Source organism: Nonomuraea sp. NPDC003707 (assembly GCF_053587055.1).
The window spans coordinates 1-40985 of record NZ_JBSFNK010000061.1; the positions used below are offsets into that span (position 1 = coordinate 1).

The window sequence follows — 40985 nt, forward strand, 5'->3', positions numbered from 1 at the left end:
AAAACCCACACCACCTACAACCAAGCAACCGCATGGTCACACCGGCGACACGACCTCGCCGCTTGACATTCCGGATCCAGGGATGTCTGACCCACGGCAGCGCCGCCGAGCCTGACGGAGACGTTCCCCAGGAGCCGCGTGAGACAGCTATTGCATAGGAAGCTTTCCTATTTAATACTGCGATCAACGCAGCGTATCGCGGCGCGCGATGCTCCATCGCGCTCCTGCTGCACGTGACGCCCTGTCCCACCGGCTCGGCGACTTACTGCCCGGAGGTCCTCGTGGTTCGTCGTGTCCCTGCCCTCCTCACCGTCATGCTCGCCGCGCTCGGCGCGCTGTCCATCTCCGCCGCGCCGGCGCAGGCGGCAGACGTGGAGGTGACCTACAGCCCGATCTCGCTCGGCGACTACTGCTCCGCCAGGGTCAATTCCTCCTCCACCATCGGCTTCTACAACGGCGGCCTGAGCTGCTACCGCTGGAGCAGCGGCGGCTCCGGCATGACCTACACCGGCAGCGGAAGCGCCTCCGCCGCGTGCGCGTACTTCAACCCCACCTACACCTACCTCGGCTCTGCCCAGGGCGCCAGCCAGGCGCTGATCTGCAGGTACTCGGTCTGACCCACGCCGATGCCGCCGCGCGGGCGAGGTCCGTCCGCGCGGTCGTCGCCGCAGCGAGGGCTTTCGTCGTGCGCGGCCAGGAAGTCCATCGTCGTCCCCGTCGCCGCTAAAGGTCGCGCCGCTGAAAGGTGCTGCTGGAGACTGATGGATTGCATGGCTTTAGGGCTGTATCTGGGGGTCGTCAGGAGGTGCGAGCGTCGTAGTTCTCGCGGTTTGCGAGGACCTCGGCCATGTGCGTCTGCGCCCAGTTTCTGAGCCCGCGCGTCATGTGGTGGAGCGAGAGACCGAGGTCGGTCAGCTCGTAGGAGACGGTGACAGGGACGGTTGGCGTCACGGTACGGGTGAGCAGACCATCGTGTTCCAGCGACCGTAGCGTCTGGGTCAGCATCTTCTGGCTGACCCCCGCCAGAAGCCGAGAGATCTCGGAGTAACGCATCTCCTTCGGAGCGTCTGCGTGTGCCGCACCGGGTCGGCGAGGGCTGTTGTCGCCGCCCAGCGCGCACAGGATCAGGACGACCCACTTGTCCGAGATTCGGTCGAGCAGCTGCCGGCTGGGGCACTCTGCCAGGAACGCGTTGTACTCCACCTTGGCCTGAGCCCGCTTCTGGGCCGCCTTCATCGTCGCCACTGATCGCACCTCTCACCGATAGGTGGGTTACGCACTCCCAAGTGCCTACTTCCTGACAGGAAGTTTCTCTCCAATGCTGATGCAGGGAGGCAGAAGGCGCCACCCCCAAGTGCACGACGAAAGGCAACAAGATGAGCACACCCTCCCTCTCTCTTCCCGGCGGCGCTTGGACTCTGAGCGACCTGACCGTCACCCGGTTCGGCTACGGCGCCATGCAACTGGCCGGCCCGTGGGTCATGGGGCCGCCCGCCGATCGCGACGGTGCCCTGGCTCTTCTGCGCGAAGCGGTCGACCTCGGTATCACTCACATCGACACCAGCGACGCCTACGGGCCGCGCGTCACCAACGAGTTGATCCGCGAGGCACTGCACCCCTATCCCGAGTCGCTGCACATCGTGACCAAGGTGGGCGCGACCCGCGACGAACAGGGTGGCTGGCCTCTGGCCCGGCGACCCGAAGATCTGCGCCGCCAGGTCCACGACAACCTCAAGTCCCTCCGGCTCGACGTACTCGACCTGGTCAACCTCCGGCTCGGCAACGCCGAAGGTCCCCAGCCCGGCTCGCTCGCCGAGGCGTTCGAGACGCTCGTCGAACTCCGGCAGCAGGGCCTGATCCGCCACCTCGGGGTCAGCAACGCCACCGCGGAGCAGGTCACCGAGGCACAGAGCATCGCGCCGATCGTGTGCGTGCAGAACATGTACAACCTCGCCCACCGCCACGACGACAAGCTCATCGACCAGCTCGCCACCGACGGCGTCGCGTACGTGCCCTTCTTCCCCCTCGGGGGCTTTACCCCGCTTCAGTCCTCGGCGCTCTCGGCGGTCGCCGCTCGATTGGAGGCGACACCGATGTCCGTCGCACTGGCCTGGCTGCTGCAGCGATCACCGAACATCCTGCTCATCCCCGGCACGTCATCCACGGCACACCTGCGCGAGAACATCGCCGGCGCGGGACTCTCCCTCTCTCATGAGGACTTGACCGAGTTGGACGACATCAGCCGCTGAATGCCCCAGAGCTGAACGGCCCACAAGCCACGACCGAAGCCACGATTCAAGTCCCGGCCCCGGTCACCTTCGCGCGACCGGGGCCGAAGCAGGACGATTCGCCCTCACCTGGATGACTTCAGATCATCAACCGTCAGGGAGCGGCGGTGGCAGCTCACTCCGCGTCGGTGGCCGGGGTCAGGCCACGACTACACCCTGGATTATGAAGAGCCGTTTTGCCCTAACCGCCACTGCGCGATATGTGATCAAGCCAGAAGCGCGCATTTCAGTAATGCACACCTGTCTTGTCTGCCACATTTGGGCGGGGGGACGGCGCGCCCTTCTGGTCCTCTAGGGACGTATTCCGGCTGCTCATCACCTCAGCGCGAAGCGTTACGGGATAACACGACTTTAGTTGGGTTACATTATGCATCCTTGACAGCACTCAATGTCAAAGATCATGGTGGAGGCATTCGCCCGGCGGCCTTCAAGTCGTGATTGAGGTCTGGGCACGGTCTGTTTTCGTCGGATACGACAGGGGGAATTTCTGCATGTCAGAATTCATCAACGTCCTCATCGCCATCGACGCGGAAACCATTCTCGGAAGGTTCGGCAAGAACACCGATCCGAACGGGCCGACATCGATCCCCGACAGCAGCAACCTGATCTACATGACCACCCGGCAGAACCAACTCGGCGGCGCTCCGGGCAGCGAGTTGACAATCAACGCCTCCCCAATGGACATCATCAGGTGGCGCGAGACGACACTATCCCTGAACTCCGAGTACACCGGCATCCTCTACAGGTTCAACACCCTGGCCGGACAGGACCTGATCAGCACCCCCGTACCAAGGTCGGTGATGCTCAGCGAGCCACAGCCGAACAGCCAGGACCCGCTGAATCCCACCACCCAGAAAATCAACAGCTATTACTGGGAGTGCGAGATCCTGGACACGGGGACGGTCACCTACAACTTCAGCTTCATGATCCTCAACCACAAGGGTGAGAGGCAGGGTTACTACTGCTGGGACCCCTTCATCAATATTCAGCCCTAGGGGCCGGCGCACACCGGCTCGTACGCTCTGCCCGGCACGTACAGGCCCCATTCCTGCCGGGCGAGCGCCCGCTGGGCCGAGGCGCAGACGTTCTCCACGCTCACGGCGGGCAAAGCCACGTTCCAGAGCCGGATCGTCTTGTCGTAGCCGGTGCTCACCAGCGTGCGACCGTCGGGGGTGCAGGCCACTGCGGAGACGTCCTCGCGATGGCCGGTCAGCGGGCGGCCGAGCTGCCGCCCGGTGGCGACGTCCCACAGCCGGACGGTGCCGTCGCGCCCGGCCACGCCAGGAGTCTGCCGCCGGGCGCGAACGCCACCTCGTCCACCATCCCCGTGTGGCCGGTGAACACGGAGCGGGCCGGGTTGAGCAGGCCCCCGCCCATGCGCCGCACCACGTCGGCGATCCGTTCCCGGGCCGCGCGTGCCTGCTGGGCTCCGGGCTCCTCCCCGGTCGGCTCCATGCGCGCTCCGGTCCGTCCGCGAAGGCACCCTGCCGTACCGGTTCATCACCGACGGCGGGCTCGCCGCCACGTCCGGTACGGACGAGTTGCAGGCGGATCCTGATCAGCCGCGTCGGCGCGCTCAGCGAGGGATGAAGCCGCGGTAGACGATGCGCCGACGCCGGAGCACCGGCCACTGCCGGTCCTTGATGCCGCTCAGCGCGAGGGCGGTCATCGCACCGGCGAGGAAGGTGCCCACGATGACGCTCATGACCAACATGAAGGCGATCTCCACAATAATCCCCTCGTCAACAGTTGAAATCTGAACTTGATGGCGTGAACAGCGCCCTTCCCCGCTCTATTCCGCGAGGTTTCCCAAGGGGTTGGTCAGCTGCGACGGTGAACCTCGAGCTTGCGACGTCGAAGCTTCAGCGGCTCAAGGTGCGCTCTGATCGTGGGTCTCGCCATGATCGATGTCCGGCGCCATGGTCTGGATACGCGCCTCCGCGACCTGCCGCATGATGCGGTGGGCCCCGCACGCCTCGGCGGTGGCGTACGCCTCTGCGGCCAGCGCCACCGCGTCGTCCCGTCGCCCTTGTGCGGCGGCGATGTAGATCAGCCCTACCTGGTTGGCGGCGACGGCGGCCGGCAGCCCGAGCTCCCGGCACAGCCGTACCGATGCCTCCAGATGCTTCCGGGCGGCGTCCAGCCGGCCCGCGGCATGGTCCGCGATCCCCAGGTGCCGGAGCGCTTCCCACTGGGTGTATCGGTCGCCTGCCGCAGTGGCCAGGTCGTACGACTGCTCAAGGAGGGGAATGGCGCGGTCGGGGTCGCTCCGTACGACCTGGTGGCAACAGCCCTCCCAGAACACCGAACCCGCCTCGCCCGCCGCATCACCCAGCGTCCGGTACAGGTGTGTCGCACGCTCGAACAGCGCCAGCTCACGTGGGTCCTCGCGCCGGTCATCGAGGAACCGCGCGTGCAAGATCCGTCCCCGGGCCAAAGCGAGATCGGCTTCGACCTTGTCCAGCTCCCGCTCCGCCGCTGCCGGCTCACCGACATCGCCGACGAAGACAGGGTGCTCATAGGACAGCCTGGCCTTCTCGATGCGTCCCTCCATGCCTGCCCCACTCATCTCGGTGACGCCCCTCGCTGCGGTCCATGAGACCGTACGCCGGCGATCTCAACAAGCTCTCAGACCCATCCAACCTGCGATGGCATGAACTCAGCATCCTGCTCATGGCCATGTGTGCGGGGTCATTCGTCGTCTGGATCTGCCGGCGCCGCGGTCGGTGCGATCTGCAAGGGTGCAGCAGCCCCGCCGGCGATCTCGCGCCCCTGATTCAGTGTGTAGTCAAGCTGCCTGGCCAGGAGCGGGAGGGTCGCCGGAGGCAGATACGCATCGGCGCCGGCGTCGAGCAGGCGTCGGACCGGGCCGTGGTACTGAACTCCGAGTTCGTGGTCCTCGATTTCGGTGACGATGACGCGAGCTTTCGGGAACATCGATCGGAGCGCCGCGATCAGCTGCGGGCTGCCTGGAGGTACCAGCAGCACATCGGTTGTCGCGGGAGCCGCATGCATGTCGAGCACTACGTAGTCCGCCCCGAGCTGTGTCGACAGCGCAACCCGGGCCGCGGTCGACAGCTCCATCGCGGTGGCCACGACCGTCACGCTCTCGTAGTCGATCGGTGCTTGATCGTTGGCCTCGTCCGGCGCGTCGCGATCGACAATGGCGCCTTGGACCACGTCGATGGTGCTGGAGATTGTCGCTATCGACGCGCCGTCACGCGTGACAACCAAGTTCTCGCCAGGCTCGAGGGCGTCGATGAGCGCCACGACATCTTCGGGAAGGCGGGCCACGTCGATTCGCTGCACCGCGCGTGGGGTGCGTTTGCGGATCACCATGCCTGGGACACGCTCACGGCTGCGTAGGCACCCTGCGTCATGAGCAGCCCCGGTCGCCTATCGACATGGTCGCTGCCCCGGAGGCGCCGTTCAACCCGATGATCACATGAATCCCTTCAGATACCGTGACCTTGTTGGATGCCACTGAACGCTCATTGGTTCGAGCCGCGCGGAGATTCCTTCATCGACCCGCCGGTACTCCGCACGGACAAAGATCGCGAGGTAAGGCGAACTGTCCCGTGCCACCGAAGCCGGACCGGTGTCACCGATGTCCGATGGAATCGAGCCAGGTCGCAGACGAGGACGCCGTGGTGAAGCGGATCACCTGCAAGGGAGCAAAGCGTGGGTCATGGATGCGCTGCTGTATGTCCGCTCGTCGCGCCGCGTGCTGGGACCATGCCCACCATGCGGGGTGATCGCGCCGGAACCATTCCGCCACGGTCTCGCGGTTCCCGTTGAAGATTGATTCGCGGAGAAGTGTCCTGCGCAGTGACCGCCGCAGGATCCGAGGCATGATGACCCGCCGTGGGTAGTCCAGCCATACGACGGTGTCGGCGCGTTCCCATAGCAGGTCACGGACCTCTGGGTAGCCGAACGAGTCGAAGACCCAGGCCGGTGAGTTGGCGATCTCTGCGACCTGAGCGGGAAACCGCTCGTTCACGGCCCAACCGGGACCGGCGAAGTACAGGGCGTCCATCTCGTGATAGGACACGGCGAGTTGGCTGCTCAGGGCCCGTGCCATGGTGGATTTACCCGCCCCGCTGATGCCAACTACGAGGATGCGCTGCATCCATGCAGGCTAAGCCCTGGGGACAGCGGCGGAACGCGAGCGGACATCCGTACGATCGCGATGACGAGACTCCGATGGCACACGCTCGACGTCGGGTCGCCGGCCGTGCACGCCGAGGAGTTCCGGCCTGCCGGCGAGGTGTTGCGCGCGGAGGTGTTCGCCCGGCTGATGGCCGGACTGTCGAGGTGACCGTCGCGCCGCCACTGCCGAGTCCGCGCTGGGAGCATCCGGATTCCGGCGGAAGGTGTGGGCGGTGCGCGAGGCGAGATGATCAGTTGTCGTAAACGTGCACCAGCTCGGCGTCCGGGGCGTGCATGAGGGGTTGGGCGTGCTCGCCGAACAGCCTGGCCACCAACTCCCCGCGGCTGCTGACGTCCACCTTGGCGAAGATGGCCTTGAGGTGGTCGCGTACGGTGTGGAGTGACAGGTGCAGCCGACCCGCGATCTCCGAGGTGCTGTGCCCGCGGGCCACGCACTCGGTGACCTCTCGCTCGCGTGGTGTCAGCGAGTACGCCTCCACGATGAGGGGGTCGCGGCCAGGAAGCGGTTGGGGATGTTCTGAGCCTGGCGAGCTCACATGCCGTCGGGGTCGTACCAGCGGATGGAGTCTGCGGAGGGCGCCCCGCGGGACGCCCGCCGGGGCTCACACGCTCCTGGCGCCGATGCGCCTGATCCAGTGCTGGCAGTCGTCGTCGGCTCGTGCTGCTCGTCCATGAGCCGAGCCCTGCAGTCTTGCGGGCCATCCGTGGGGTGATCGAGCGGCAGGGCGAGGTGTCGTACCCGGCTGAGGCCCTGGCGGTCACGGTCGGCGTGACCTGAGACGTCGGAGCGCCCGGCGGGCCTCTGCGAGCGCGCCGGGCGCTCACGGCGTCGGCGATATCACCTGTAGGTGAAGGTGACCGGGTTGCGCTGGGGGAGGGTGACGGTCAGGGTGCGGGTGGCGCTGTCGTAGTGGTACGCGTTCGCGGGCAGGTCGGTGGGCGGCGCCGCGTTGCGCAGGGAGAGGGTCCACTGGCGGCCGGTCGTCCTCCCGCTGATCCTCACGGTGTGCCGCCCGCCCGACTCCGAGTACTGGATCCTGGTCTTGTCGTGCAGCGTGACCGAGCCTGAGGCCCCCGCCGCGATGCTGACGGTCATCCTGTCCTTGGCGGTACGGGTCGGCACGATGCCCCCGGCCCTGACGAACACGGGCATCGTGTCGAGGCCGGTGGTGATGCTCCGGGTCGTTCCGCCGCTGTAGGTCTGGCCGGTGAAGTAGTCGGTCCACTGCCCCGGCGGGAACCACACCGAGGTCGTGGCCGTGGCGCCGGGCGTGGTCACGGGGGCGACCAGGAGGTCGGGGCCGTAGAAGTACTGGGTGGCGGCCGTGGCGTAGGCGGCCTCCTCTTCGGGATATTCCAGGTATGTCGGGCGGACGATCGGGACGCCGGTGGCGTTGGCCTCCTTGGCCAGCGTGTACGTGTACGGCACCAGGCTTTCCCGCAGGTTGAGGAACTTCTTGGCCGAGTCCTTCGCCGCGGCCCCGTACTGCCAGGGCAGCCGGTCGCCATGGTTGCTGTGCAGGCGGTCGATCGGCTGGAAGGTGCCGAACTGGACCCACCGGGCGTACAGGTCGTCGGGCAGCTTGGTGGTCCGCCTGGTCTGCCCGTTCACGATGTAGGTCTCCGAGCCCTGCAGGCCGGTGGTGTCGTTGTGGCCGCCGATGTCGTGGCTGATGGCCGCCATGCCGGTGGCCGCTGACTCGGCCGGCGTGGAGCCGACCTCGACCCGCAGGGTGCCCCACGTGGAGGACGTGTCGCCGGTGAAGTGGAGCGTGGTGCGCTTGTCCGCCCACGGGCCGGTCGGCAGGCCGGAGCGCCCGGCGTACGAGCCGGTCTGCAGGGAACCGTACGCGCGGGACATCACGAACCCGCCGTTGGCCGCCGCGTACTGCTGGTTGATCCAGGCGTCAGGGGTCACGCCGGGCAGCGAGGACTGCGAGGCGTCGCAGCACCAGTCGAGCCACCAGAAGTCGTTGCCCTGCTGGTCCATCGTCTTGTGCAGGTCCATGTACGCCTTGAGCTGGTCGGGGTCGCCCCAGTCGAAGGTGTGGCAGTTCGGCCCCGCCGCCCCCGCGCAGCCGCCCTTGCGGAGCTTGCCCTTGGCCGTGGCCTGCGCCTGGGCGAACTGGGGGTCGTCGCCGACGATGCTGGGGTGGGTGTTGAGCGTGTTGTGCAGGCCCTGGGAGGCGGACCAGTCGAAGAAGGACTTCGGGTCGGGGAACTTCGCGCGGTCGATCTGCCAGCCGCTCCACGTGTTCGGCGACTTGAAGTCCGTGTCGGTGACCAGGACGTCCAGCGGGACGCCCTCGGAGCGGAACCTGGGCAGGATCGTGTTCTGGTAGTCGGCCGCGGTGCGGTCGATGTACTCGGAGTACCACACGCCGTACGCCCACTGGGGCAGCAGCGCGGGCGGGCCGGTCAGGGTGGCCAGGTCCGACAGGGCCCGCTTGTAGTCGCGGCCGAAGCCGAAGATGTAGCCGTCCTGGTAGGGCCGCTGCGCGGGGCGCTGGGTGACCTTCTTCGTGGCGAGGTCGTATAGGGCCGAGGGTGTGTCGTCGAGCAGGTACCAGCCGTCCTTGTGCAGGAGGCCAGGCGTGGTCGGCGGGGGGCCGTTGTCGCCGTTCACGTTGTCGAGGCTGCGTCGGTACCCGCCGAGAGGAAGGTGCGGCGGGGGCGCGGACGTGCCGGTGGCGGTCACGGCGAGCGTGTCAGGGTTGACGCGGCAGGCGGTCGGGCAGCTCAGGGTGATGTCGTTCGCGCCCGCCTTGAGGGTGACCGGGAGGGAGGCCGTCGCCCAGGTGTCCCAGTCGGCCGTCGTGGGGAAGGTCAGTTGCCGCGTGGCGGAGCCCGCGGTGACGGTGGCGGTGCGGGTCTGGTGCAGGCCGTCGCCGCCGACGCCGTTGGCGTACCGGACGTGCAGCGTGTACGGGCCGTCGGCGGGGACGTTCACCAGCCGGGCGGCCACGCCGGCGCCCTGGTTCAGCTCGGCCACGAACCCCCTGCCGGAGTAGTCCGCGTGGTCCGCGGCCACCTTCGCCGTGCCGGCCAGCCTGCCCGCCTCGGCCTCGCAGTTCACCCCGTACGCGCAGTCGATGGTCGCCCTGGCCGACGTCGGCGGGTACGCGGCGCCGGGCTGCAGGAGGGCGACGCTGTCGATGTTGACGTTGCCGGAGTCCGTCGCCGTACGGGCCAGCGTGATCGTGTGGCGGCCCGCGGCGAGCTGGAGCGCGGGGGTGGTGACGGCCCAGGTGTCCCAGTTCGCGGTCGTCGGCAGGGTCACGGTCTGGGCCGCGCCGCCGTCCACCGACAGGCTCAGGCTGCGGGTGGTGTGCTGGCCGTCGCCGCCCACCGCGTTGGCGTAACGCGTGGCGAACTGGTACGCGCCCGCGGCCGTGACCTCGACGTCGGCGGACAGGGAGTTCCCCGCCCCCTCGAACCCGGCCAGGAACCCCGCGCCGGTGAACCCCGCGTGGTCGGTGGCGACGGCCAGGCCGCTGTACGACAGGTCCTCGGCCTCGCACAGGGCTCCGGCGGAGCAGGTCAGCTGCTGCCACGGCGCGGCGGTGGCGGTCCTGAGACCGACCGACAGATTGCGGGTGGTGAACGGGCCGGAGCCGACCTGGTAGCGCAGGGTGAGCGCGCTCGTCCTGATGGTGAGCCAGCCGTCCGACGTGCTGGAGGTGAAGGAGGTGGGCGCGAACGCGTCGCGGCCGACCGCGTTGAACGTCGGCGCGTCGACGAACTTGGCGTCGCCCGCGTACTCGGTCCGGATCAGGGTGGGGGAGAGCACTTGGAAGCGGGCGTTTCCCGAGGTCACCGCCTTGATCCGGGTGTCGTGGGTCGCCCCCGCCGGAGCGGGGGCGACGGTTGACATCGCCGCCGCGATGATCGCGGCGGCGGCGATGCGCTGGAAGGGGCCTGATCTCATGACGACTCCCGACCGAATCTGATCGCTTTGCCGCCACTATCGACCAATGCTGAGGTCCTGACAAGATCGAGTGGAGCCTGATCGGTCAGGAACGGGCGCGTCTCGATCGGGGAGGGAGATGGCTCGGTCAGAGCTGGTCGTGGGCGGTTCAGGACGAGAAGTGGGACGCGGTCGGCGGAGAGCGGGCGGATGCAGATGGCACCCTTCCAGCGACTGTCTAGTTGCCGCCGCGGTTCAGCCAGGCGCGGACCGCGCCGCCGTCGTAGACGACCAGATAGTCGGCTTTGCCGTCACCGCTGATGTCGGCGAACTGGATGTACTTGCGGGGGTAGTCGGACGCGTGGGCCCAGTCGTAGCGGGCCTCGAAGCTTCCGTTGCCCCCGCCACCGCGGTTGAGGAAGGCGTGCACCGCGCCCTCTACGCTGACCTGAAGGTAATCGGCCCGGCCGTCACCGTCGCCGTCGGCGAACCGGACGGCTTCCAGCGATGAGCCCCGGGTGCCGCCGGCCCAGTTGAGCCACAGTCGCCAGTCCGGGGGCTGTGTCTCACTACTGATCGGCGGGCTGTTGGGGTCCCACATGTTCTGGTAGACGTGGACCGCGCCCTCCGCGCCGACCCGCAGGATGTCGTCGCGCCCGTCCCCGGTGACGTCCGCGAATCGGAGGTTGTTCCGGCTGAACGACTCCTCGCCGAAGACGATCCCCCAGTGGACGAATTCAAGCCGGTTGCCCGACCTGGGGAAGTTGATGTAGGCCCGTACCTTGCTGTCGGAACTGACCACGAGGTAGTCGTCGCGTCCGTCCCCGTTGAGGTCGGCGAAGCGCACCTCATCCCCATGGACATCGTCGTCCGGGCGGTACACGCCTACGTCCACCCAGTCAGGTTGCCCAGGTGTGCCGACGGTGTTCACCGACGCGCGGAAGCTGCCGTCCTGACCGACCTGAAGGTAATCGGCCCGCTGGTCGCCATTGAGCTCGGTGATGATCGTACGGCCTATGTTGGTGCCGTATCCGGGGGCGATCACGCCCAGCTTGCGCCATCCCGCGCCGAGAGCCGTCTCGCCGGACCCGATGGGCGAGTCCCCCGGGTCGTCGTCGACGGGGGAGTCAGCCGGGTTGCAGCCGTTGGCTTCGTTCTCGGGCAGCGGGGTCTGAATCCAGCCCTTGTCGTCCGCCGCTGATATGGCGCCGTACCAGGCGTCGGCCATCTTGGCGTAGCCCGCGTCCGTCGGGTGCGCGTCGTCCTGCAGTCCGTCGCTGACCGGCACCCGCTTCATGTCCACCAGAAGTACGTGCTTGCCCTCGCTCTGCAGGTCCCGCACCATGCCGGGCAGCGCCGCGTTGTACGCGTCGATGCGCGGCTGCAGCCCGGCCTTGCCGGTCGGGATGAGCTTGGCGACCAGCACTGTGGCACGTGGTGAGTGCGCCAGCGCCTGGTTGATCAGCTTCCTGAGCCGGGTGGGCGCGGCCGGCAGGTTGTAGTTCTGGTTCATGTCATTGGTGCCGGCATGCAGGGTGATCACGTTCGGCTGATACCGCGGCACGGTGCAATAGGCGAAGGCCGCGATCTCGCCGATCCGCTTGCCCGGGTGCCCCTGGTTGTCCTTGTCACTCATCTCGCCGGCCTTCACCGACCCGACGAAGTCGACGCTGCTCCAGCTGTCCTTCAGATAGGCGTACAACTCGTCGCGGTAGCCGTTCCCGTCGGAACTCTCCACGCCGTAGGTGATCGAGTCTCCGAGCGGCATCACCCTCAGCGCGGAGGGACGCGAGGGCCGCAGCCCGCCCCAGTCCCTCATCGCCTCGTTGAGCAGGTCCTCCAGTTCCTCGAGCTGGTGGCCGAGCTCATCCGCCCCGTTGGCGACCCCGCTGCCGAACCAGGAGCTGAGCCAGGGCACCCTGGACCTGACCCAGGTACCGACGTTCTGTACGGCGCGGGCGAAATTCTCCTTCGCCCACGGGGCGAGGTACTTCTCCCACAGGAAGCCGCCGGCCAGTCCGATCAGCCCACCGATGATGATCTCGCTGGTCGCCTTGGGGGTGCCCAGGGTTCCGTTGAAGGCGTTCATCATGAGCGGTCCCATGATGCCGGTGACGACGCCTTGGAGGGGGGTGCAGATCAGCGGATAGGTCGCGGCGCCCACCCCGCTGGCCACCATGGCCGAGATGCACAGCGACCTGATCCCGTACCCCGTGGTCCAGGCGATCACCCCGGCGGCAATCGTCTTCCAGGACCAGGAGGTGGTGACCTCCCCGGCCGGGATGGTGACAGCCACGCCGGCGTTGTCGGAGGTCACGTTCACCGTGCCGTCGACATTCGGCCACTCCGAGGTATCGATGGTGGCGCCGTCTTGGTTGTCGGCGAGCGTCTGCTTGATCGCGGGGCCCAGTCCGCCGTGCTCCGTGATGTCTGCCTGCATCTCCGGCACGATGTCCCGCAGGTCAGCGGGATCCATGCCGAGGTCAGAGGCGTTGAGGGTAAGGATGAAGTCCCGGTCGGCCGCTGTCGCCGGGGGTGTCAGGCCCAGTAACAAGGTCGCCACGATGGACATGATCAAGGCCACTCGGCCAGTCGTTCTTCGCGTCTTCACGCACACCTCCGCATTCGCGGGGTGATCATTTCCAGCCAACGCGAGAACGCGGTGAATCCCTCATTAACACTCGCGGGTGGTTATGAGGGTTCACGCGAGCGGCTCGGGTTCTGAGGGTGGTCCCAGGTGGATGGTGGTGCCGCAGGCCCCAAGGGCCGACTACTTGAAGGCGCGGTGGAGCTGGGTCATGGTCTGCTCGACGCGGCTCTTGTCGCCGACGACCACGTAGGTCTCGTAGTTGACCTTGTCGCCCTTGTCCATGGCTCCACTGGGGCTGGTGACCTGGATGGTGTTCTCGCCGAAGTGGCCGTTGTAGTCCATGGGCGGGCGGGTCATCGTGTAGTAGTAGGCCTTGCCGCTGAGAACTTCGGGCTTGATGTACATGCCGAGGCAGTAGCGGTCGTCGTCCGTGCAACGGACCATGGGATCCTTGCTCGTGTGGGACTCCACGGGCTTGGGCGACAGGCGACCGGTGGCGGGGCTGTAGGCGAAGACCTTCGTGAAATCCGGCTGCAGGTAGGCGACGAAGACGCCACTGAAGTGGTCATACGGTTCGTCGTCCGAGGTGATCGTGGCGGTGGCGCGAAAGACGTTCTCCAGCGCGGGCACGTCGTGATCGGGGGCGAGCTCGATCTCGGTCTGCAGCCAGTACGGCGACAGTCCCATGGTGAACGGGGAGCGCTTGTCCTGGTGGTCGGCGCTGCGGCAGTTGCCCCAGCCCGGTTTCGTGTCCGCGAGGGTCACGAACATCGCGGGCCTCCCCGCCGTGCGGATGGAGCTGCCGGACCGGGCCATGGTGTAGAGCGCGCTCGTGCTGGGCCCGTGGTAGGGAGGCGGCTGGCCCACGTCGTCCATGCGCGTGCCGGCCTGCGTGGGGTTGTAGCACTCGGTCGCCGCCTTGCCCTCCTGCCAGGCGTGGAAGGCGTACTGGAAAGCGGCGCCGTGGCCGCCGCTGGAGATGAACTCCTTGTTGTTCACCTTGACCGACGCGATCGCGCCGGCCAGCGCCGTCGACGTCGTGACCGACAGCTTGTTGCGCTTGTCGACCAGGACGGACGCCGTGACGTCCTGGAACGTCCGGTCGTAGTTCTTCTTCGTGGCGCATTCGGACTTGTACGTGAGCACGAAGTCGTCGTAGGTGGGGCTGCTCCGTGGCGGCGCCTCGCACGAGCTCTGCGCGGCTGTCGCGGCCACTGGGGTGACCACGGCCGTCATGACCGTGACCGCGGCCAGTACGGCCCCCTGTCGGATGGATCTCATGATCGGGATTAAACCGACACCCGGCGATGAGATGAGATCTGTTCGAGAAAAGGGTAAGTGTTTGGGTTCGCCGGTTCGAAGAGCCTATGGTTTCGTAGCGAACGTTTTCTATGAAGGGAACTGCGTGCCGGCCAGCCGTTCGTATTCGCTGACGAGCAGCGGCAGGACCGCGCCGTGCTTGGTATTGGGGTCTCCGCGGCCGGTACCCACCGCCAGGCGTCCGTGGCGGTGACGATCGACGTGACGTCACTGGGGCTCACGGCCGTCGCGCAGGCGCTGACGCTGCACGACGACGACGTGTACGCCAAGAACACCCTCGCCGGCCAGACCTGAGTCGGCCTGACGAAGAACGACTTCGCCGCGTTCACCGACGGTGTCGTGACGGTGGAGCTGCCTCCGGTCTCCTGGACGGCTCACACGCTTTCCTGAGACGTCCCTATGCGAGTTGTATCGATACAAGCAGAGTCTCATGACGTCCGGGTCGGCCGGTCGGCGGCTGAACCGCCCTCGGCGCTGGGGCGCCGATCCCTCCCGGTGGCGCAGGACCGCTACCGGCTCCACCCGACCACCGACGGCAGTGTCAAGGGTCGAGGCCGTGAAAGGATGTCGAGGTGGTGACGATACAGGACGTGGCGAAGGCCGCCGGGGTCTCGCCGATGACCGTTTCCCACGTCATCAACCACCACCCGCACGTCAAGACCGAGACGCGCGAGCGCGTGCTGCGGGCCATCAACGAGCTCGACTACCGGGTCAACGTGGCGGCGCGTAACTTGCGCACCGGGCGAACGGGGACCATCGGGCTCGCCGTCCCGGAGATCGACCGCCCGTACTACGGCCAGCTCGTTGCGAAGATCATCGCGGCGGCGGCGAAGCGGGATCTCAAGGTGGCCATCGAGCAGACCGGCGCCTCGCGCGAGGGGGAGCTCGCCGCGCTGGCCCTGTCGCGCAACCGCCTCTACGACGGGCTCATCCTCAGCACCGTCGGGCTCGGCCCGGCCGACACCGACCTGCTCAAGGTCGACTTCCCGGTGGTGATCCTGGGGGAGCGGATCTTCGACGGCCCTGTGGACCACGTCGCCATGCCCAATGTCGAGGGTGCGCGGGCTGCCACGGCGCACCTCATCGAGCGGGGCTGCCGCCGCATCGCGGTCGTCGACGGCCCGCAGCGGGGCGAAGTCGACGTCTCCAGCCTGCGCCACGACGGCTACCGCGAGGCGTTGGAAGAGGCGGGGCTACCCTTCGATCCCGAGCTGGTGGTCCCCATCGACGCGCTCACGATGGAGACGGGAGCGGCCGCCGCGCGCCGGTTGGCCGGCTCCGGGGTCGCGTTCGACGGCGTGTTCTGCGTCACCGACACGGTCGCGATGGGGACGCTGCGCGGCCTGGCCGACTGCGGAATCCGCGTCCCGCAGGACGTCAAGGTGATCGGCTTCGACAACATCGCCGAGGGCGCCTACCTCGTGCCGTCGCTGTCGTCCGTCGATCCCGACCATGCGCTCATGGCCGGCACGGCCGTCGGGTTCCTGGCCAAGCGGATCGCGGAGAACGTGAAGAACAAGCAGGTCGCGCGCGAGTTCATCAGCCGCTTCTCCGTCGTCGCCCGCGAGTCGACCGGAGGGTAGACGCGTGCGGCGTCATCGTGGTGACCACGTACGGACAACGTTCTCTACACTGGTGAGGTGGCCAGACGAAGGAACGACGCGCTCGACGACCCCGAGCACCGCCAGAGCACGATCAAGGATGTGGCCGAGCTCGCCGGCGTCTCGCTGTCCACGGTCTCGCGCGTGGTGGCCGGCAACTATCCGGTGGCCCAGGCCACCCGGTCGCGGGTGGAACGGGCGATCGAGGAGCTGAACTACGTCGCCAACACCCACGCCCGCGTGCTGGGCGGCGGATCGGCCCGCACGGTCGGCTTCATCGTCAACGACGTGCGCGGTGCGGCCTTCGCCGAGGCTGTGCACGGCGTCGAGCAGGAGGCCGCGCGCCGTGGGCACATCTGCCTGGTGGCCACCACCGACGGAGATCCCGTCCGCGAGCTGGCCGCGATCCAGCTCATGCGCGAGCAGCGGGCCGCCGCGGTGTTCCTGATCGGCGGCGCCACTGACAACGCCGCCTACCGGGCCCGGATGGCCGACATCGCCCGCTCGCTCGACGCCTCCGGTTCGCGGCTGGTCCTGTGCGGCCGCCCGCCTCTGGGGGACGGGACCCCGGTAACCGTCGTCGAGTACGACAACGAGGGCGGCGCCTACGCGCTGACCAGCTTCCTCGTCGGCCGTGGCCACCGCAGGATCCTTTACGTGGGCGGGGATTCCACGTTCACTACCACGGCGGGACGGCTGTCCGGTTTCCGCCGGGCGATGGGCGATCTCGGCTGCCCCGTGGACGAGAGCCTGTTGGAGCTCGGCACGGATTTCACCCGCGCGTCGGGCTACGAGCGTGTCAGCGCCCGGTTGCGGGGGGAACGCGACTTCACCGCGATCTTCGCCGAGACCGACGTGATCGCCGGCGGCGCGATGGCCGCCGTCTTCGACGCGGGTCTCAGCGTCCCCGAAGACGTCTCCATCGTCGGCTACGACGACATCCCCCTGGCCGCCGATCTGCGTCCCGGCCTGACCACCGTCCACGTGCCGTACGAAGAGCTGGGCCGCGCGGCCGTGCGCAGCGCCCTGGACCGGCCCGCGGGCAGGGCGGAGCAGCATCAGATGCTGGGCGCCCACGTCGTCATCCGCCGGTCCGCCGACCGGCCGTCCCCGGCGTAGACAGCGTTCTCGGCGCGAGACGCCGCCGCGCGACAGCGCTGCACCGTGCCTTCACCAGGGACATCTGGCGTAATGGGAAATTTATCCGCCTGAAATCTTGCCCTCACGGTAAGGGGGTTCTACGGTCTCCGTAGACAACGCTTTCTATAGCCGCCCCCTATTCTGCGAAGGAGCGGTGCCGTGAACCGCATCCCAACGAGCGCCCTCGCCGCCGGCCTGACGATGGCCGTCGTGCTGACCGGCTGCGGCTCCCCGGAGCCCACCGCCCAGGAGCCCGCCGCCACGGCGGGCGCGGGCACCGGGCCGGTCACCCTCACCTGGTGGTCGTGGGACGAGAGCAAGTTCCTCGACCCGGTCGTGGCCAAGTTCAACGCCGCCCACGACCACATCAAGCTCAAGGTGGTCAAGCAGGCCGACAATCCCGGCACCGCGGCCAACCTGCGCAACGTCGTCGCCGCAGGACAGGATGTGCCCTGCCTGGTGAAGGCCTTCGGCGAGGTGCCCGGTCTGGTCGGTGAGGGACTGCTGGCCGACATCACCGAGGTCTTCCAGCCGTACACCACGAAGGGCCTGTTCAACGAGGCATCCTTCCCGGGCGCCAAGGCGGGCGACCGCTTCTACGGCATCCCGACCGGCTTCGCGCCGTCGTTCATGATGATCAACCGGGCCGTGTACGACAAGCACGGCGTCGCGGTGCCCAAGACGTGGGACGACGTGATCGCCGCGGGCAAGGAGTTCAAGAAGCACGGCGTCTACGTGATGAACCTCGCCGGCGAGGACCCCTCCACCCTGATCAACCTGGTTCAGCAGGCCGGCGGGTCGTGGTACGCGATCGAGGGCGACAGCTGGAAGGTGGACTTCCTGTCGCCGCAGTCGCTCAAGGCCGCCGACGTCGTACAGCGGCTGGTCGACGACGGCCTGGTGGCCAACCAGACCTACCAGGACCGGCCCGCGCTGATCAGCTATTTCGACTCGGGCAAGATGGTCTCCCTGCCGACCTCGACGTGGCAGCTCGGCAACTACGAGCTCAACTACAAGAAGTCGCTGGGCGACTGGCAGCCCATCGACCTGCCCCAGTTCGCCGACGCCCCCGCGTTCGTGACCCCGGCCCACGGCGGCGCACTGCTGGTGCCCAAGGGCTGCCCGAACATCAAGGAGGCCGTCGAGGCCGGCGTGTGGATGACGACCGGCAAGGACGCCATCGACGCCTCCTACCAGCAGGACACCAGGCAGTACGCCTGGCCCGGCGCCGTTCCCGACCCGTCTCCCTGGATCGACTCGGTGGTGCCGGAGAAGCTGTTCGGCGAGCGCAAGGGCGAAGCCAGGGGCGTGATTCTCAAGGCGACGCAGTCCGGCCGGGACCCCTGGGTGGTCGGCCCGAACTTCACGGGCGTCTTCTCCGAGCTCCAGGATCAGTGGGCCAAGATCGTCACCAAGGAGATCACCGTCCGCCAGGCCCTCGAGCACATGCAGAAGTTCACCGTCGACGACCTGAGGTCGAAGAACATCAACGTGCGGGGCTGAACGTCATGGCCATCACCGCGAGCCCCAAAGCGTGGCGGCGCACCGCCGCGCTGCAGGGCGCCTCGTTCACCATCCCGTTCTTCCTCGGGTTCGTGCTGTTCAGCGTGGTGCCGATCGTGCTGGCGCTGCGGGAGAGCGTGTTCACCGAGAAGAGCTCGGGCCTCGGCTTCGGCCCGAAGACGGTCGAGTTCGCCGGGCTGGACAACTTCCTGCGCGGCATCGCCGACGCCAAGTTCTGGGCGGGCATGGGCCGCGTGGGTCTCTTCGCGGCCATCGGCATCCCGCTCATCCAGATCGTGAGCGTCGTCATGGCGCTGCTCCTGGACGCCGCCTCGCGGCGCGTGGCCGCGCGCTTCCGGCTGCCGCTGCTGATCCCGTACATGATCCCCGGCATCGTGGCGACCCTGATCTGGATCTACCTCTACAGCCCCGACGTCGGCCCGCTGACCCCGTTCTTCGCCCTGCTCGGCATCGACGCCGACTTCTACAGCGGCGAGCTGATCTGGGTGTCCATCGGCAACCTCGTGGCCTGGGGAGCCATCGGCTTCAACATGCTCATCGTCTATGCCGACCTGCAGTCGGTGCCGCGCGAGATCTTCGAGAGCGCCCGCGTGGACGGCGCCTCCGAGCCGCGGATCGCCTGGTCCATCAAGGTGCCCATGATCCGCCGCTCGCTGGTGCTGACCACCGTGCTCAGCATCATAGGCACCCTGCAGATCTTCAGCGACCCCATGCTCTTCCGCTCGATGACGCCCGAGACCATCACCCGCGACTTCACGCCGATCATGGCCATCTACGACTGGGCCTTCGCGCAGGGCGACTTCAACTACGCCGCCGCCCTGTCCGTCATCCTGGCGCTCGTGGTCGGCGCGGCCTCGGCCGTCTTCTACCGCCTCACCGACAAGGCACCCACCTCATGACGACCGCCACCACCGCGAAGCGTCCCGCCGCGCCGGCCCCCGCCACGCCGGCCGGACGGCACACCCGGCCGCACAAGGCCAGGACCAGGGTCGCGGTCATCACCGGCCTGGTCGCCTTCACCGTCTACTCCGTGGCGCCCGTCTGGTGGCTGGTCGTCGCCGCCACCAAGAGCCAGTCCGACCTGTACACCACCAACGCGCTGTGGTTCGCCGAGTTCCGGCTCTGGGACAACCTGCGGGGCCTGTTCACCTACCAGGGCGGGATCTTCCTGACCTGGATGGGCAACACGCTCCTGTACGGCCTGGCCGGCACCGCCGGCATGACCCTGGTCAGCGTGGCCTGCGGGTACGGCCTGGCGATGTACCGCTTCCGCGGGCGCGGTGTCATGATGGGCGCCATCATCGGCTCGTTCCTGGTGCCGGGCGCGCTGCTGACGATCCCGTCCTTCCTGCTCTACACGGACCTGCGCCTGATCGACACACCGTGGGCGATCATCGTGCCGAGCTTCTTCAGCGCCTTCTCCGTCTACCTCGCCAAGGTCTACGCCGAAGGCGCCATCCCGCCCGAACTGCTCGAGGCCGCCCGCATCGACGGCGCGGGGGAGTACCGCATCTTCTTCCTGATCGGCGCCAGGCTCATGTCCACCGGCGCCGCGACGATCTTCCTGCTCGGCTTCGTCGGGTCCTGGAACTCCTTCTTCGGCCCACTGGTCTACCTGCGCGACCAGTACAAGTGGCCGGTCATGCTCGGCCTGTACTCGTGGCTGAAGGTCAAGGTGGACAACTCCACCGACCTCACCGGCCTGGTCGTCGTCGGCTCGATCATCTCGCTGATCCCCATGGTCGCCCTGATGATCTCCCTGCAGCGCTATTGGCGCTCGGGGATCACGCTCGGCAGCCTCAAGTAACCACCGCCACACCTGCTGAACACGGGGGACCCGTCTGTGACCCATCGCCGCCCGAAGGCCCTGCTCGCCATGCGCCAGGTGTACGTTCCGCGGCTCTTCCCGGCCGCCGTCCGCGACCGGATCGAGCGGCACGCCGACGTCGACGCGGCCTTCGCCGCGGAGAGCCTGGACGACCCGCGCGCCGCCGCGCTGCTGCCGGAGCTGGAGGTGCTCATCACCGGCTGGGGCTGCCCGCCGCTGGACGACGCCTTCCTGCGCGCCACCCCCAGGCTGAGGGCGGTCCTGCACGCGGCCGGCAGCGTGAAGGCACACGTGACCAAGGCGGTCTGGGACAGGGACATCGCGGTCACGTCGGCGGCCCAGGCCAACGCGGTCCCGGTGGCGGAGTACACGCTCGGCGCGATCCTGCTGGCCGGCAAGGGCGCGTTCCGGCGGCGCGAGCGCTACCGCGCCGACCGCACGTTCACCGTGGCCGACGTGGTGCCGGACTCCGGCAACTACGGCCGCCGCGTCGGCGTCGTCGGAGCCTCCCGCGTCGGCCGGCAGGTCATCTCCCACCTGTCACGGCACGACTTCGAGATCCGCCTGTACGACCCGTACGCCACCGCCGCCCCCGTACCCCGCCTGGGCCTCGAGGAACTCCTGGCCACCAGCGACATCGTCAGCCTGCACGCCCCCGCGACCCCCGAGACCCACCACCTGCTGGACCGTGACCGGCTCGCCCTGCTGGCCGACGGCGCCGTCCTCATCAACACGGCGCAGGGCTCCCTGATCGACACCGAAGCCCTCATCGACGAGCTCAGGACCGGCCGCATCTCTGCCGTCATCGACGTCACCACGCCCGAACCGCTGCCCGTCCACTCGGCGCTGTTCGAGCTGCCCAACGTCTTCCTCACGCCGCACATCGCCGGCTCGCAGGGCAACGAGCTGGCCCGGATGGGCGCGGCGGTCGCCGACGAGCTCGAACGCCTGGTGACCGGCGTCCCCCTGCTGCACCGCATTCGCTACCAGGACCTCGACACCGCGGCCTGAACCCCATGCCCCCACCCTGCCCGCCCGCGCGTCCGCCGGCACGGTGGACACGATCACCTTCGGTGACGAGGACTCCGAGCCGACGACACTCGCGGCGGCGCCTGGGAGGCGGTGCCGCCGGGGGTGATGCCGTTCACCCGGATGCCGTCGCGCGCCCGGCTCACCGCGGCGGTTGCCGATGCTGGAGGTGTTGACGATCGCCCCGCCACCGTTGCGGCGACTCGCTCGCGCTGACGAGGATGCCTCCCGGCTACGGCACGGACGGCGTGTCGGGCGCGCCGGTGGCCCGGATGAAGCGGGCGCCCCACTCCTGGACGTGCGCGGCGAACTCCGGCGGCCCCAGCACCTCGAACTCGGCGCCCACATTGCCCAGCGCCTGTGTCGGCCAATCGAGGGAGGTCGAGGTCATGGTGATCCGGCAGGTGCTCTGGCTGAGCGGTTCGATCGTGCCCCACTGGCCGATCGCCTGCCGTACCCGGGTCTCGGGGGCGTGGACGAGCGCCTGGACCGTGTACGGCGCCGGGGCCCCGCTGGCCGCTTGGACGAAGGCCGCGGCGTTCTCGGCCGGGAGTGGACGCGGCCGGAACCGCGTGCCGGTCCCGGCCGGCTCGGTCAGCCGGTCGAGGCGGAAGCTGCGCCAGTCGTGCCGGGTCAGGTCGTAGGCGACGAGGTACCAGCGTCCGCCGAGGGCGACCAGGCGGTGCGGCTCGACCTCGCGCCGGGTGGGGGCGGAGGCTCTGGCGGTGTAGCCGAAGCGCAGCCGCTCCTGGTCGCGGCAGGCCTGGGCGACTGCGGTGAGCACCTGCGCCGCGACGACCGGCCCGGCCGCGGCGACGGAGAGGGTCATCTCCCGCAGGGCGTCCACCCTGGCCCGCAGCCGGGGCGGTAGGACCCGGATCACCTTGGTGAGCGCACGCAGCGACGCCTCCTGCATCCCGGCGATCCCGCTCTGCGCCGCGTCGCCGATGCCCACCGCCAGAGCCACCGCTTCCTCATCGTCCAGCAGCAGCGGCGGCAGGACTGCGCCGGGCGCGAGCTGGTAGCCGCCGTCGGTTCCCCGGGCCGCGCTGACCGGATAGCCGAGCTCGCGCAGCCGGTCGACGTCGCGGCGCAGGGTCCGCTCGGATACCCCGAGCCGCTCGGCCAGTTCCGTGCCGGGCCAGTGGCGGTGGGTCTGCAGCAGCGAGAGCAGTCGGAGGGTCCGTGAGCTGGTGTTCGCCATGTCGCCATCCTCGCGCGACTTCCGGTCAAAAAGTGACCGGAAGCCTGTTTAGAGTCGATTTCGAAGGCCGTACCGACCTAAGGACCAAGAAATGATCACCCGTGAGATCCAGCTGACCGCACAGATCGCCGGCACCCCCACGCTCGACCACTTCACCGTCGCCACCACCGAGGTGGACGGCGAGGTCGTGGTGCGGACCGACCAGGTCGGGCTCGCCGCGACCTACCTGGAGTTGATGCGCGCGGACTGCACCATCCCGGTACCGGCCTGGCAGCCGGGCCGGCGGGTGGGGGTTGCCGCCATCGGCACCGTCGTCCGGTCCGACAGCCCCGAGCTCGCGGTTGGCGACCTGGTCCAGTCGATGACCGGCTGGAGCGAGTACTCGGCGGGCCCGGCCGCCCAGTACACCAAGCTTGACCCCATCGCCGACCCCGGCTACTACCTCGGTCAGGGGCCGACGGCCTACTACGGGATGGCCGACGTGGCGGGCGTCGGCGAGGGCGACGTGGTGTTCGTCTCCGGTGCGGCGGGCGGGGTCGGCTCGCTGGCCGGGCAGATCGCCAAGTGCCTGGGCGCGGCGCGGGTGATCGGCAGCGCCGGCAGCCCGGCCAAGGTCGACTATCTGGTGAACGAGCTCGGCTACGACGCCGCGTTCGACTATCACGACGGCTCGCCGGTCGACCGGCTCCGAGAACTCGCACCCGAGGGCATTTCGGTGTTCTTCGACGTCGTGGGCGGCGAGCAGTACCAGGCCGCGCTGCAGGTGACCAGGCCCGGCGCCCGGTTCGCGCTGTGCGGCTCACTGTCCAGCCAGCTCGGCGACGCGGCCGAGCGCTTCCCCACGCCCGACCACGCCGCGGCCCAGGCCAGGGGCATCGAGCTGCTGCCGTTCTCCTGCTACCACACCCCCGACCAGATCGCCGCCTGGCGGGAACACTTCAGCACCTGGCTAGGCGAGGGCCGCTTCGTCTACCCGCAGACGGTCATCAAGGGCGAACTCGAGGACGTGCCGCAGGCGTTCCTGTCCCTGCTCCAGGGCTCCTACCGTGGCAATGTCTCGGTGCGGCTGTCATGACGACTCTCTCGAACAGGGCCCTGAACCGGGCCCTGCTGGACCGCCAGTTCCTGCTGGCCCGCACCGATCACACCCCGCTTGAGGTGATCGGGCGCCTGGTCGCGATGCAGGCTCAAGAGCCCAACTGGCCCTACGTCGGGCTGTGGAGCAGGATCCGCGGCTTCACCCACTCCGAGCTCACCACGCTGCTGCAGGACCGGAGGGTGGTCCGCTCCGGCCTGCTCCGCAGCACCCAGCACCTCGCCGCGGCCGACGACTTCCGCCGGCTGCGGCCGCTGCTGCAGCCCGTCCTCGACCGCACCGCCCGCTCGCCCTACTTCGCCCGTAACAGCGCGGGCCTGGACACCGCCTCACTGGTCGCCACCGGGCTTGAGCTGCTGGCGGGCGGGACGACACCGCGAAAGGAACTGGCCCGGCGGCTGGCCGAACGCCACCCGGACCGCGACGGGCGCGTCCTCGCCGGGGAGATCGAGCTCAGGACCCCCCTCGTCCACAACCCGGCCACCGGTACGTGGGGCTCCTGGGGCACCCGGTCGGCCGTCTGCGTCACGCCCGCCGAGACCTGGCTCGGCCGGCCCATGGTTCCGGCGACCGCCGAGGACCTCATCCGCCGCTATCTGGCAGCGTTCGGCCCAGCCGGGATCATGGACGTACAGGCCTGGTCCGGGTTGACCCGCCTCGGCGAGATCGTCTCCGGCATGCGCGCCGAACTGCGCCACTACCGCGACCCCGACGGCAGGGAACTGATCGACCTGGCCGACGCGGAACTGCCCGACCCCGACACGCCCGCCCCCGTGCGACTGCTGCCCGCCTTCGACAACGCCCTGCTCGGCCACGCCGACCGGACCCGCATCATCAGCAACGAGGACCGCAAACACGTGATGCCCGGCCAGGCACAGGTACGGCCCACCTTCCTCGTGGACGGCCACGTGCACGGAACCTGGTCTCTCGAAGGCGAAACCCTGCACCTCACGCCATTCCGCCCTCTGACCGCGACCGACCGGGCCGCGTTGGAGCAGGAGACGGAGCGCCTGCTGCCGTTCGTGGGAGGCAAGAACGTGTCCTACAGCAGCCCGATCGCGACCCGGACATCCTGACGCCGGCGTTCGATCGCCGCCGGATTGCCATCCAGGAACGTACCCCTGACCATTCGCGGCAGGCCTGGCTCGCGCAGGTACGGCTGCCGGCCGGGCGATCACCGGCACCCGACCGCTGCTCGGCAGCATCTCCGCCTCGGCGTAGCGGCGGGTCAGATGGGCGAAGCGGTGCCGTACGGTCTGAGATCGCAGCCGGGCGAAGAGGCCAGGGGTGTTAGATTGTCGGGCGGTTGATGTTGATCTGACAGTAGAGGCGTGACTCACGTGGCAGGGTTTGAGATCTACTTCGACACGCTCGAAGAGTGCGCCACCAAGGCCAAGGGAGTCGCGAACCAGTTCAAGAGTGCGGCGGAGGACGGCCCCACGAGCGTCAGCACCTCCTGCTTCGGCGGTCTGGAGAACGTTTCTGACAAGCTCGCCAAGGCCGTCAACGACTTCGAAGTGAAGATCGACGCCGAGATACGCCACGCGCAACAGAACCTGACCAAGGTCGAGGCGGCCATCCACCAGGTCGTCACCAACGTCCGCACGGCCGATCTCCCCAGCGTTCCCCGGACGGAGCAGGTTTGACGGACATCTGGGACCAGTACCTCAGCCCCATCCAGCGCGTCATCGACGACCTGAGCGGCGACCAGGCCCAGATCTCCAAGATCTCGGGGCAATGGCGAACGCTGGCAGGCGACATCACCACAGAGAACGGCGTGATCAAACGCGCGGTCAACCGGGTGGACAGCGCGTGGAACGGCGCCGCCGCCGAGAGTTTCGTCAAGTACATGGCCAGATATCCCAAGTCCGGTACGGCACTGAGTGAGGCCCTGACCAGCTGCGCCGGCAAGCTGGATGCCGCCGGGAGCGCACTGGAGACGGCCAAGGGCGAGGTCCAAGCCCTCTACCGGGAGAAACGCGCCTGGCTGGACGAGCAGCGCAACGACCCCGACAGCACCACGATCTCGATGACGAGCATCCGGTCCCAGGTGTCCAACGCCCTCGATCGCGCCAAGGTGCACACGGACAAGGCCGCCGAGGCACTCGGTCAGGCCACCAGCGAGATCGGCAAATACCTCGGCGAGGTGCGGTTCTTCACCGGCATCCCCGCTCCCGGCGATCAAGACTTCGTTCCGGGCAACAAGGCCAAGATGCCCTGGATCCCCGACCCGGACTTCCGCCCGCACACCCCGAAGACGCAGCTGGCGTCCTACAACGGCAACGGCAACGGCCTGCCGCCCGGCGATGGCATCGGGAACGGCGTCAACGGGGCGGGCGGCAGCGGAGGCAGTGGAGGGGGCGGCGGTGGGGGCGCGCCTTCGCTGGCCGTCCCGCCGAACGCCCACAACCTGGCGCCCAACCCTCGTGCCCAGGCCGTCATCGACTACGCCCTCAAGCAGATCGGCGACCCTTACGTGTGGGGAGCGACAGGACCCGGCTCCTTCGACTGCTCCGGACTGACCCTGCGCGCGTACGAGTCCGCGGGGACCGCCATCCCCCGGGTCGCGAACGACCAGTGGCTGCGCGGACCGCGCATCCCTGATGGCAATGTACAGGCCGGAGACCTTGTCTTCTTCGACAACAACGGTGACGGCACCGCTGACCATGTGGGCATCGTGCTCGACCCCGAGAAGGGCACAATGATCCACGCGCCCAGACCGGGCTCCGAAGTCAAGATCGCCCCCTACAGCCGCACCCCCATGGGCTTCACCCGGCCGGGAACGAGCTGACCCCGGCTCAACGTGGCCGTACGCGACCCGATGGAAGGACATGCAGACGATCATCGGCCTTGCCGCGCGCCCGCAGGTCACGGATTCCCACGGTCGCCTGAGGTAGGGGTGAGAACTGAATCCGTGCGAACGTGCTGCTCGGGTGCCTATGCGGGCTCGGCTTGTTCGGCGTCGTGGGCCTTGAACGCGTTGTAGAGGGCGCGGCGGGAGATCCTTCGAGATGACCGGCCGACGGCCGCCGTGCCTGCCCTCTTTGCTGACCACGAAGACGTTGCCCGGCGCGACTCCGGCCGCCACGAGAGCGGCCAGTTGGACTTCGAGGATCTGGCCACGGGTGGAGACGCGCGCGTACCCGAACCGGCTGTGGTCGATCGGCTCGAAGAGTGTGCCTGATGTCCGCAATAGTCATGACACCAACACGCGCGGCTCAGTAGCCAGGCGGCTACGCTCTTCTGCCTGGCGATATTCACTCGTGCCGGGCCGTGGCCATCGGGATACTGCATCCTGATGACGGTATATGCATACGACAGCCCGGCCTCGTTCCGCGGGCAACTCCAGCGAGGCCGCGGCCTCGCGGCACGCCGTGCCTCAGCTGAATCCGGCGCCGCCGACACGGTGTACGAGTGCGTGATCACCGACACGCGATGGGACCGGCAGGTAGACCAGCGTGACAGCTATCTCGCCGGTCTGATCGGCCGGCTCAGCCTGCCGCTGGCGCCGATCGAGCAGCACCTTTTCGACTACGACGGCGATGATGAAGAGCCGGTCGGGCTCGCTTTGCAGGTCCTCGCCCTGCTGCCATGGGTCGGCCGCGGCGACGCGGCGACGATACTGCGCAGGTACGCAGTCGAGGGGCGACACTGGTCCTTGGCGCTGGAGGCGATCGGGGACAGCGGGGTCATGAAACTTCCCGCTCTCTGGGACGGGCTCGCCGACGACGTCATTGCCGTCCGCGACAACGCCCAGCTCGCGCAGGCGATCTGGTGCGACATGGAACCGTGGACGACGTTCGCGCGGTCCCAGCCACAGGTGAGGCGCATCGTCGAGGAGCTACAGGCGTCCCGCTCTCACAGGCCGGTCAGACCAAACCTCCAACACGCCGAACCTGGCGATCTGGTCCGGCTCGTCACTGCCGGTGGTCCCGCGCGCCGATGGGCGCTGGAGGAGCTGGGCAGGCGCGGCGATATGATCATCCTCGAATTCGCAGCAGACCCGGGACTGCGTAACGCCGCGGGGTGGACCCCGGGCGTGCCGCAGGCCCTGCGCCACCTTGGGACCGGGGCTCTGCCACAAGCCCGCGCCTGGATCGGCAGCGGCGACGACACGCTGGCCGCGTTCGGGGAGCGCGTGCTCGCAGAGGTCGGAGACCAAAGTGACGCACCGGTACTGCTGGCCGCGCTGCGCCGCGCCGTCGCGTCCGAAGAGTGGTGTGCGGCCGAGCTCCCGGCCCGAGCCATGGGACGGCTGGGAGTTCGCGAGGCCGTCGACGAACTCGTGGCCCTCTGGGAGGGCACTGTTCACTCACTGGCCCGGGAGGCATTCTTGGTCGGGCTTCAGGGATGTGCGCCACAGGAGGCCGCGCCTATCGCAATCGAAGGGCTTGACGACTGCGAACCCACAGTCCAGCAGGCCGCCTGTGCGAGAGCACAGGACACTGTCCGGGTCCGCTCGCGCCTTCTGGAACTGGCCGACGATCCTTTGGCCCCGGAGGTTCACCAAGCCGCGAACACGAGACTGCAAACCCTGGCCGATGCACCCTGAACTCGTGGGGGACCGCTGAGAATCAGCGCCGTGAAGTCACAGCGCTGACCTCCAGCCATGAGCGCCACGCGGCACGCGGCCCGGATCACCGCGCGGCCGCCCCCGCCGCTACGGATAAATCATCCGTTTTCCGCAGAATGTCGTAGGGATGATCAAGAATGGCGTCCCATGGGATGGATCGGGATCGCGACGGGCCACGAGCTCACCGTCGAGGGGACGCGGCGGCCGGTGCTCGCCTGCCGGACGGCCGCGGGCCGCGTGCTGGCCAAGGTGCCCGCCAACGTCGGGAAGGATCCGGCCGCGGTACGGCTCGCCGCCCTCTGCGACCGGCTCGGCGAGCACGCGCGGGCGGTGCACGACCGGGTCGAGTCCTGGATGGTGCGGTCGCTGCCCGTCCCAGCCGCGGTGTTCGCGGCCGTGTGGGACGACCCGGTGTGGCGCGAGACGCTCACCGGCCTGGTCATCGCTCCGATCATCGAGGGCGCGCCCGACCTCGGCCGCTGCGCGCTCCTGCGCGAGGGCGCGTGGACGGGCGCGGACGCCTTCGCGATCCCGCACCCGCTGCTGCTCGGCGACGAGCTGCCCATCTGGCGGGGACGGAACCTCACGCAGGTTGTCGAGCAGGTACGCCGCGAGGTGTGGACGCGTCCCGCGAGCATGGACCGTACCTTCGGCGTGGTCGACACCTTCCGATACGTGGACGCCCACTACGAGAGCGGCGCCGCGTTCGAGCGCCGCGTGCACGAGCTGGGCGGGCGCATCAAGGGGGACAGGGCGCGGTTCACCGTGCACGCGCCCGAGCCGCTCGGCATCGAGATCGACCTGCACTGGAGCGGGCCGATGAGCCCGGCCTACATGGAGTGGCTGAGCTTCACCGCGGGCGGCCGGGAGATCGGCGACATCGCCTGGTCCGAGGGCGTCCGCATTCTCATGGCTCTGTACGCGGACCGCACCGTGGACGAGACGGAGCCGGTGGTGGAGGCAGCCGAGGCGTACTCCCACTACTGCGACGCCCACCAAGGCGAGCCCGGCACCGTGGTGCCCTCCGGCATCACCGGCCCGACGCGCGACGTGCTGCTGCGCGCCGGGGCGGTGCTGCCGGGCGCGCCCGCCGGCTCCGACGAGGACACGTGCGTCGCCGTCCGCTACGAGCACTCCGTCCTGGACGAGCCGGTCGTCGAACTCGTCCGGCGCGCGGCCGTCGACGGCGACAAGGCCGAGAAGTCGCTGTACGACCTGGACCCGGTGGCGGAGACCGGCGTCGGCACCGTGCACGCGGGCCCGCTCGGCTTCCTCGCGTCCGCCCTGCTCTGGTACCCGGCGCACCGCGCCCGCATCCTGGCCGCGCACACCGACCTGCGGGCCGCCCGCGGCCTGGCCGCGCGCAAGCCCGGCCTCGCGCGCACCGCGCTCACCCGTACCGGCGACGACCTGGAGACGCACGCGCCCGAGCTGCTGCCGCCGTTCTACGAGGAGTGCGCGCGGATCATGGCCGCCGCGGGCAGCGACCGCTTCGCCGCCGCCTTCTTCGAGAAGGCCCGCGCCGCCGAGGACGCGCACGCGCTGCCGGTCGACGAGGCCGCGCTCGTCGCGGCGCACCTCGCCGCGGGACCGGACGCCGCCGGAACGGCCACGCTCAAGAAGCACGGCAAGCGGCTCGCCGCCCGCCATCCCGCCCCCGACGCGTACCGCTGGCACCGCAGCCTGCTCACCGCGTGGTGCGAGGAAGTCCCGGACGGCGCGGACGGCGCGCTGGCCCTGGCCGACGGCTGGGCGGCGCCGGCGAAGGCCGCCGGGCACACGCTCGGCGGGCCCGAGGACGAACGCGCCGTACGGGCCCTGCTGGAGAGCGGCTGCATGGAGTCGGCACCGCAGGCCCTCTGGACGTTCGTCCTTCCGTTGCTCGGCCCGATGGCACGGGCGGACGCGGGCATCGGCCGCGCGCTCCTCGGCATCCTGCCGCTGCCCGCCAAGGACACCCCCAAGGCGAAGAGCGCGGCAGTGTCGCTCCTCCTCGGCAACCTCGCGGGCGCGGGCCTGACCGCCCCGTTCAGCACGTCCCCCGGGCCGGCGGGGGCGGCGGTGAAGGACTGGCTCGGCCGCTTCCTGAAGCTGTACGCGGGGCTCGCACTCCCCGTCGCCGGCCTCGGCGACCTCCTGCACGACGCCGGTACGCGGCTGCGCGCGGAGGGCCTCACCTGCGACGACCATGAGGCGGTACTGGGAGCGGACGAGGACGAGGTCAACCGCTGGGAGGAGACCGCCGCCGACCTCCCGCTCCTCGATCTCCTCCTGGACCGCGGCGTCCCGCTCGCGCGGCCCCGGCTGCTGCACACGTTCAAGCTGTACGACCGGCTCGCCTCCGGAGCGGGCACCGACCTCGGCGCCGTCGCCGCCGACCCGGACTGGGCTCCGCTGCTGCGCGACGCGATCGCGGGCAACGTGACCAACCAGCTCAACGTCACCGAGCCCGCCGTCCCGAAGCAGACCGCCCCCGAGACCATACGGGCTCTGACCGCGACACCGGGAACGGCGCAGATCGTCGCCGCCATCCTGGCCGAGCATGCCGAGCGGGTCCCAGATCAAGGGCTTCCGGACGCGCACGCCGCCCTGTGCGACGCCGAACGGTTCACCATCGCCGGAATCCCCGGCCCTCTCCTGGACAGCGTCCGGACGATCGCGACCGGGACGGACCCGGCCCGCGCCCTCGCCACCACGCTGAGCGGCGGCGTCCTCGACGAACTGGAGTTGCCCGCCTTCGTCCCCGGCCACGTCAACACCATCACCGACTACCTGGAAGAGAGCGGCACCGACCTGCTCCTGATCGAGTCCGGCCGGCTCTGGGAGCACAAGTTCCGCGCCTCCGTCGTCACACCGGATGGAGTCGGCCCGTCCCACGGCTTCGGCACGTACGAGTCCGTCTCCAGCCGGTCCCACGAACGGACCGAGGCGCGCGACCTCTACGACCGCTGCCTGATCGCCGTGAACGGCCGGGTGACCGTGCTGGACCACGGCGGCCCGCACTGCCCGCACGGCAGCGCGCACCCCGCCGCCCGCCGCGTCGTACCGGCCGACGGCGAACGGGTCGCCTTCCCCGGTGGCGCCGAGGCCACCGTGTGGCGCGGCCAGGGCCGGATCATCGAGCTGCGGGACCCGGCCGGGCGGACCATCGGCCGCTACGTCCGCGGCTGGGGCAGGGTGCCCGAGCACGACGGCGCCGAGAACATCAGCACGGTTGAGCACCACCGCTACGCGTCCGGGACCCGCCTGGTCGCGCCTCCCGGCCGGTGGTCGGCGATGCGGCCGCGCGACCCCGAAGGATCCAGGGCGCTGCGCGCCGTCGACGAGAAGAAGGCGCAGGCCCTGATCGACGTCGCGGACGCCGCGCTCGCCGCCGACCTCATGCGGGTGCTGGACCCCGAGAGCGGGTACGCGGAGAAGGACGCCGCCCGCGACGAGCTGGCGGGACGGCTCCACCCGCTCCTGCCGGAGATCACCGACGAGTCGCTGTGGAAGGGCGCCACGTTCCTGGTGTGGACGGCCGTCGAATGCCGCGAGCGCGCGTTCGCCCTGCTGGAACGCCTGGCGCTGACCCCGCCGCCCCACCTGCGCCCGGCGCCCGCCTCCGCGGCACCCGCCGTCCGGTCCGAGAAGTCCCCCGAGCCGGACGATCCGGGGCCTGAGTCCGCGTACGAGAGGATCGTCCACTTCACCCGTGCCGCCGTCGATGTGCCGTACGACAAGAAGATCGCGATATTCGACGCCCCCGCCGTCAAGGGGGTCGAGAACACGCTGGGCCGCCTCGGCGCCGCCGTCCTGGAGGCCGCGTGGGGCAACGGCGGCGGGCGCGCGCGACTTCTGGAACTGGCCGCCGTCCCCGAACTCCTCCGTACCGACGGCGCCTGGCACGTCGCCCGGCTGCGCCCGGAGTACGACCTCGGGCAGATCCGCTCGGGCCGCGGCCCCATCTCGGCCGCCGCCGTCGCCGACCACGAGCAGGTGGGGCACGGGTACGCGGTCACGGCGCTCCTCCACACCCCGGACGGCCCCGACCCGCTCCTGTTCACCCGCAACCGCGCCGTCGAGCTGCGAACCTGCCGCGGCTGGGGCGACCCGGACCGGCTCCGGCGGGCGCTCGACCTGATCGCCGAGAGCGGTCCGCCGCCCGTGGACCGGGAGGCGACCGTACGGGTGTTCGCCGAGGCCACCGGCCTGTCACCGGCCCAGTGCCTGATCCTGCTGTCCACCTCGGCCCGCACGCTCTCCTGGCCGGACGGCTGGGCGCGGGGCCGCCTCGCCGCCTTCCGCAAGGGCGACGCCGCCCGCGCCCGCGAACTCGACCTGACCGAGATCGAACTGCGCATCGCCGCGCTCTCCCTGGAGGCGCTCGCCAGCACCGACGAGGCCGTCGAAGTCGTCGAACTGCTCATGCCCGACGACCCCGCCGACCTCTGGCGTACGGGCCCCGACCTGGGCCGGGCGGTCGCGTACTGGACGGAACGCCACCCGAGGCTCACCCCGCTCACCACCGAGCAGTGGGTCACCCTCGCCTCCGGCGCCGAGGACGCCCTGGAGGCGCTGATCGCCCTGCTCGGCGAGCGTCCGTCCGTACCGCCGCTGGGTCACATCGCCCGCGCCGCGAGGCTCCTGGCCGACCGCCTGCCCAAGAAGGACCATTCCGCCCGTACGACCGCCGCCGCCCGCCTGCGTGACCTGCACGAACACGTCACCGGCCCGGACACGACCCTGCCCATCGCCTCCGGGGTCACCTCGGTCACCGCCCTGGAACGAGCCGCCGGAGCGACCGCGGCCCACCTCCCGGAGAGCAGGCTCGCCATCGGCGCAGCCCTCACCCTGGAGCCCGCCGGAGACGGCTACCGCGTCCACCTGCGCCCGTCGCGCTGGTCCGACCTGGACGCGCTGGCCCCGGCCCTCCGCCGCGGCGGCGCCACCGATGTCGCCCTGGTCATGGAGGACCTGCGCTTCCTCCGTTCGTCCGAGCCGCTGGAGGCCGCGGCCCGGCTGGAGTGACGTTCCCGGAGGCGCGCGGTGCGGGCCATGATGTCCAGCCGCCTTCACAGTCGGGATCAGGCGGGTTCAGTGTCCGATCTGTCGCGAAGTCAGGGAGGAGTCGAGGATGTGGTGCGACCGGGCGGAGGGGGCCGGCAGTTCGTCGTCCGACGGCCGCAGGCTCGACAGCAGCAGCGCCAGGTAGCGGCGGAGATCTCCGCATTCGGGGTCACCCGAATGCATGGTGGCCAGCGCCATCACCAGGATGGCGGCCAGGTCGCGGACGATCAGGTCGTGGCGTACCGCGCCCTGCCGCTGGGCCCTGGCCAGCACGACGCCCAGCGGCCCCATGAACCGTACGGCGATGTCGACGGTGAACGCCCCCGACATGCGCGCCGCCCGCAGCAGGGCGCGGTGCGCCGCGAGGGTCTCGACCGAGGCGGTCAGCGCCTCGGTCAGCGCCCGTCCGGCGTCGTCGGCGTCGCGCGCGGCCAGGACCAGCGGCTCGACCTCTTCGGCGAAGTATGTCTGGAAGGCCGCCCTGATCACGCCGTCGCGGTCGCCGAACCTGCGGTAGACGGTGGCGCTGCCGATGCCGGCGTAGCGGGCGATCTCCTCGAGTGACACGTCCGGGCCGTGCTCGCGCAGACTCGCGATGGCGGCCCGGACGATCTTGTCCGCGTTACGCAGCGCGTCGGCTCGCTGTCGCTGCTCGTGCACATGTGAACGCTAGCAGCCGACGCGCCCTGGGTTCACCAGGCGACTTCGAAGCTGGTCAGCCCGAAGACGATGTGGAAGGAGCGGAACTCGGCGGGGGCGCCGCTCTCGCGCAGGCCGGGGAAGCGCTCGAACAGGGCGGGGAAGGCGATGCGCAGCTCCATCCTGGCCAGCGGCGCGCCGAGGCAGTGGTGCACGCCGTGGCCGAAGGCGACGTGGCCCATCTCGCCGCGGGTGATGTCGAAGCGGTCGGGGTCGGAGATGTACTTCGGGTCGCGGTTGGCCGAGGGCAGCGCCAGCATGACCAGATCGCCCGCCGGGATGTGCTGTCCCGCGACCTCCACGTCGGTGGTGGTCACCTTGGCCACGCCCGAGTGCACGATGCTGAGCCAGCGCAGCAGCTCCTCCACCGTGGCGCCGATCCGCTCGGGTTCTTTCATGAGCAGTTCGAGCTGGTCGGGGTGGCGCAGCAGGGCCAGAGTGCCGAGCCCGAGCATGTTGGAGGTCGTCTCGTGGCCGGCCAGGAGCAACAGGCTGGAGATGCCGGCGAGCTCGTCGATCGACAGATCGTCGCCGTGCTCGCGCACCAGCATGCCGAGCATGTCCTCGCCCGGCTCGGCCTTGGCACGGGCGACCAGCTCGGACATGTAGGCACGCGACTCCAGCGAGGCCGCTGTGCGCTCCTCGGGGGACCTGGAGATGTCGAGCAGCGTGTTGGTGCGCTGCTGGAAGTCTTCGCGGTGCTCGTACGGGACCCCGAGCAGCTCGCAGATCACCAGCGAGGGGATGGGCAGCGCGAAGGTCTTGATCAGGTCGACCGGCGAGCCCGCGCGCTCCATCGCGTCGAGGTGGTCGTTGACGATGTCGTGGATGCGGGGCTCCAGCCGGCGCATGCGGCGCATGGTGAACTCCGGCGTCAGCATCCTGCGCAGCCGGGAGTGCTCCGGCGGGTCGAACAGCAGCAGGTTGCCCGCCTGCATCTTCGCGACCTGCTCGGGGCTCAGGCCCTGCATGCCGGGGGCCGGGAGGTTCTGCGGGCGCCTGTTGCTGAACCGCTCGGCGTCTCCGAGGATCTCCTTGACGTCGGCGAAGCGGGTCACGAGCCAGGCTTCGAGCCCGAACGGCGTGGGCACCCGCTCGATGCCCGCGCTGTCGCGCAGTTTCGCGAGCTCGGGCACCGGATCGAACGCGGTGCGCCGCATATGCAGGGGCAGAGTCACAGGATCGCTCATGTCATCTCCTGGAGAGGCCGATGTGCCGGAAACGCCCTTCAAAAATGATAGTAGTCCATCACTTGCTCGGGGTGGGCGGCGACCGGCACGTGGCGCGTTCCCGCAGCACAGCCTTCTGCATCCTTTCCCGTGGGCTCTCATATCGTCGGATCATGGAATCCCACGAGCTCCATCTGGACCGCGCACGAGCCACGTCGTTCGGCTCGGTGGCCGAGCAGTACGACCGATATCGCCCGGAGTCCCCCGACGAGCTGATCGACGAACTCACGGCGGGCCATCCAACCCGCGTGCTCGACGTCGGATGCGGCACCGGCAAAGTGGCCCGGACGCTGGCCGGACGAGGGCTGGCGGTGCTGGGGGTCGAGGTGGACGAGCGCATGGCGAACGTCGCACGGGGCCACGGCGTCGAGGTGGAGGTCGCCCCGTTCGAGACCTGGGATGACGCGGGGCGTCGTTTCGACCTCATGACCTGCGGCGACGCGTGGCACTGGATCGACCCCGACGCCGGCATCGCGAAGGCCGCACGGGTGCTGGCCACCGACGGCGTCATGGCGTGGTTCTGGAACTCCTCGCAGGTCGAGGAGCCGGTGGCCGCGGCGTTCACCCGCGTGTACGCGCAGCACGCGCCGGAGATCGTCTGGGTCTGGGGACCACGGGACACGACCCGTTCCGAACGCGTGCCGCTCTCCGGCCGCGACGCGTTCTCCCCGATCGAGGAGAAGGTCTACCGGCAGGAACGCGTTCTGACCGCCGATCAGTGGGTCGGGCTCGTCGCGACGTCGAGCGATCATCTCCGGCTCGGCGCCGAGCGGCTCGCGGCACTGCTGCGGGTGGTGCACGGCACCATCGAGTCCCTGGGCGGCCATGTACGCATCCAGCACGAAACCACCGCCCTGATCTGCCGACGGCGGCGGCGCCTTTGACCCGTTCCCCGTTTCCTTGACCTGGAGCGCGCTCCAGCTCCTAGCGTCGGTGGCACCGAGAAGGGAGCAGATCACGTGAGAACAGTGCAGCTTGGCCGTACGGGCGAGCAGGTCAGTCAGCTCGCCCTGGGATGCATGATCATGGGAACGGCGACACCGGAGGACGAAGCCGTCACGATCCTCGATCGGTACCTCGAGGCCGGAGGCAATTTCCTGGACACCGCCGACTGCTACTGCTGGTGGGAGAACCGGGGGAGCTACGGCGGCGAGAGCGAAGAGCTGCTGGGTCGCTGGTTGGCCAGGACCGGGCGGCGTGAGCAGGTGTTCCTCGCGACCAAGGGCAGCGCCGTGGTACGCGACCTGGACGCGGTCTGGTCCGAGGGCCGGCCTGACTGGGACGCCGCCTACCGGACGTTCGTCGGAGCCGGGGCGAAGACCTTGCGCGAGGCCATCGACGGCAGCCTGCGCCGGCTCGGCACCGACCATGTCGACCTGTACTACGTGCACGTCGACGATCACGCCACCCCCCTGGAGGAGACGCTGGAGGCGCTGGCCGGTATCGTCCAGGCCGGCAAGGCCCGCCACATCGGCTGGTCCAACGTGCGGACTTGGCGGTTGGAGCGGATCCGCCAGTTGTGCGCCCAGCACGGCTGGCCGGCGCCGGTGGCGCTCCAGCAGCAGCACTCCTACCTACGGCGCCGGGCCGGGCTCCGGCACGCGTCCATCGTGGACGACGAGCAGCTCGACTACCTGCAGGCACACGACGACCTGACCCTGGTCGCCTATTCGCCGATCCTCAAAGGCATCTACGACAGCCCCGCCAAGCGCGCAGGCCACGGGGTGATGGACCCGTACCAGGGCCCGGACGCCGAGGCCCGACTCGCCGTCGCCGCCGAGGTGGCCGCTGAGACCGGCGTCACCCCGAACGCGCTGGTCCTCGCCTGGCTGCTGCACCAGACCTCGCCGGAGATCGTGCCGCTGATCGGGCCGCGCACGCTCCAGCAGTACGAGGCGGCGCTACCGGCGCTCGACGTCAAGCTCACAGCGGAGCAGCTTGCCCGCCTCGACGCCGCCGGAGCCTGACCGGAACCCGACGTCGGGCGACCTTCGTGATGCACTCGTCAGCGGCCATCGTGGCGAACTCCCTGCGCGCGATCGAGTGGGGTTTGCCGGAGACGGCCGCCTGACGACATCCCACCGCACGGCGCGGCCCGGTGCGGAGACGGGACCGGCCGGCGGTCAGGTGGCGCGGCCCTCCAAACCGGCGATGGTGATCGTGCCGGAGGTGGCGCGCAGGCCGAAGCCGTACCGGAAGCCCTCGCGGGCCTGCGGCGTGGCCAGCGTGGCGCCGATGCCGGCCGTGCGGAGCCGATGCCACCGGCCGCCCGTGTGGGCGAAGGAGGTGATGGTGTCGCCGGACAGCACCAGCGCGAACCGGTCGCCCGGCGCGAGCGTCAGCGGCGCGTCGCCGGGCGTGTCCAGGAAGCGGCCGCCGACCCGCACGTTGATGCCGGACTGCTTGCGGGTGTTGTTGTACCACGCGGTCACGTAGGTGTCCCGGTCCTTGACCCAGCCGACGAACACGCTGTCCTCCGGGCTGCCGGTGCCGGCGAACGAGCCGACCGTCACCACGCTGATCGCCTCGGCCGACGACGGCCCCGCCGGGCCCGCCATCAACCCGAAGAAGGGTTGCGCGCCGCTGCCCGCGAACCGGCCGCCGCCGGCCGTGGTCGCCGGCTTGGCCTCGCCGTTGAAGGGCTGGTGCACCGTGTAGCCCGCCGAGGTGTCAGCGGTGAACGTGTCCTGGGCCTCGACCTTCGCATAGGAGGCGGGGTCGAGCGGCACCTCCACGTGCGCGTACGCGCTGGCGGCCCGCGCGGACCGGTCGTACGTCGCGAAGGCGCGCACCGGGTAGGCGTCCGGGTGTGGCGAGGGCCCGGGCGGCGGCGTCACCCGCCAGCGCACCGCGAACCGGCCGCCGGGCCGCACCACGGGCGTCTCCGCGTGTCCGAGCGGCTCGGCCGACCAGCCCGGCGGCACGGCAGGCGTCACCTTGACCTGCGTGGCCGGCTTGCGGCCGTCGTTGGTGAAGGTGGCGGTCACCACGGCGGGCACGCCCTGCTCGGTGACGGCCGCGTCCAGCCGGGTGTCGCCCGCGGCGGGCGACCACGCCTGCAGCTCGGTGACGCCGACGTACGCGCCGGGCGGGTTGCCGAACACCAGCCGGATCCTGGTCGTGGCCAGGGCCGGGAACGTGATCCGGTTCAGCGCCGCACCCGGCTCTCGCGGCGTGCGCGCCTGGCCCGGCACCTCCCGCCACGCCGACCTGTCCCAGAACTCCAGCCGGTACGACGCCGGCGCCCGCACCCCGCCCCCGTCGTCGTAGGCGTAGAACCGCACGTCGCTCACCTGGGTCGGCACGCCGAAGTCCACCCCGAGATGGTCCTCCGGGTTCGGGGAGCGGTAGTTGGTCCAGCGGCTGTGCGGGATGTCGTCGTAGAAGATCCGCCCGTCCACCGCGTCCCACACGTTGTCGATGCCGTTGGTGTACGACGCGAACGGTTTGGGGTAGCCGGTTCCGTACGGATTCGCGGCGTCGTTGCCGGGACGCGAGGAGCGGTCGGGCGCGACGGCGGCCGGCACGCGGGCGGTCAGCTCGCCGAGCGCGGACCGCGCGGCGGCGAGCCTGCCGTTCACGTAGACGCGCAGTCCCTTGCCCTGGCCGTACCTGGTGCCGTCGCGGTCCCACAGCACCGTCACGTTGTGCCCGTGGTACGGCACGTTCTCCAGCGCGAAGTGGTCCCACTCCGCGGGTGCCAGCGGGTTCACCACGACCTTGCCGTCCGCCTGCGGGCGCAGCCCGATCAGGCCGCTGATCACCAGGTCGTCGAAGGTGGAGTGGTTGTAGTGCTCGCTGTGCCCCCGCGCGTCGTAGATCCAGCGCGGCTCGTCGGGGTGGTGCGCCTCGGCGATGTACGGGTGGCCGTCCTTGTACTGGGTGAGCGCGTAGCCGCGCAGCACCCGGTAGTAGTCGGCGGCGGTGACGACGTCCTGGTCGCGGTCGTTGAGCAGGTTGGCCATGGCGGTGAGCGTGGTCGAGGTGGAGTACGGCCAGCTCGGGCCGTCCCAGCGGCAGCAGCCGCCGAGCGCGTCCCGCATGAAGAAGGGGCTGCGCCGCTCGGCCGTGGTCGGCCCGTACGGCGCGGCGAACCCCTGCGGGTCCAGCAGTTGCGCCCACGCCTTCTCGGTTCCGGGCTTGGCCATGCCGAACGCCCACGGCACGAACCCGATCTGCTCCCTCGTGGAGACCAGCTTCCGCTGCGGGTCCAGGTCGGCGCGGGCCTTGTGGTAGAAGAACTGCCGCTCCGGGTCCCACAGGTAGCGGTGCAGCGCGTCGCGCAGGGAGGCGGCCCGCCGTTCGAACGTCCTGGACAGGGCTCCGTCGCCGCGCATCCGGGCGATGGCGGCGATCGCCCTGGCGTCGCCGTACTGGTAGGCGTTGAGCGTCGGCCGGTAGCCCGCGCCGCCGTGGTAGGGATCGGCCGGGTCGGTCTCGTAGGAGGAGGCGGTGTACTCCATCGCGTCCCACACCGGCACCGACCAGTACAGGCCCAGGTCCTTGTCGTACTGGCCGCCCCACTTGTCGTACTGGCGGACCAGGCCGGGCAGCAGTCCTTCGACGAAGGACGCGTCGCCTGTGACGAGATAGCGCTGGTAGGCGGCGTCGGCCGCCCACCAGGCGTACTGGTGCGCCCAGTCGTCGGTGTCCTTGTTGAGGTACTCCTCCTTCGGCTTGGGGCCGCTGCCGGGGCCCTGCAGCCAGTAGGCGAGGTAGTCGTCGATCGGGCGGCTGTCGCGCAGCCAGCGGCCCTCGTACACGTGGTGGCCGGCGGCCGCGACGATGCCGCCGAGCGGCGCGGCGTAGCCGGGGGCGTTGTGGAACTCGGTGATGATGTCGCCGGTCGCGGAGTCGGTGTAGCGGATGTGGCGCTTGTAGGTGCTCCAGCGGTAGTAGTAGACGTCCTGGATCTCCCGGTCGGGCACCTCCAGGAAGGGGATGTTCGCCTCGTACCACTCCGGCTCGGCGTATCCGGCCAGCAGCGCCCGGTGGTCGAGGAAGGCGGTGCCCGGGCCGACCTCGGGGTATACCGGCGGGGGCTTCGGAGTGGCGGCGTTCGCCGGGGTGAGGGTCAGGGCGGTCGGCGCGACCAGCGCCGCGAGCATCGCGAGCGCCGCAGCCGTGCGTCTCATGGTCACCTCAAGCGTTCTCGGGGGGTGACAGTAGACCGCTCAGATCCGATCGCACTTGCGGATCGAATCTGACCGATATTGCCCACATATTGACCAGTCGCGAGCGAAAACGCAAGATCTGTCCGGGAATGCGCGCCGACATCCTGACCGCAGATATCGCCCTGCCTGCCTCTGGACTGCTGGCCGGGTCCCGCCAGCATCGCCCGCGTCGCGCCCGAGGCGGGAACGGCGCTGAGCTACGTGGCCGCCAGGGGGAAGTCGAGTTCCGTGCCGCCCCCAAGGTCGGCAGGCGCCCGGATCGCCGGCGTCGTCGACTGGGCGTGGTGTCTGCGGTTCGTTGAGGCGTATGAGGGGTGGCACCGGAATACGAGGGTTTCTGAGAATCAAGCCTGGTCTTTCTCTGGAGCATCAGACGGGGCATTTCGTGGCAAGCCTGTGTAGGGTGCCAGCCCACATAAGCCCAGACCCACATTGAGTGGATCTTGCGTGGTTCCCCGTTGGTGGACAGCACCTCGGTGGTCGGGCTGGGGTCGTGGCCGTCGCCTGATGCGCCCGCTCAGTCGTCGACGGCCTGTACCGCGGCGGCGATCGGCTCGAGCCCCG

Annotated in this window: 34 protein-coding genes; 19 read left to right on the top strand and 15 right to left on the bottom strand. The window is 69.6% G+C overall.

The genetic code is table 11. From position 1 onward, the window contains the following. The first annotated feature begins 281 nt into the window (after positions 1–281). A complete protein-coding gene (locus ACWDRB_RS62745; RefSeq protein ID WP_363985453.1) occupies positions 282–617 on the top strand; it encodes a hypothetical protein in 336 nt (111 codons plus the stop codon). A 181-nt stretch (positions 618–798) separates the two neighbouring features. Here ACWDRB_RS62745 and ACWDRB_RS62750 read toward each other — a convergent pair whose 3' ends face one another. Next, a complete protein-coding gene (locus tag ACWDRB_RS62750) occupies positions 799–1236 on the bottom strand; it encodes a winged helix-turn-helix transcriptional regulator (RefSeq protein WP_449911583.1) in 438 nt (145 codons plus the stop codon). 140 nt (positions 1237–1376) lie between these two features. Here ACWDRB_RS62750 and ACWDRB_RS62755 point away from each other — a divergent pair, with 140 nt between their 5' ends. Both ACWDRB_RS62755 and ACWDRB_RS62760 read left to right on the top strand, forming a co-directional pair. Continuing rightward, positions 1377–2249 carry an aldo/keto reductase family oxidoreductase gene (locus tag ACWDRB_RS62755; RefSeq protein WP_449911528.1) on the top strand — a complete coding sequence of 291 codons (873 nt, stop codon included), beginning with the start codon at positions 1377–1379 and terminating at the stop codon, positions 2247–2249. A 530-nt stretch (positions 2250–2779) separates the two neighbouring features. Beyond that, positions 2780–3283 (top strand): inclusion body family protein, encoded by a 504-nt coding sequence (locus tag ACWDRB_RS62760; RefSeq protein ID WP_449911529.1) that lies wholly within the window; start codon positions 2780–2782, stop codon positions 3281–3283. On the opposite strand, the gene ACWDRB_RS62765 is transcribed toward ACWDRB_RS62760, so the two are convergent. From ACWDRB_RS62765 to ACWDRB_RS62790, 6 genes are all read right to left on the bottom strand, one after another. Continuing rightward, positions 3280–3567, bottom strand: a complete 288-nt coding sequence (locus ACWDRB_RS62765) for a WD40 repeat domain-containing protein (RefSeq protein WP_449911531.1) — start codon at positions 3565–3567, stop codon at positions 3280–3282. The genes ACWDRB_RS62760 and ACWDRB_RS62765 overlap by 4 nt on opposite strands. After that, a complete protein-coding gene (locus ACWDRB_RS62770; protein ID WP_449911533.1) occupies positions 3498–3743 on the bottom strand; it encodes a hypothetical protein in 246 nt (81 codons plus the stop codon). The genes ACWDRB_RS62765 and ACWDRB_RS62770 overlap by 70 nt, the downstream gene beginning before the upstream one ends. 121 nt (positions 3744–3864) lie before the next feature. Then, complete coding sequence (locus ACWDRB_RS62775) at positions 3865–3993, bottom strand: hypothetical protein (RefSeq protein WP_355196773.1); 129 nt, start codon at positions 3991–3993, stop codon at positions 3865–3867. Between the two features lie 165 nt (positions 3994–4158). Further along, positions 4159–4842 (bottom strand): hypothetical protein, encoded by a 684-nt coding sequence (locus ACWDRB_RS62780; protein ID WP_449911535.1) that lies wholly within the window; start codon positions 4840–4842, stop codon positions 4159–4161. A gap of 137 nt (positions 4843–4979) precedes the next feature. Beyond that, a complete protein-coding gene (locus ACWDRB_RS62785) occupies positions 4980–5627 on the bottom strand; it encodes a hypothetical protein (protein WP_449911537.1) in 648 nt (215 codons plus the stop codon). Between the two features lie 262 nt (positions 5628–5889). Next, on the bottom strand, positions 5890–6417 hold the full coding sequence (locus tag ACWDRB_RS62790) for a hypothetical protein (RefSeq protein ID WP_449911538.1): 528 nt from the start codon (positions 6415–6417) through the stop codon (positions 5890–5892). Between the two features lie 60 nt (positions 6418–6477). Here ACWDRB_RS62790 and ACWDRB_RS62795 point away from each other — a divergent pair, with 60 nt between their 5' ends. Continuing rightward, positions 6478–6606 carry a hypothetical protein gene (locus ACWDRB_RS62795; protein WP_449911540.1) on the top strand — a complete coding sequence of 43 codons (129 nt, stop codon included), beginning with the start codon at positions 6478–6480 and terminating at the stop codon, positions 6604–6606. Between the two features lie 82 nt (positions 6607–6688). Here ACWDRB_RS62795 and ACWDRB_RS62800 read toward each other — a convergent pair whose 3' ends face one another. From ACWDRB_RS62800 to ACWDRB_RS62815, 4 genes are all read right to left on the bottom strand, one after another. Then, positions 6689–6937 carry a helix-turn-helix domain-containing protein gene (locus ACWDRB_RS62800; protein WP_449911542.1) on the bottom strand — a complete coding sequence of 83 codons (249 nt, stop codon included), beginning with the start codon at positions 6935–6937 and terminating at the stop codon, positions 6689–6691. Between the two features lie 359 nt (positions 6938–7296). Then, positions 7297–10386, bottom strand: a complete 3090-nt coding sequence (locus ACWDRB_RS62805) for a TIM-barrel domain-containing protein (RefSeq protein WP_449911544.1) — start codon at positions 10384–10386, stop codon at positions 7297–7299. A 217-nt stretch (positions 10387–10603) separates the two neighbouring features. After that, the gene (locus ACWDRB_RS62810; RefSeq protein ID WP_449911546.1) at positions 10604–12928 is read right to left on the bottom strand and encodes a GDSL-type esterase/lipase family protein; all 2325 of its coding nucleotides are present in this window, start codon (positions 12926–12928) and stop codon (positions 10604–10606) included. 207 nt (positions 12929–13135) lie between these two features. Then, positions 13136–14236, bottom strand: a complete 1101-nt coding sequence (locus tag ACWDRB_RS62815) for a hypothetical protein (RefSeq protein ID WP_449911548.1) — start codon at positions 14234–14236, stop codon at positions 13136–13138. A gap of 174 nt (positions 14237–14410) precedes the next feature. Between ACWDRB_RS62815 and ACWDRB_RS62820 the strand changes: the two genes are divergently transcribed. The 7 genes from ACWDRB_RS62820 to ACWDRB_RS62850 all read left to right on the top strand — a co-directional run bounded on the left by ACWDRB_RS62820 (position 14411) and on the right by ACWDRB_RS62850 (position 21379). Further along, positions 14411–14569 (top strand): hypothetical protein, encoded by a 159-nt coding sequence (locus ACWDRB_RS62820; RefSeq protein WP_449911550.1) that lies wholly within the window; start codon positions 14411–14413, stop codon positions 14567–14569. 278 nt (positions 14570–14847) lie between these two features. Then, positions 14848–15858, top strand: coding sequence for a LacI family DNA-binding transcriptional regulator (locus tag ACWDRB_RS62825; protein WP_449911552.1), 1011 nt, complete (start codon positions 14848–14850; stop codon positions 15856–15858). Between the two features lie 57 nt (positions 15859–15915). Then, complete coding sequence (locus ACWDRB_RS62830; protein WP_449911554.1) at positions 15916–16995, top strand: LacI family DNA-binding transcriptional regulator; 1080 nt, start codon at positions 15916–15918, stop codon at positions 16993–16995. 180 nt (positions 16996–17175) lie between these two features. Beyond that, positions 17176–18519 carry an ABC transporter substrate-binding protein gene (locus tag ACWDRB_RS62835; protein WP_449911556.1) on the top strand — a complete coding sequence of 448 codons (1344 nt, stop codon included), beginning with the start codon at positions 17176–17178 and terminating at the stop codon, positions 18517–18519. 5 nt (positions 18520–18524) lie between these two features. Next, entirely contained in the window at positions 18525–19439 is a 915-nt protein-coding gene (locus tag ACWDRB_RS62840) for a carbohydrate ABC transporter permease (RefSeq protein WP_449911558.1), read from the top strand. Beyond that, the gene (locus ACWDRB_RS62845) at positions 19436–20347 is read left to right on the top strand and encodes a carbohydrate ABC transporter permease (protein WP_449911560.1); all 912 of its coding nucleotides are present in this window, start codon (positions 19436–19438) and stop codon (positions 20345–20347) included. Before ACWDRB_RS62840 ends, ACWDRB_RS62845 begins: the two co-directional genes overlap by 4 nt. Positions 20348–20383: 36 nt before the next feature. Beyond that, the gene (locus ACWDRB_RS62850; protein ID WP_449911562.1) at positions 20384–21379 is read left to right on the top strand and encodes a hydroxyacid dehydrogenase; all 996 of its coding nucleotides are present in this window, start codon (positions 20384–20386) and stop codon (positions 21377–21379) included. A gap of 250 nt (positions 21380–21629) precedes the next feature. On the opposite strand, the gene ACWDRB_RS62855 is transcribed toward ACWDRB_RS62850, so the two are convergent. Further along, positions 21630–22601, bottom strand: a complete 972-nt coding sequence (locus tag ACWDRB_RS62855; RefSeq protein WP_449911564.1) for a helix-turn-helix transcriptional regulator — start codon at positions 22599–22601, stop codon at positions 21630–21632. A gap of 91 nt (positions 22602–22692) precedes the next feature. Here ACWDRB_RS62855 and ACWDRB_RS62860 point away from each other — a divergent pair, with 91 nt between their 5' ends. The 6 genes from ACWDRB_RS62860 to ACWDRB_RS62885 all read left to right on the top strand — a co-directional run bounded on the left by ACWDRB_RS62860 (position 22693) and on the right by ACWDRB_RS62885 (position 33280). Continuing rightward, the gene (locus ACWDRB_RS62860; RefSeq protein WP_449911566.1) at positions 22693–23676 is read left to right on the top strand and encodes a zinc-binding dehydrogenase; all 984 of its coding nucleotides are present in this window, start codon (positions 22693–22695) and stop codon (positions 23674–23676) included. Next, positions 23673–24773, top strand: coding sequence for a winged helix DNA-binding domain-containing protein (locus ACWDRB_RS62865; protein ID WP_449911568.1), 1101 nt, complete (start codon positions 23673–23675; stop codon positions 24771–24773). The genes ACWDRB_RS62860 and ACWDRB_RS62865 overlap by 4 nt, the downstream gene beginning before the upstream one ends. Before the next feature lie 264 nt (positions 24774–25037). Next, positions 25038–25343, top strand: coding sequence for a hypothetical protein (locus ACWDRB_RS62870; RefSeq protein ID WP_350730805.1), 306 nt, complete (start codon positions 25038–25040; stop codon positions 25341–25343). Then, the gene (locus ACWDRB_RS62875; protein ID WP_449911570.1) at positions 25340–26488 is read left to right on the top strand and encodes a bifunctional WXG100 family type VII secretion target/C40 family peptidase; all 1149 of its coding nucleotides are present in this window, start codon (positions 25340–25342) and stop codon (positions 26486–26488) included. Before ACWDRB_RS62870 ends, ACWDRB_RS62875 begins: the two co-directional genes overlap by 4 nt. A 627-nt stretch (positions 26489–27115) precedes the next feature. After that, complete coding sequence (locus tag ACWDRB_RS62880) at positions 27116–28249, top strand: hypothetical protein (protein ID WP_449911572.1); 1134 nt, start codon at positions 27116–27118, stop codon at positions 28247–28249. A 168-nt stretch (positions 28250–28417) separates the two neighbouring features. Then, positions 28418–33280, top strand: coding sequence for a DUF4132 domain-containing protein (locus tag ACWDRB_RS62885; RefSeq protein WP_449911574.1), 4863 nt, complete (start codon positions 28418–28420; stop codon positions 33278–33280). A 66-nt stretch (positions 33281–33346) separates the two neighbouring features. Here ACWDRB_RS62885 and ACWDRB_RS62890 read toward each other — a convergent pair whose 3' ends face one another. Continuing rightward, on the bottom strand, positions 33347–33979 hold the full coding sequence (locus ACWDRB_RS62890) for a TetR/AcrR family transcriptional regulator (RefSeq protein ID WP_364254610.1): 633 nt from the start codon (positions 33977–33979) through the stop codon (positions 33347–33349). A gap of 32 nt (positions 33980–34011) precedes the next feature. Further along, a complete protein-coding gene (locus ACWDRB_RS62895) occupies positions 34012–35208 on the bottom strand; it encodes a cytochrome P450 (protein ID WP_350730796.1) in 1197 nt (398 codons plus the stop codon). A 152-nt stretch (positions 35209–35360) separates the two neighbouring features. Between ACWDRB_RS62895 and ACWDRB_RS62900 the strand changes: the two genes are divergently transcribed. Then, a complete protein-coding gene (locus tag ACWDRB_RS62900) occupies positions 35361–36131 on the top strand; it encodes a class I SAM-dependent methyltransferase (protein ID WP_449911577.1) in 771 nt (256 codons plus the stop codon). A 75-nt stretch (positions 36132–36206) separates the two neighbouring features. Then, a complete protein-coding gene (locus ACWDRB_RS62905) occupies positions 36207–37214 on the top strand; it encodes an aldo/keto reductase (protein WP_449911579.1) in 1008 nt (335 codons plus the stop codon). A 156-nt stretch (positions 37215–37370) separates the two neighbouring features. Here the strand turns inward: ACWDRB_RS62905 and ACWDRB_RS62910 are convergent, their stop codons facing one another. Further along, positions 37371–40382, bottom strand: coding sequence for an MGH1-like glycoside hydrolase domain-containing protein (locus ACWDRB_RS62910; protein WP_449911581.1), 3012 nt, complete (start codon positions 40380–40382; stop codon positions 37371–37373). Positions 40383–40985 lie beyond the last annotated feature (603 nt).

Coding starts and splice junctions, on each gene's coding strand:
- ACWDRB_RS62750 (WP_449911583.1), bottom strand. CDS start 1,236: ATGAAGGCGGCCCAGAAGCGGGCTCAGGCCAAGGTGGAGTACAACGCG.
- ACWDRB_RS62755 (WP_449911528.1), top strand. CDS start 1,377: ATGAGCACACCCTCCCTCTCTCTTCCCGGCGGCGCTTGGACTCTGAGC.
- ACWDRB_RS62760 (WP_449911529.1), top strand. CDS start 2,780: ATGTCAGAATTCATCAACGTCCTCATCGCCATCGACGCGGAAACCATT.
- ACWDRB_RS62770 (WP_449911533.1), bottom strand. CDS start 3,743: ATGGAGCCGACCGGGGAGGAGCCCGGAGCCCAGCAGGCACGCGCGGCC.
- ACWDRB_RS62775 (WP_355196773.1), bottom strand. CDS start 3,993: ATGAGCGTCATCGTGGGCACCTTCCTCGCCGGTGCGATGACCGCCCTC.
- ACWDRB_RS62780 (WP_449911535.1), bottom strand. CDS start 4,842: ATGGAGGGACGCATCGAGAAGGCCAGGCTGTCCTATGAGCACCCTGTC.
- ACWDRB_RS62785 (WP_449911537.1), bottom strand. CDS start 5,627: ATGGTGATCCGCAAACGCACCCCACGCGCGGTGCAGCGAATCGACGTG.
- ACWDRB_RS62790 (WP_449911538.1), bottom strand. CDS start 6,417: ATGCAGCGCATCCTCGTAGTTGGCATCAGCGGGGCGGGTAAATCCACC.
- ACWDRB_RS62795 (WP_449911540.1), top strand. CDS start 6,478: ATGACGAGACTCCGATGGCACACGCTCGACGTCGGGTCGCCGGCCGTG.
- ACWDRB_RS62805 (WP_449911544.1), bottom strand. CDS start 10,386: ATGAGATCAGGCCCCTTCCAGCGCATCGCCGCCGCCGCGATCATCGCG.
- ACWDRB_RS62815 (WP_449911548.1), bottom strand. CDS start 14,236: ATGAGATCCATCCGACAGGGGGCCGTACTGGCCGCGGTCACGGTCATG.
- ACWDRB_RS62840 (WP_449911558.1), top strand. CDS start 18,525: ATGGCCATCACCGCGAGCCCCAAAGCGTGGCGGCGCACCGCCGCGCTG.
- ACWDRB_RS62845 (WP_449911560.1), top strand. CDS start 19,436: ATGACGACCGCCACCACCGCGAAGCGTCCCGCCGCGCCGGCCCCCGCC.
- ACWDRB_RS62855 (WP_449911564.1), bottom strand. CDS start 22,601: ATGGCGAACACCAGCTCACGGACCCTCCGACTGCTCTCGCTGCTGCAG.
- ACWDRB_RS62860 (WP_449911566.1), top strand. CDS start 22,693: ATGATCACCCGTGAGATCCAGCTGACCGCACAGATCGCCGGCACCCCC.
- ACWDRB_RS62865 (WP_449911568.1), top strand. CDS start 23,673: ATGACGACTCTCTCGAACAGGGCCCTGAACCGGGCCCTGCTGGACCGC.
- ACWDRB_RS62885 (WP_449911574.1), top strand. CDS start 28,418: ATGGGATGGATCGGGATCGCGACGGGCCACGAGCTCACCGTCGAGGGG.
- ACWDRB_RS62895 (WP_350730796.1), bottom strand. CDS start 35,208: ATGAGCGATCCTGTGACTCTGCCCCTGCATATGCGGCGCACCGCGTTC.
- ACWDRB_RS62900 (WP_449911577.1), top strand. CDS start 35,361: ATGGAATCCCACGAGCTCCATCTGGACCGCGCACGAGCCACGTCGTTC.
- ACWDRB_RS62910 (WP_449911581.1), bottom strand. CDS start 40,382: ATGAGACGCACGGCTGCGGCGCTCGCGATGCTCGCGGCGCTGGTCGCG.